Below are 56,282 nucleotides of genomic sequence, written 5' to 3'. Positions count from 1 at the left end.
GTCACTTCTGTGAGGTCACCTCTATTCGCCTTGTCTGCCCCGTCGATATCGAAGGGGCATCGCTGTTTTTAATCAATCTCCAGCCATGCACCTAGGGTGCGCGCGCCTATGGCACAGGAATAATTGGCCCGAAACAGATGTGGGAGCGGGCTTGTCCCGCGAAGCGCCGCGCGGGCGGCGCTCGATCTCATAGGCGCTGCAAACCTGTCGGCGTACACCTGGAGGCCTTGCCTCATCAAACCAAACACCCAGCATCCCACCCCAAATCCCATGGAACCTCCCCCCCACCCATTCTGGTCTAGTCTGAAGTTATGACCGGACCTGGGCCAGGGACGTGCAATTGAGTGTCCGGGCCGGATCACCATTGGAGTCCTTGGGAGGTGCCCTCATGAGCCTGCTGCTCGAGCCTTACACCCTGCGTAAGCTGACGTTGCCCAACCGCATCGCGGTCTCGCCGATGTGCCAGTATTCCGCTGTCGATGGCTTGGCCAACGACTGGCATCTTGTCCATTTGGGTAGCCGCGCCGTCGGTGGTGCGGGCCTGGTGATCACTGAAGCCGTGGCGGTTACTGCCGATGGCCGCATTACCGCCGAAGACCTCGGCCTGTGGGACGACGTCCAGATCGCGCCGCTGCAACGCATTACCCGCTTCATTACCGCCCAGGGTGCTGTGCCGGGCATCCAGCTGGCCCACGCCGGGCGCAAGGCCAGCACCCATCGCCCGTGGCTGGGCAAGCATGGCAGCGTCAAGATCGAGGACGGTGGTTGGCAGCCGGTGGGGCCCTCGAAAATTGCCTTCGACCCTGAACACACAGCACCGCGTGAGTTAAGCAAGGACGAGATCCAGGAAGTTGTAGCCGCGTTCGTCAAAGCGACCGAACGGGCATTGGAAGCAGGCTTCAAAGTGGTCGAAATCCACGCGGCGCATGGCTATTTGCTGCACCAGTTCCTCTCGCCCCTGAGCAACCAGCGCCGCGATGACTATGGCAGTTGTTTCGAAAACCGCATCCGCCTGACCCTGCAGGTAACTGAGGCAGTGCGCAAAGTCTGGCCGCAGGAGCTGCCGCTGTTCGTTCGCGTTTCAGCGACCGACTGGGTAGAGGACGGCTGGAACCCTGACGAAACCGTCGAGCTGGCACGGCGCCTGCGCTCGCTAGGCGTCGACCTAATCGATGTTTCATCCGGCGGCACGTCGGTCAACGCCGAGATCCCGACCGGCCCCGGTTACCAGACCCGCTTCGCCGAGCGTGTGCGCAAAGAGTCGGAAATCGCCACCGGCACCGTGGGCATGATCACCGAGCCGGCCCAGGCCGAGCACATCCTGCGTACCGGCCAGGCCGACGTCATCTTCCTGGCCCGCGAACTGCTGCGCGACCCTTACTGGCCGCTGCATGCCGACGATGACCTGGGCGGCAACAAGGCCACCTGGCCGGCGCAGTATCAACGGGCTACCAGCCGGGCTAACCCGATTCATGAGTCGGATTTGCGGGATTAGACTGAGTGGTTTGCGGGTGTCTGGCTTTGGGTGTGAGGGGGTGCTGACATCGAGCGCCGCNNGCGGCGCTCAATCTCGAAGGCGCTACAAATCCACTGACAAGCCACAACTCAATGCTTGATCATCACATGCCGCACACAGGTGTAGTCCTCCAGCCCATACACCGACATATCCTTCCCATACCCCGAATGCTTCTGCCCGCCATGGGGCATTTCGCTGACCAGCATGAAGTGGGTGTTCACCCAGGTGCAGCCGTACTGCAAGCGCGCCGCCAGGCGATGGGCGCGGCCGGTGTCGCGGGTCCACACCGATGACGCCAGGCCGTAGTTGGAATCGTTGGCCCACGCCAGCGCCTGCGCCTCGTCGGTGAAGCGGGTCACCGAGACCACCGGGCCAAATACTTCGTTGCGCACGATCTCGTCATCCTGCAGAGCATCGGCCAGTACGGTTGGCTCGAAGAAGAAGCCGTCGCCTTCAATCGCCTTGCCACCTGTCACCAGGCGAATGTGCGGTTGGGCGATGGCCCGCTCCACAAGGCCTGCGACCTTGTCGCGGTGCTGGGCACTGATCAGTGGCCCCAGTTCCGTGTCCTCGGCGTCCTGCAGGCCGGGCTTGAGGCTGGCTACCGCTTCGCCCAGGCGTTGCACGAATGGCTCGTAGATGCCGTCCTGCACATACAGGCGGCAAGCCGCGGTGCAGTCCTGGCCGGCGTTGTAGAAGCCGAACGTGCGGATACCCTCGATGGCGGCGTCGATGTCGGCATCGTCGAACACCAGCACCGGCGCCTTGCCGCCCAGTTCCATGTGCATACGCTTCACACTGTCGGCGGTGGCGCTGATGATGTGCGCGCCGGTGGGGATCGAACCGGTCAGCGACACCATGCGCACGTTCGGGTGGGTGACCAGCGGCGTGCCGACGGTTTGGCCACGGCCGAAGAGGATGTTGAGCACGCCAGGCGGCAGCAGGCCCTGCGCCAGTTCGCCCAGGCGCAGTGCGGTGAGCGGCGTCAGTTCGGACGGTTTGATCACTACGGTGTTGCCGGCTGCCAGGGCCGGCGCGACTTTCCAGGCCAGCATCATCAGCGGGTAGTTCCACGGCGCGATCGAGGCGACCACGCCCAGTGGGTCGCGGCGGATCATCGAGGTGTGCCCTGGCAAGTATTCGCCGGCCGCCGAGCCGCCCAGGCAGCGCGCCGCGCCGGCGAAAAAGCGGAACACGTCGGCAATCGCCGGGATTTCGTCATTCAGCGCAGCACTGAAGGGCTTGCCGCAGTTCTGCGATTCGAGCCGGGCCAGTTCCTCGCCATGCTGCTCGATGGTGTCGGCCAGCGCCAGCAATGCCAGGGAGCGGTCCTTGGGGCTGGCTTGTGACCAGCTCTCGAAGGCCTGGTCGGCGGCACGCACGGCGCTGTCGACCTGCGCTTCGCTGGCTTCGTTGATTTGCGCCAGGGCGCTGCCCGAGGCGGGGTTGAGCACGGTCCAGGCCGGCCCCTCTCCGGCGACCAGGTGACCGTTGATCAGCATCTGCGTTTGCATGGAAGACTCCTCCAGGGTCATTTGCCACTGCCCGCGACGCTTTCGCCGCCGCGGGTCAGGTAATAGGCGCCGAGGATCGGCAGCATGGTCACCAGCATCACCAGCATGGCGACCACATTGGTCACGGGCACGTCGCGCGGGCGGCTGAGCTGGTTGAGCAACCAGATCGGCAGCGTGCGTTCGTGCCCTGCGGTAAAGGTGGTCACGATGATTTCGTCGAACGACAGAGCGAAGGCCAGCATGCCACCCGCCAGCAGCGCCGAGCCGAGGTTGGGCAGGATGATGTAGCGGAAGGTCTGCCAGCCATCCGCGCCCAGGTCCATCGAGGCTTCGATCAGGCTTTGCGAGGTCCGCCGCAGGCGGGCGATGACGTTGTTGTAGACGATCACCACGCAGAAGGTCGCGTGGCCGACCACGATGGTGAACAGGCCAGGTTCGATGCCCAGGCTCTTGAACGCGGAGAGCAGGGCGATACCGGTGATGATGCCAGGCAAGGCAATCGGTAAAATCAGCATCAGCGAGATGCCCTCCTTGCCAAAAAAGCTGCGACGGTACAGCGCCGCCGAGGCCAGGGTGCCGAGCACCAGGGCAATCAGTGTGGCCAGGCAGGCAACCTGCAGCGACAGCTTGATGGCTTCGAGCACATCCGGGCGAGCGAAGGCCACGCTGAACCACTTCAGGGTAAAGCCCTGGGGCGGGAAGCTGAAGGCCGCGTCTTCGGTGTTGAAGGCGTAGAGGACGATGATCAAGATCGGGAAGTGCAGGAACAGCAACCCGCCCCAGGCCGCCAGGCGCAAGCCGGTTGATGCGTTTTCAGAGTGCATCGAATGCCCCCAGGCGCTTGACGATGGACAAGTAGACCGCGATCAGCACGATAGGCACCAAGGTAAACGCGGCGGCCATTGGCATGTTGCCGATCGCCCCTTGTTGGGCATAGACCATGCTGCCGATGAAGTACCCGGGCGGGCCGATCAGCTGCGGCACGATGAAGTCGCCCAGGGTCAGGGAGAAGGTGAAGATCGACCCTGCGGCAATGCCCGGGATCGACAGCGGCAAAATCACCTGCCAGAACGTTTGCCTGGGCCTGGCCCCCAGGTCCGCCGAAGCTTGCAGCAAGGACGGCGGCAAGCGCTCCAGCGAGGCCTGAATCGGCAGGATCATGAACGGCAGCCAGATGTACACGAACACCATGAAACGCCCCAGGTGCGAGGTCGACAGGGTACTGCCGCCAACGCCAGGCACTGTCAGCACCGCCTGCAGCAGGCCGTCCAGGTGCAGCACCTGGACGAACCACTGGGCCACGCCGCCTTTGGCCAGCAGCAAGGTCCAGGCGTAAGTCTTGACGATGTAGCTGGCCCACATCGGCATCATCACCGCGATGTAGAAAAATGCCTTGGTCTTGCCGCTGGTGAAGCGCGCCATGTAGTAAGCGATCGGGAAGGCTAGCACCGCGCTGGCCAGCGAGACTGCCACTGCCATGCCCAAGGTGCGCAGGATGATGTCGAAGTTTGACGGGTTGAACAGCGCCTCGAAATTGCCCAGGGTCAGGTCCGGGGTCACCGCCATGGTGAAGTCGTCGAAGGTATAGAACCCCTGCCACAGCAGGTTCAGCAACGAGCCCAGGTAGATCGCCCCGAACCAGGTCAGTGGCGGGATCAACAGCAGCATCAGGTAGAGATTGGGGCGCCGGTACAACAGGTTGGAGAACCTGCGCAGCGGGCTTGGGTTGGCGCGCGGGGCGTTCATCTCAGCGGCCCTCGTCGAGCACGGTTTCCTGCAGCGCCGTCATCGCTTCACGGGGCCAGCGCGCCAGTACCCGCTGGCCGGCCTGCCAGGTTGGCGGCTGTGCCTGCCAGCGGTCGTTGGCCTGGCTTACTGTCAGTAGCTGGCCGCTGTCCAGCTGCAGCTCGAAGCGGGTCGCGCTGCCTTGATACTGCACGTCGTGCAACAGGCCACTGATTTGCACTTCATGGCTGCCAGCGGCCTGTTCGCCCAGGCGGATATGCTCGGGGCGGATGGAAAACGGCGCGGGGCTGCCATTGAGCTGCTCGGCCAACGCGCCGCGCACCACGTTCGAGGTGCCGACGAACTCGGCGACGAAGGTAGTGGCCGGCTTCATGTACAGGTTGCGCGGGGTGTCGACCTGTTCGATGCGCCCGCGGTTGAACACCGCGACCCGGTCGGACATCGACAGCGCTTCGGTCTGGTCGTGGGTGACGAAGATGAAGGTGATCCCCAACTGGCGCTGGAGTTTTTTCAGTTCGCCCTGCATCTGCTCGCGCAGCTTCAAGTCCAGTGCCCCCAGCGGTTCGTCGAGCAACAGCACCCGTGGGCGGTTGACCAGGGCGCGGGCGAGGGCGACGCGCTGGCGCTGGCCGCCGGACAGCTGCGCCGGTTTGCGCGCACCGTAACCGGCCAGCGCCACCATCGCCAACGCCTCTTCAGCGCGAGCATGGCGCTCGGCCTTGGCCACGCCTTTGACCTTTAGCCCGTAGGCGATGTTGTCGCGCACATTCATGTGCGGGAACAGTGCGTAGTCCTGGAACACGGTGTTGACGTCGCGTTGGTAGGGCGGCACACCTGCAGCTTCGACGCCATGGATGCGGATCGAGCCAGTGTTGGGTTGTTCGAAGCCTGCGATCAGGCGCAGGCAGGTGGTCTTGCCCGAGCCGGAAGGGCCGAGCATGGAAAAGAACTCGCCATCTTCGATGTCGATGCTGACCTGGTCGACGGCCTTGACCTCGCCGAAGGTGCGTGAAACGTGGGTGAACTGGACGGCTAGGGGCATGGGCGGTACTCAGCTGTGCTTGTAGTGCCTGTCCCGGCCCCTTCGCGGGGCAAGCCCGCTCCCACAGGGGCCATAGCGACGTTGCCCTTGTGGGAGCGGGCTCGCCCCGCGAAGGGGCCGGGACAGGCTCATTCGACCTTAGCGTCCACCCATGATCGCAATATAATCCTGCGTCCACCGGCTGTACGGCACGAACTTGCCCCCCTGGGCCTGTGGGGTCTTCCAGAAGGCAATCTTGTCGAAGTTGTCGAAGCCATTGGTCTTGCACCCTTCAGCGCCCAGCAGTTCGCTGCCGGTGCAGGCTGCAGGCACTGCCGGCAACGAGCCGAACCAGGCAGCCACATCACCTTGCACCTTCGGTTGCAGCGACCAGTCCATCCATTTGTAGGCGCAGTTGGGGTGTTTGGCCTCGCTGTGCAGCATGGTGGTGTCGGCCCAGCCCGTGGCGCCTTCTTTCGGAATGGTCGAGGCCACCGGCTGGTTCTCGGCTTTCAGGCCGTTGACCATGTAGCCCCAGGAGCTGGACGCGGCCACACCTTCGTTCTTCACATCGCTCATCTGCACCGTGGCGTCATGCCAGTAGCGGTGAATCAGCGGCTGCTGCTGGCGCAACAGTTCGAGCACCGCCTTGTACTGGGCCTCGTTCAGTTCGTAGGGGTCCTGGATGCCCAGTTCCGGCTTCGCCGACTTCAGGTACAGCGCCGCATCGGCGATGTAGATCGGCCCGTCGTAGGCTTGCACGCGGCCTTTGTTCGGCTTGCCGTCGGGCAGGTTTTGCGGTTCGAAGACCACGCCCCAACTGGTCGGCGGCTGCTTGAATACCGTAGTGCTGTACAGCAGCACGTTCGGCCCCCATTGGTACGGGGTGCCGTAGGCTTGCTTGTCGACCACGTACCAGCCGCCGTTTTGCAGGCGCGGGTCGATGTTTTTCCAGTTGGGGATCAGCGCGGTGTTGATCGGCTGTACCCGCTTGCCGGCGATCAGCCGCAGCGACGCGTCGCCCGAGGCGGTGACCAGGTCGTAGCCGCCCTTGGTCATCAGGCTGACCATTTCGTCCGAGGTGGCGGCGGTCTTGACGCTGACCTTGCAGCCGGTTTCCTTTTCAAAGCCGGTGACCCAATCGTAGGCCTTGTCGCTTTCACCGCGCTCGATGTAGCCGGGCCAGGCGACGATATCCAGGCGCCCTTCGCCGGCTCCCAGGGCTTTGAGCGGTTCGGCGGCCTGCAGGCTGGCGCTGGCGAGCAACGCGCCAGTCATGGCGCCGAGCAATGCGGTCTTGTGCGCTGACATGGTGTTCCCTCTTCTTGGAGATCTGGGTCGGGGCAGTCATCAAGCAAGCAGTGGAGCGATTGTTATAAGCGTAGTGCGATTGCGCGAGGTATTGGCGATATCGAGTCTAGTTGGCTTTTTGCTGGCCAATGCAACATCCGGAAGCAAATCCCCCCGTGGCGATCGCGTGGGCAAGGCTTAATCTGGCCATTCTTTTGCGACGTCTGGAGGTACCTCAATGAACACCCGCGGACTGCTCGACCAACTGCTCAAGTCCGGCCAGCAACTGCTCGAAAAACAGGCCGGCAAAGGCGGTTCAGGCAAGCCTGGCACCAGCGCCGGTGGCCTTGGCGGCCTGCTCTCCGGCGTGGGTGGCGGCGCGTTGGGGGCAGGGGCGCTGGGCCTGTTGCTGGGTAGCAAGAAGGCCCGCAAATATGGCGGCAAAGCCCTGACCTACGGTGGCCTGGCTGCGCTCGGGGTGCTGGCCTACAAGGCCTACGGCAATTGGCAGGCGCGCCAGCCGGGGGCAGGGCAGGCGCCCGAGCCGCAAACCCTCGACCGCCTGCCACCGGCCCAGGCCGAGCAGCACAGCCAGGCGGTGCTGCGCGCATTGGTGGCAGCGGCCAAGTCCGATGGCCATATCGATGAGCGCGAGCGCGCCTTGATTGAAGGCGAGTTCACCCGCCTGGACACGGACCGCGAACTGCAGCACTGGCTGCACGATGAGCTGAACAAACCGCTGGACCCGGCCGAAGTGGCGCGTGCTGCGCAAACACCGGAAATGGCCGCCGAGATGTACCTGGCCAGTGTGATGATGGTCGATCAGGAAAACTTCATGGAGCGCGCCTACCTGGACGAACTCGCCCGGCAGCTGCGCCTGGACCCGGCATTGCGCCAGGAACTGGAGAGCCAGGTGCGGCTCGCCGCAGGCCAATAGCAGGCGACTTGGCTTGTCCATCAGGCAAGGATGCCTGAATACCCCGCATTTCAGCCGCAAAAGCGTAGGATGCCTGGGCTATACTTCGGCGATTTTTCCCGCTCGTTGTGAATTCCTGAGGGCTGAATGTGAAAAACTGGACCTTGCGCCAACGGATCCTGGCAAGTTTCGCCGTGATCATCGCCATCATGCTGCTGATGATCGTAGCCGCCTACTCGCGGCTGGTGGCGATCGAAAGTGCCGAGGAGGCAGTGGGGACCGACAGCATCCCCGGGGTCTACTACAGCTCGATGATCCGCAGTGCCTGGGTCGACAGCTACGTCACCAGCCAGCAACTGGTAGGGCTGTCCAACCACCGCGAAATCACCTCGGCGGATCTGGAACTGTTCAAGAGCTTCGAGGACCGCCTCAAGCAACACATGGCCAGCTACCAGACCACCATCAAGGACAGCGACGACCAGGCCCGCTTCGACAGCTTCGTGCAGCTGGAACAGGGCTACCTCAAGATCGTCGGCCAGGTGCTGGACACCTACCGCCAGCACAACTATGCCGAAGCCGAACGGCTTATCATCGAGGTACTCACCCCCACATGGGTTGATGGTCGCAAGCACCTGAACGAAGTCATCGAGAACAACCGAGCCTCGGCCGACGCGGCCACTCAAGATATCGTCAGCGCCGTGAGCACGGCCAAGGGCAGCATGATGGTTTCGCTGCTGCTGGCAATCGTTGCCGCCGGGATCTGCGGGTTGCTGCTGATGCGCGCCATCAGCGCCCCCATGCAGCGCATCGTCCACGCCCTCGACAGGCTGCGTTCGGGTGACCTGAGCATGCGCCTGAGCCTGGACCGCAAGGACGAGTTCGGCGCCATCGAAAGCGGCTTCAACGAAATGGCCGAAGCGCTGGCCAACTTGGTGTCCCAAGCCCAGCGGTCATCGGTGCAGGTGACCACCTCGGTGACCGAGATTGCCGCCACGTCCAAGCAGCAGCAGGCCACCGCTACCGAGACCGCCGCGACCACCACCGAAATCGGCGCCACCTCGCGGGAAATCGCCGCCACCTCGCGTGACTTGGTACGCACCATGACCGAGGTCACCTCTGCCGCCGATCAGGCCTCCAGCCTGGCCGGCTCCGGCCAGCAAGGCCTGGCCCGCATGGAAGAAACCATGCACCAGGTGATGGGCGCCGCCGACCTGGTCAATGCCAAGCTCGGCATCCTCAACGAAAAGGCCAGCAACATCACCCAGATGGTGGTGACCATCGTCAAGGTAGCCGACCAGACCAACCTGTTGTCGCTCAATGCCGCCATCGAAGCGGAAAAAGCCGGCGAGTATGGCCGTGGCTTCGCCGTGGTGGCGACCGAGGTACGCCGCCTGGCTGACCAGACAGCGGTGGCCACCTACGACATCGAGCAGATGGTGCGCGAAATCCAGTCGGCGGTGTCGGCCGGGGTCATGGGCATGGACAAGTTCTCTGAAGAGGTGCGCCGTGGCATGTTCGAGGTGCAGCAAGTGGGCGAGCAGCTCAGCCAGATCATCCATCAGGTGCAGGCCCTGGCGCCGCGTGTGCTGATGGTCAACGAGGGCATGCAGGCCCAGGCCACCGGCGCCGAGCAGATCAACCAAGCGTTGGCGCAGCTGAGCGATGCCAGTACCCAGACGGTCGAGTCGCTGCGCCAGGCCAGTTTTGCCATTGACGAGCTCAGCCAGGTGGCAGCAGGCCTGCGTGGCGGCGTGTCGCGATTCAAAGTCTGACGACCATGAACGACCTGCAACCCCGCGCAGCGCAGGCAAGCGACGCCAAGGGCGCGTTGTACCTGCAGTTCCGCATCGCTGACCAGCGTTTTGCCCTGGACGTGCACGAGGTGATCGAGGTGCTGCCGCGTCGGCCGCTCAAGCCGATTGCCCAAGCGCCGTCGTGGGTCGCGGGCATCCTTGCGCACCGCGGCGCACTGGTGCCGGTGGTCGACCTGTCGGCACTGAGCTTTGGCCAGGCGGCGGCGCAACGCACCAGCACGCGGCTGGTGCTGGTGCGTTACCGGGGCGACTTGCAGCTTGGGCTGATCCTTGAACAGGCCACCGAGACCTTGCGTTGCCGCCCCGAAGAATTCCAGCCGTATGGCCTGGACAACGGCGACGCACCGTACCTGGGGCCCGTGCGCCAGGATGCCCAAGGCCTGGTGCAGCGCATCGCCGTCGATGACTTGCTGACAGATGCCGTGCGCGAGCTGTTGTTTGCCGATGAACACGGGGCCCCTGCGCCAGGAATGCCGACATGATTGAACAGCGTTTCTTCCGCTATCTGCACGAGCGCATCGGCCTGGACGTGGAGTCGGTGGGCGCGCAGATGGTCGAGCGTGCCTTGCGCCAGCGCTGCAGTGCCGTGAGCGCCGTGGACCTGGACGACTACTGGCTGCGCCTGCAGCAGTCGGCGGACGAGCAACAGGCCCTGATCGAGGCGGTCATCGTCCCCGAGACCTGGTTTTTCCGTTACCCGGAATCCTTCACGGCCCTGGTGGGGCTGGCCCACAAGCGCCTGGCAGAACTGGCCGGCGCCCGCCCGGTGCGGCTGCTCAGCCTGCCGTGCTCGACCGGCGAAGAACCTTATTCACTGGCCATGGCGCTGCTCGAGGGTGGCATGAGCCCTGGCACGTTCGTGATCGATGGCATCGACATCAGCCCCCTTTCGGTGGCCAAGGGTGAGCAGGCGGTTTACGGACGCAATGCGTTTCGCGGCAGCGACCTGGGGTTTCGCGAGCGCTTTTTCGATGCGCTCGGTGACGGCCACCGCTTGCATGATCGCGTGCGTCAGCAAGTCAGCCTGCAAGTGGGCAATGTGCTGGACCCGGCCCTGGCCAGCCGCGATGGCCTGTACGACTTCGTGTTCTGTCGCAATCTGTTGATTTATTTCGACGTGGCCACCCAGCAGCGCGTGTTCGAGGTGCTCAAGCGCCTGGCTCATCCGCAGGGTGTGCTGTTTATCGGGCCTGCGGAAGGCAGCTTGCTGGCGCGGCTGGGCATGCGCCCGCTGGGTATCGCTCAATCGTTCGCCTACGTGCGTCAGGAGGGCGCCGTGGCACCGGCCCGCGCACTTCCCGCGCCGCCAGCCAAGCGCGCGCTGCCGCCTTTGCCCCTGCCCGTGTACCCGCCGCCGACGCCGTCATTGGCGCGGCCGTTGCGAGCGCTTCCGTTCACTGCCAAGGCGCCACTGCCGGCAGAACGCAAAGGCGAGAACGAAGCCGAACTGCTGGCCAGCATTGCCCAGCATGCCAACGCGGGCGCCAGTGCGCAGGCGCGTGCCGCCTGCCAGCGCTACTTGAGCCAGTTCGCGCCGACGGCGCAGGTTTACTACTGGCTGGGCTTGCTCAGTGATACCGAAGGCGACGCCGGCCAGGCGCTTACCCACTATCGCAAGGCCCTGTATCTTGAGCCGCAGCACCCCGAAGCCTTGGTGCACCTGGCGGCCTTGCTCGCGGCCCAGGGCGACCTGGCAGGCGCCCAGCGTTTGCAGGCGCGTGCCGCACGGGCGGGACGGGAGCCTGAACGATGAGGGGTGAATCCGCGATGCAACTGCTTGCGCAGGCCGACGAGCGCATCGACGACTGCTGGAACCGCATCGGCGTGCACGGTGACAAACAGTGCCCGCTGCTGGAGCGGCATATTCATTGCCGCAACTGTGACGTGTATGCCGCTGCCGCCACGCGCCTGCTCGACCGTTATGCCCTGCTGCAGGATGACCACGCCGCAGTTGCGCCAGCGGCCGAGGAATCGGTTGGCCGCTCCATGCTGCTGTTCAGGCTCGGCGAAGAATGGCTGGCCTTGGCGACCGCCTGCCTGGCTGAAATCGCCCCCTTGCAGGCGGTGCATTCGCTGCCGCACCAGCGTTCCCGAATGCTGCAGGGCGTTGCCAATGTGCGCGGTGCATTGGTGCCGTGCCTGTCGCTGGCTGATTTGCTGGGTGTGCAGCCGGCTGCTGGGCAGCAACGCAGCGGCCGCGAGATGCCGCGCATGCTGATCCTGGCTGCCGAAGGGGGGCCGGTGGTGATGGCGGTCGAGGAAATCGACGGCATTCACCGGCTTGACCCAACGTTGCTGGGCAGTGGCCAGGATGCTACCCACTTCACCGCGGCGGTGCTGCAGTGGCGCGGCCGCAGTGTGCGGGTGCTGGACGATCAACACTTACTGTCTGCGGTGCAGCGGAGCCTGTCATGACCCCAGAGCAAATGCGCGACGCATCGTTGCTCGAGCTGTTCAGCCTGGAAGCCGAGGCGCAGACCCAGGTGCTTAGCGCCGGCCTGATGGCGCTGGAGCGCAACCCCACCCAGGCCGACCAGTTGGAAGCCTGCATGCGCGCGGCCCACTCCCTGAAAGGGGCCGCACGTATTGTCGGGGTCGATGCTGGCGTGAGCGTGGCCCACGTGATGGAAGACTGCCTAGTGGCGGCGCAGGAAGGCCGCTTGCGGCTGAGCGCCGAGCATATCGATGCGCTGCTGCAGGGGACCGACCTGTTGATGCGCATCGCCACGCCGGGCGACGCGGGCGCCCAAGCGACACTGCCGGTGTTCCTCGCGCAGATGGCCAGCTTGCTGGACCCGGGCGCGGCGCCGGTGTCGGTGCCAATGGCGATGGCCATGCCGTCGCCGACAGCGCCCGTGCCAACCCTGGCTGTCGAGCCCTTGCCGATGGCCCCCGAGCCCATGGAAGGGGACGTCGAGCTTGAGCCCGCGCCACGGCGCAAGGCCGGTAAACGCGCCGGCGAAGGCGCTGAGCGGGTGCTGCGGGTCACGGCCGACCGCCTCAACAGCTTGCTCGACCTGTCCAGCAAATCGCTGGTCGAGACCCAGCGGCTCAAGCCTTACCTGGCCACCCTGCAGCGCCTTAAGCGCATGCATGGCCAAGGCATGCAGGCACTCGATGGTTTGCGCATGCAACTGGAGGACAGTGGCCAGAGCAGCGAGGTACTCGAGGCCCTGGCCCAGACCCAACGCTTGTTGGTCGAGACCCAGCAGATTCTGCAGCAGCAGGCCGCCGACCTCGACGAGTTCGGCTGGCAGGCCAGCCAGCGTGCGCAATTGCTCTATGACACGGCGCTGGCCTGCCGGATGCGGCCCTTTGCCGACGTTCTGGCCGGGCAGAGCCGCATGGTCCGTGACCTTGGGCGGTCTCTGGGCAAGCCGGTGCGCTTGGTCATCGAAGGCGAAAAGACCCAAGTCGACCGCGATGTGCTGGAAAAGCTCGAAGCGCCGCTGACCCACCTGCTGCGCAATGCGGTCGACCATGGCATCGAACTGCCAGAGCGGCGCCTGCTGGCAGGCAAGGCGCAGGAGGGCGTGATTCGCCTGCGTGCCTCGCACCAGGCCGGCATGCTCAGCCTCGAGCTGATTGACGATGGTGCCGGTATCGACCTGGAGCGCCTGCGCAGCGCCATCGTCGAGCGCGCCATGTCGCCGGCCGACACCGTGGCGCGGATGAGCGAGGCGGAGCTGATCACGTTCCTGTTCTTGCCCGGTTTCAGCCTGCGCGACAAGGTGACTGAGGTGTCAGGGCGCGGGGTTGGCTTGGACGCCGTGCAACACATGATCCGCGAGCTGCGCGGGTCGATCGAATTGACCCAGCTGGCCGGGCAGGGCTGCCGCTTCCACCTGCAGGTGCCGCTGACGCTGTCGGTGGTGCGCAGCCTGGTGGTGGAAGTGGGCGGCGAAGCGTATGCGTTCCCGCTCGCGCACATCGAACGCACGCTGGAGGTGACCGCCGAGCAGATCGTGCAGATCGAAGGGCGTCAGCATTTTTGGCATGAAGGGCGGCACATCGGCCTGGTGGCGGCCAGCCAGTTGCTCAATCGCCCGGCAGGGCAGGCCGATGAAAGCAGCCTGCGGGTGGTGGTGATTCGAGAGCGCGAGCAACTCTATGGGGTGGCCGTGGAACGCTTGATCGGGGAGCGGGTGCTGGTGGTGATGCCCCTCGATCCGCGCCTGGGCAAGGTCCAGGACATCTCCTCCGGGGCATTGCTCGACGATGGCTCGGTGGTGCTGATCGTCGACGTCGAAGACCTGCTGCGCTCGGTGGAAAAACTGCTCAGTACCGGCAGCCTCGAGCGCATCGAGCGGGGCAACAGTGGCCCCCGCGGCCTGGCGCGCAAGCGCATCCTGGTGGTCGACGACTCGCTCACCGTGCGCGAACTGCAGCGCAAGCTGTTGGGTAACCGCGGTTACGAAGTGGCCGTGGCGGTGGATGGCATGGACGGCTGGAATGCCCTGCGCGGCGAAGACTTCGACTTGCTGATCACCGACATCGACATGCCGCGCATGGATGGCATCGAACTGGTCACCCTGGTGCGCCGGGACCAGCGCCTGCAATCGCTGCCGGTGATGGTGGTGTCGTACAAGGACCGTGAGGAAGACCGGCGGCGTGGTCTGGACGCTGGCGCCGACTACTATTTGGCAAAGGCCAGTTTCCACGACGATGCGTTGCTGGATGCTGTGGTGGAGCTGATTGGAGGTGCTCAGGGATGAAGATCGCCATCGTCAACGATATGCCCATGGCGGTGGAGGCGTTGCGCCGGGCGCTGGCCTTCGAGCCCGCGCACCAGGTGATCTGGGTGGCGGGCAACGGCGCCGAGGCGGTGCAGCGGTGCGCCGAGCAGCAGCCAGACCTGATCCTCATGGACTTGATCATGCCGGTGATGGATGGGGTAGAGGCGACGCGGCGGATCATGGCCGAGACCCCCTGCGCCATCGTCATCGTCACGGTCGACCGCAAGCAGAACGTGCACCGGGTGTTCGAGGCCATGGGCCATGGCGCGCTGGATGTGGTCGATACCCCGGCCTTGGGCGCGGGCGATGCCCGTGAGGCGGCGGCGCCACTGCTGCGCAAGATCCTCAACATCGGCTGGCTGATAGGCCAGCAGCGCACGCCGGCCGCGCGCCCGGTTGCCACGCCATTGCGCGAGGCATCCCAGCGTCGTGGCTTGGTGGCAATCGGTTCGTCGGCCGGCGGCCCGGCCGCCCTTGAGGTGCTGCTCAAGGGCTTGCCGCCGGCATTCCCGGCGGCCATCGTGCTGGTCCAGCACGTCGACCAGGTATTCGCCGCAGGCATGGCCGAATGGCTCAGCAGCGCTGCCGGCCTGCCGGTGCGCCTGGCCCGCGAGGGCGAGCCGCCGCAGCCGGGGCAAGTCCTGCTGGCGGGCACCAACCACCATATCCGCCTGCTGCAAAATGGTCAGCTGGCCTACACTGCCGAACCCGTCAACGAAATCTACCGGCCTTCGATCGATGTGTTCTTCGAGAGCGTGGCACGCTACTGGAGCGGCGATGCGGTGGGTGTGCTGCTCACTGGCATGGGCCGCGACGGTGCCCAGGGCCTCAAACAGATGCGCCAGCAGGGCTTCCTGACCATCGCCCAGGACCAGGCCAGCAGTGCCGTATACGGCATGCCCAAGGCCGCCGCGGCGATTGACGCGGCGGTGGAAATCCGCCCGCTGGAGCGAATCGCCGGGCGATTGATGGAATTCTTTGCAAAATGACGATATGTATTGAATCACGCCGCCTGGTCGGCGGTGATCAGGTGAATAGGCATGAATGATCTACCGATCGAAGGTTTCGCGACCACCAACGAAAACTCGGCGATGGTGCTGTTGGTCGACGATCAGGCAATGATCGGCGAGGCGGTGCGACGTGGCCTGGCCCATGAAGACAACATCGACTTCCATTTCTGCGCCGACCCGCACCAGGCCGTGGCCCAGGCCATGCGCATCAAGCCGACGGTGATCCTGCAGGACCTGATCATGCCGGGGCTGGATGGGCTGACGCTGGTGCGTGAGTACCGCAACAACCCGGCTACCCAAGATATCCCGATCATCGTCCTGTCGACCAAGGAAGACCCGCTGGTGAAGAGCGCGGCGTTTGCTGCGGGGGCCAACGACTACCTGGTCAAGTTGCCGGACAACATCGAACTGGTGGCGCGCATTCGCTACCACTCGCGTTCCTACCTGACGTTGCTCCAGCGTGACGAGGCGTACCGCGCCCTGCGGGTCAGCCAGCAGCAGTTGCTCGATTCCAACCTGATGCTGCAGCGGTTGATGAACTCCGATGGCCTGACCGGGCTGTCCAACCGGCGGCACTTCGACGAATACCTGGAGCTGGAATGGCGCCGGGCCATGCGTGAGCAGCAGCAGTTGTCGTTGTTGATGATCGATGTCGACTACTTCAAGGCCTACAACGACAGTTTCGGGCATTTGGCGGGTGATGAGGCGTTGCGCCAAGTGGCTGAAGCGATCCGCGGCTCGTGCTCGCGGCCGACCGATCTGCCGGCGCGTTATGGGGGCGAGGAGTTTGCCTTGGTGTTGCCCAATACGTCCCCAGGCGGGGCGCGGCTGATTGCCGAGAAACTGCGTCAGACGGTGTTGGCGCTGGGCATTCCGCACACGGCGCCAGCGGCGGATTCGCGGTTGACGGTGAGCATTGGCCTGGCGACCCAGACGCCGGCGGTGGGCGGGCATTGCCGGCAGTTGATTTCGGCGGCGGACAAGGGGCTGTACCTGGCCAAGAATGGAGGGCGTAACCAAGTGGGTATCGCTTGAGGTTGCGGCTGCGGCGTAGTGCTTTGTAGTTCCGGGTGCAGGGTACCGCCCGGCGGGTCTGCCGCCATGCGTTGGACTCGGTTATACTCGCAGGCTTTTCACCGAATTCGCACGAGAGCCGTCGCCCATGGAAATCCAACCGATCCTGAACACCATCAAGGACCTCACCGAGCGTTCCCAGTCAATTCGGGGGTATCTTTGACTACGATCAAAAGCATGACCGCCTGATCGAAGTCAACCGCGAGCTGGAAGACCCGGCCGTCTGGAACAAGCCTGAGTATGCCCAGGCCCTGGGCCGCGAACGTGCCATGCTGGTACAGGTCGTCGAGACGTTGGACAAGATGGCCAACGGCCTGGCCGACTGCAAGGACCTGCTCGACATGGCCGTCGAGGAAGAGGACGAAAGCGCCGTCGGCGACGTCGTGACCGAGCTGGAAGGCCTGGAAGAAAAACTGGCCCAGCTTGAGTTCCGTCGCATGTTCAGCGGCGAGATGGACATGAACAACGCCTACCTGGACATCCAGGCCGGCTCCGGCGGTACCGAAGCGCAGGACTGGGCCAACATCCTGCTGCGCATGTACCTGCGCTGGGCCGACAAGCGCGGTTTCGACGCCACCATCATCGAGCTCTCCGAAGGTGAAGTCGCCGGCATCAAGGGCGCCACCGTGCACATCAAGGGCGAATATGCCTTCGGCTGGCTGCGCACCGAAATCGGCGTGCACCGCCTGGTCCGTAAAAGCCCGTTCGACTCCGGCGCCCGTCGCCACACCTCGTTCTCGGCGGTATTCGTGTCGCCCGAGATTGACGACAAGGTCGAAATCGACATCAACCCGTCCGACCTGCGCGTCGACACCTACCGCTCTTCGGGCGCTGGTGGTCAGCACGTAAACACCACCGACTCCGCGGTGCGTATTACCCACGTGCCGACCAACACCGTGGTGGCCTGCCAGAACGAACGCTCCCAGCACGCCAACAAAGACACCGCCATGAAAATGCTGCGGGCCAAGTTGTACGAGCTGGAGATGCAGAAGCGCAACGCCGCTTCCCAGGCGCTGGAAGACAGCAAGTCGGACATCGGTTGGGGCCACCAGATCCGCTCCTACGTACTGGATGACTCGCGCATCAAGGACTTGCGGACCGGCGTTGAGCGCAGCGACTGCCAGAAGGTGCTGGACGGCGACCTCGACCAGTACCTGGAAGCGAGCCTCAAGCAAGGGCTGTAAGCCGCACACCACTGCCGCGATGCCTGGCTACCCGCCGGCATCGCGTGCCCTGCCCGAAAAGGGCAACGAATACCTGATGGAAAGAATGACGACATGAGCGACCTCAATAGCGCACCGCAAGACCTGCAACAGGAAGAAAACGCCCTGATCGCCCTGCGCAAGGAAAAACTTGCCGCAGAGCGCGCCAAGGGCAATGCCTTCCCCAATGACTTCCGTCGCGACAGCTACTGCAACGACCTGCAGAAACAGTACGCCGACAAGACCAAGGAAGAACTGGAAGCTGCAGCGATTCCGGTCAAGGTTGCCGGGCGCATCATGCTCAACCGTGGCTCGTTCATGGTCATCCAGGACATGACTGGCCGCATCCAGGTCTACGTCAACCGCAAGACCCTGCCGGAAGAAACCCTGGCCGCCGTCAAGACCTGGGACCTGGGCGACATCATCAGCGCCGAGGGCACCCTGGCCCGCTCCGGCAAAGGTGACCTGTACGTCGAAATGACCAACGTGCGCCTGCTGACCAAGTCGCTGCGCCCGCTGCCCGACAAGCACCATGGCCTGACCGACACCGAGCAGCGCTACCGTCAGCGTTACGTCGACCTGATGGTCAACGAAGAAACCCGCCACACCTTCCGTGTTCGCTCGCAGGTGATTTCGCACATCCGCAAGTTCCTGATCGAGCGCGACTTCCTCGAAGTCGAGACGCCGATGCTGCAGACCATCCCAGGCGGCGCCGCGGCCAAACCGTTCGAAACCCACCACAATGCCCTGGACATGGCCATGTTCCTGCGCATTGCGCCAGAGCTGTACCTCAAGCGTCTGGTAGTCGGTGGTTTCGAGAAAGTCTTCGAGATCAACCGCAACTTCCGTAACGAAGGCGTTTCGACCCGGCACAACCCTGAGTTCACCATGCTCGAGTTCTACCAGGCCTACGCTGACTACACCGACAACATGGACCTCACCGAAGAGCTGTTCCGCGAGCTGGCGCAGCTGGTGCTGGGCAGCACCGACGTGCCGTACGGCGACAAGGTGTTCCACTTCGGCGAGCCGTTCGTGCGCCTGTCGGTGTTCGACTCGATCCTCAAGTACAACCCTGAGCTGACCGCTGCCGACCTGCTAGACGTCGACCGTGCCCGTGACATCGCCAAAAAGGCCGGTGCCAAGGTGCTGGGCCACGAAGGCCTGGGCAAGCTGCAAGTGATGATTTTCGAAGAGCTGGTCGAGCACAAGCTGGAGCAGCCGCACTTCATCACCGAGTACCCGTTCGAAGTGTCGCCGCTGGCCCGTCGCAACGACGACAACCCGGCCGTGACCGACCGCTTCGAGCTGTTCATCGGTGGCCGCGAAATCGCCAACGCCTACTCCGAGCTGAACGATGCCGAAGACCAGGCTGAGCGCTTCCTGGCCCAGGTGGCCGAGAAGGATGCCGGTGACGACGAAGCCATGCACTACGATGCCGACTTCGTCCGCGCCCTGGAATACGGCATGCCGCCAACCGCCGGTGAAGGCATCGGCATCGACCGCCTGGTGATGCTGCTGACCAACTCGCCGTCGATTCGCGATGTGATCCTGTTCCCACATATGCGTCCGCAGGCCTGAGTGATCTGAGAAAGCCGCCTCTAGGGGCGGCTTTTTCTTGCCTGAAGCCTTATGTTGTCTGCACCGGCCCTTTCGCGGGCAAGCCCCCTCCCACAGGTATTGCGCTGCCCTCAGGCGCGGTACGATCCCTGTGGGAGCGGGCTTGCCCGCGAAGGGGCCGGTACAGCCAACACACCGTCCGTGAGGTAACCCCGTGACCCCCGCAATCGCTGAGCAAGGCGCCGCCGGCATCGCCACCGCCGTCGCCGAAAGTGTGCAGTACCAGGGCCGCAAGACCGCCCGCCAAGGCAGCGAGCAGCGCCGCCAGCTGATCCTCGACGCCGCCATGCGCATCGTCGTGCGCGATGGTGTGCGCGGTGTGCGCCACCGTGCCGTGGCCGCCGAGGCGGGTGTGCCGTTGTCGGCCACCACCTATTACTTCAAGGACATCGAGGACCTGCTCACCGATACCTTCGCCCAGTACGTCGAGCGCAGCGCCGCCTACATGGCCAAGCTCTGGGCCAACACCGAGGTGGTGCTGCGCCAGATGCTCGCCCAGGGCGATGGCAGCCCGCAGGCGCGAGCGCGGCTGGCCGACGAAGTGGCAAGCATGACCGCTGACTATGTGTCGCGTCAGTTGCTTAACCGGCGCGACTTTCTGATGGCCGAGCAGGCCTTCCGTCAGGAGGCACTGCTGTGCCCGCGTTTGGCCGAGCTGGTGTGCGCCCACGACCAGATTCTGCTGCACGGCACCCGGCAATTGCTGCAGGTGGTCGGCTCGCGGCAACCGGAACAAGACGCCCAAATGTTGACGGCGATTATCGAGCAGATGGAATATCAGGGCCTGCTCAAGGATGCGAACGCGCAAGCCGATGGGCAGATGCTCGCTATGCTTACCCGTTACCTGCACCTGGTGTTGGCATCGGCCTGAGCTGAGACCTTATTTTCAAGGAGAACCTGATGAAAGCCTGGCGTGTGGTGCTGTTGACGCTGTCATTCCTGCTGCTGGGCGGTTGTCTGGTGACCTTCCATGAGCCCTTGCCGAGCAACCAGGCCGCGCCCAAGGCCCTGCTCGGCAAGTGGAGCAGCAAGGACGCCTGGGGCGAACCGCTGAGGCTGTCGATCAGCCGCAGTGGCGGCGATGCCTACAAGGCGGTGGCCACGGCCAAGGGCAAAGCCCCCGAAGAGTACGTCTTCACCGTCTCGCGCCACGGCAACCGCTGGTACCTCTCGGCCGGCGTGCCCAAGCGCCTGGGTGGCAATTTCCTGATTGGCGGTTTTGAAGTCGTCGATGGCAAGGAACTGGTGGTGTACAACCTGGATGTCGAGCAGGTGCAGCAGGCCGTGAAAAACAAAGAGCTGACCGGACGCAACACCGAAGTGCCGGAAGACAACGGCGAGGGCGTGCTCATCGACAGCCCCTCGGCGCGGGTGCTGGCCTACCTGGACGACCCGGCCAACTCCGACCTGTTCGTCGAGGTGGCACGCTTCCAGCGCTCCGGCAAGTAATGACCTCTGCCGTCCTTTTCAGGGTTTGAAACTGCAATGCGATCCCGGTAGGAGCAGCCTTGTGCTGCGAAAGGGCCGGTAAGACAACAGATATTTGTTGCCGATAAAGGCCTCTTCGCAGCACAAGGCTGCTCCTACAGGGACCGAGGCCGAGGCAGATAAGGAGTCCCCGGTGGACGAGTACCAGCAGACCATACGCGCGCTGTCAGACCGCATCGTTGCGGCGCAGACCCCCATCCGCGTACTCGATGCGGTGAAATGGGACGACAACATCCGCCACGGCTTCCTCAAGGCCAAGGGCAAAGAGCCACCCGCGGTAGACCGCGCCTATTACCAGTCGCGGCCGCTGTCGTTCGACTCCAGCGCGGTCAAGGCCGAATTCCAGAACATCGAACGTGACATCACTCGCCGGCTCGGGCAGTTCAACCCGGTCGGGCAGATCATGCGGCGCATGTGCAAGGAATACCGCATGGTGGTGCGTATGCTCGAGGCACGCGGCACCGAGGACTTCGGGCTGATCTCGCAGGAGCTGTACGGCGCGGCGTCCGACGCCTTCCACGCCGGTGACCCAACCCTGGCCGACCTGGGCCTGATGCTGTCGGACTACTTGAACAACATCGATGGCCGCGGCGACCTCAAGGACGAGCCAAAGAACCTCACCGCCAAAGAGGCCGTGGACATCCTCCAGCGCCGCCTGAACAAGGTGTTCGGCGAGGCCGAGGAAACCATCCGCGTATTCGAATCCGACGGTATCGTCGCCGATGCGGCGGCCGGTGCCGACTACATCAAGGTACGTGCCGATGCCATGTTCAACAGCCGCGACGTGCGTGCGCTGGAGGTGCATGAAGGCCTGGTGCATGTGGGTACCACGCTGAACGGCCTCAACCAGCCGATCTGCACCTTCCTGGCCAAGGGCCCACCCTCGTCGACGGTGACCCAGGAGGGGCTGGCGATCCTCATGGAGGTGATTGCCTTCGCCTCTTACCCCAGTCGGCTGCGCAAGCTCACCAACCGTACACGCGCCATCCACATGGTCGAGGAGGGCGCCGACTTCCTCCAGGTGTTCGAGTTCTTCCGTGCTCAGGGCTTTGAAATGGCGCAGAGCTACAGCAATGCCAGCCGAGTGTTCCGCGGCTCGGTGCCCAATGGCTTGCCATTCACCAAGGACTTGTCCTACCTCAAGGGCTTCATCATGGTTTACAACTACATTCAGTTGGCCGTGAAGAAGGGCAAGCTCGAGCAGATCCCGCTGCTGTTCTGCGGCAAGACCACGCTGGAAGACATGCGCACCTTGCGCCAACTGGTCGAGGAGGGGCTGGTTGAACCGCCCAAGTACTTGCCCGAACAGTTCCGTGACCTCAACGCACTGTCGGCCTGGATGTGCTTCTCCAACTTCCTCAACCACCTGAGCCTGGATCGCATTGAAGCCGACTACGCGAACATTCTCTGAACGCTGCCACCTGCTGGCCCTTGGCGTGCTCCTGCTGGGCCTGAGCGGTTGCAGCAGCCTGCTGTTCTACCCCGAGCACGGCCAACCGTTTACCCCGGAACGGGCCAAGCTCGACTACCGTGACGTCAGCCTGACCACTTCGGATGGCGTACGCCTGCATGGTTGGTGGCTACCGGCCAAGGCCGGGGTCGATGTCAAAGGCACCGTGCTGCACCTGCACGGCAACGGCGGCAACTTGGCCGGCCATCTGGGCGGCAGCTACTGGCTGCCGGAGCAGGGCTACCAGGTGCTGATGGTCGATTACCGGGGCTATGGGTTGTCTCAGGGCAAACCGAGTTTGCCCGAGGTCTATGAAGACCTCGCGGCGGCCATGGCCTGGCTGGACAAGGCGCCCGAGGTCAAGGGCAAGCCGGTGGTGCTGCTGGGGCAGAGCCTGGGCGGCGCCATGGCCATTCATTACCTGGCGGCCCACCCTGAGCAGCGCCAGCGCTTCAGCGCGCTGGTGTTCGATGGCGTGCCAGCCAGTTACCGTGCAGTCGGGCGGTTTGCCTTGAGCACTTCATGGATGACCTGGCCGCTGCAGGTGCCGCTGTCGTGGCTGGTGCCGGACGGCGACAGTGCGATCCGTTCGATCGAGCGCCTGGACAGCCCGCCGAAGCTGTTCTTCCACAGCATCGACGACCACCTGGTGCCGCTGGATAACGGCATCCGCCTGTACCAGCACGCGCCACCGCCGCGGGTACTGCAGTTGACCCGAGGGGGCCATGTACAAACGTTCGCCGACCCGGTATGGCGCCAGGTGATGCTGCGCTTCCTCGACGACCCGAGTCATTTCAACGGCCTGCGGCGGCTTGCCGAAGTGCCCAATTACCCTGACGAGAAGAACAAGCAATGAGTGAAGAACGCAACGCCATCCCGCTGATCCTGACCGGCGTCGGCAGCATCATCGTGACGGTGGGGGCTTTGTGGTACTACGGTTACCTGCATTTCGCCAAGCCTGAAGATGCCCTGTTGCTGCAGGATTTCACCATGCTCAAGACCCTGCCAGGCGAAGACTACAAAGCCTCCCTCGACCCTGCACCCCAGGTGGCCCAGTGCGTGGACGGTGTGCTGGTGTTGTTCGATACCCAACAGAAAGGCCTGACCGGCGTGTTGGTCGATAACCGCAAACGTGCGGTGCGCTGCATGGGGGAGGAGACGCCGCAGCAGGTGCAGTGAGGGTGTGTGGCTGGAGGGCTATGCCATGGCGTAGATCGAGCGCCGCNNGCGGCGCTCAAGATACGCCACAGCGTAGCCTTACAGCCATGCACTTCTCGCCCAATAAAAAGCCCCGCTTAGACAGCGAGGCTTTTCGTTCTAGCTGCCAGCCTTACTGCGCCTGGCTCACCGAACGTGGTGCCACCGGCTGGTTGTCATTGGAGATGGTCACCTCCACGCGACGGTTCTGCGCACGGCCCGAGTTGCTGCCGTTGTCAGCCACCGGGTACTCCTTGCCGTAACCCTGGGCGACGATTCGCGCTGGGTCTACGCCAGCACGGATCAGCGCCATGCGCACGGCGCCGGCGCGACGCTCGGAGAGGCTCTGGTTGTAGTTGGCCGAGCCGACGCTGTCGGTGTAGCCCTCTACGATGACCTTGCGTTCCGGGTTTTCCTGGAGGAACTGGGCCAGCTTGGTCACGTTGGGGTAGGCATTGCTCTTGAGTACGGCCTTGTTGAAGTCGAACAGCACGTCGCCGAAGGTGACCAGCGTACCGCGGTCGGTCTGCTTGGCATTGAGGCTGTCCTGCAGCTTGGCGATCTGCGCGTCGCGGGCATCCAGCTTGGCCTGGGCGCGCTGGGCGGAGGCGTTTTTCAGTTCGCCTTCAGCCGTACGCAGGGCAATGGTCTGCTTGGCGACTTCGACACGCTGGTTGGTCAGGTAGGCGAGCTGGTCGACCTTCTTCTGGTCCTCGCGGTCCATGTAGGCCTTGTCAGCTTTGTTCAGCCAATCCTGAGCATCTTTGGTTTCCAGCGCCGCGACTTTGCTCGACTGCGGGTCGCTCTGCAGCGCAGAGAAGTTGGTGCGGGCCGACTCAAGGTTGGCGTTCGGGTCGTGCGAGCAGGCTGCAAGACCGACGCTCAGGGCCAGCAGGGCGGGAATCATGACGTGTTTGCGCATAGTGTTCATCCTTTGATCGAGTGCGAAGGCTAAGGGTGGCGGGGCAGGGCTCACTGAGCGCTGCGCAGGCCTTCCTCACGTACGTCCTGAACGCCCTGGCGGGCATCCTGCACGGCCTTCTGGGCCTTGGCCGCCTGAGCCTTGCGTTCGGCGAGGCGGGCGTCCCATTCGGCTTGTTCGGCCAGACGCTTGGCGTCGTCGTACTTCTTGTCGTGCATGGCGATTTCGGCTTGCTTGAACTTGTCCTGCGCCGCTTTCATTTCCACCGCGGCGAACTCGGTGCCGCCGGCACTGACTGCAGAGTTCACGGCAGACTGGGTAACGGCATACTGCTCGGTGGGCGGGTTGCCCGCACAGCCGGCCAGGACCAGGCTACTGCCCAGGGCCAGCGCGGCCAGCTTGAACCCGCGCACATGAGTGGATGACGGTTTGAAAGTGCGGGTCTTCATGGTGGTCAGCTCCATTGGATCACTCCTGATAACGACGATGTCCGTAGCAGTCCATCGCTGAATCCCTGACAGTTTCCGTGAGCTTCAGCTGAACGGTGCACGAGGGCAGTGTGCAGGGTTTTAGCGTGATGGCTAATTGCTCGGACTCAGGCGTTTTTCGAATGGTTCAGAAAAAAATCCCTTAAACGGGTAAGTTTTTCTGACTGATCAGTCAGTGAGTTTTGTGCGGAACTTTCATGCTCAGGCTGGGTATTCCGGGCCTTGCAGGCCCGGAACAGTGTGCATCGAGGTTACTGCTCGCTGTCGTCAGCGGTGCTGCTCAGCTCATGCAAGTGGTGCCGGGACAACGACAGAAAACGCGGGGTGGGGCCGACATCTTCGAACAAGGGGTCGCCTTCTTCATCGGTGGCGATCACTTGGCTCCCCTTTACATAGGGGAAGCTGGCCTCGATTTCCTCGAGGGCCGCCGCCACCAGTTCGCCGAGCAGTTCTTCGGCGGTGCGCTTGGGGTACATGTCGATCAGCGCGGCCAGGCGCGCCTCGGACTCCAAGTCCAGATGCAGCACATGGCCGGTACGGCTGAGGGTGCCTGCGGCATTCTGTTCCCAGTGCTGGGCGAGTTCACGGATTTTCATGATGACCTCTGTCAACGCCTCGAAAGGCTGCATTGCATCGGAGTGCTCTGCTTGCACTTTAGTTTGCTTTGCCGATCACGGCTTGCCCTTAGGCTTGCTATCGGCGCGCGGCTGGGGGCACTCTTGGCCCAGTGCTGTTTCCTGAACGAGTGCGCCAAGGCTGCGCTACAGAGAGGGCCAATGACCGATATCGATGTGCGTTTGCGTGAAGATGTCCATGTGTTGGGGGAGTTGCTCGGCGACACCATTCGTCAGCAGCACGGCGAGGCGTTCCTGCAGAAGATCGAGGGCATCCGCCACAGCGCCAAGGCCGACCGCCGGGTGGCTGGCGAGCAACTGAGCTCGACCCTTGGGGACCTGGCTGACGACGACTTGCTACCGGTAGCAAGGGCGTTCAACCAGTTTCTCAACCTGGCCAACATGGCCGAGCAGTACCAGTTGATCCGCCGCCGCGACGCCGACCAGCCAGAGCCTTTCGAGGCACGCGTGCTGCCTGAGCTGCTGGCCCGCCTGAAGCAGGCCGGGCATGGCAACGACGCCCTGGCGCGGCAGCTGGCCAAGCTAGACATTCAGCTGGTACTGACCGCGCACCCCACCGAAGTGGCGCGGCGCACCTTGATCCAGAAGTACGACGCCATCGCCGGCCAGTTGGCCGCGCAAGACCATCGCGACCTGACCCCCGCCGAACGCCAGCAGGTGCGTGAGCGCCTGCGCCGGCTGATCGCCGAAGCCTGGCACACCGAAGAAATCCGCCGCACCCGGCCGACCCCCGTGGACGAGGCCAAGTGGGGCTTCGCGGTGATCGAGCATTCGCTGTGGCAGGCCATTCCCAACCACCTGCGCAAGGTCGACAAGGCGCTGCACGACGCCACGGGGCTGCGCCTGCCGCTGGAGGCCGCACCTATCCGCTTCGCCTCGTGGATGGGCGGCGACCGCGACGGCAACCCCAATGTCACGGCGGCAGTAACCCGTGAAGTGCTGTTACTGGCACGCTGGATGGCCGCCGATTTGTTCCTGCGTGATATCGATGCCTTGGCCGCCGAGCTGTCCATGCAACACGCCAGCAGCGCGCTGCAGGAGCACGTCGGCGACAGTGCCGAGCCCTACCGCGCAATCCTCAAGCAATTGCGCGACCGCCTCCGTGCTACCCGCGCCTGGGCGCATGCCGCCTTGAGCAGCAGCACGTCTGCCGGTGCCGAAGTACTGGTCGACAACCGCGACCTGATCGCGCCGCTGGAGCTGTGCTACCAGTCGCTGCACGAATGCGGCATGGGTGTGATTGCCGAAGGGCCACTGCTCGACTGCCTGCGCCGTGCCGTGACCTTTGGCCTGTACCTGGGGCGCCTGGACGTGCGCCAGGATGCCGCCCGCCACCGTGACGCGCTGACGGAGATCACCGATTACCTGGGCTTGGGGCGCTATGCCGACTGGGATGAAGAGCAGCGTATCGCCTTCCTCCTGGCCGAACTGAAAAACCGCCGGCCATTATTGCCTGCGCATTTCCAGCCCCAGGCGGAAACCGCCGAGGTGCTGGCCACCTGCCGGGAAATTGCCGCTGCCCCGGCCGCCTCGCTGGGCTCCTATGTCATTTCCATGGCCGGCGCCGCTTCAGATGTGCTGGCCGTGCAGTTGCTGCTCAAGGAAGCTGGGCTGACCCGCCCGATGCGTGTGGTGCCACTGTTCGAAACCCTGGCCGACCTCGACAACGCCGGCCCGGTGATGCAGCGCCTGCTGGGCTTGCCTGGCTATCGCGCTGGCCTGCGCGGGCCGCAGGAAGTGATGATCGGCTATTCCGATTCGGCCAAGGACGCCGGCACCACGGCCGCCGCCTGGGCGCAGTACCGGGCGCAGGAAAACCTGGTGCGCATCTGCCGCGAGCATCAAGTGGAACTGCTGTTGTTCCACGGCCGTGGCGGCACCGTTGGCCGTGGCGGCGGCCCGGCCCACGCGGCGATTCTGTCGCAGCCGCCGGGTTCGGTAGCCGGGCGATTCCGCACCACCGAGCAGGGCGAGATGATCCGCTTCAAGTTCGGTTTGCCCGGTATCGCCGAACAGAACCTCAACCTGTACCTGGCGGCCGTGCTCGAGGCCACGTTATTGCCGCCACCCCCACCAGAACCTGCCTGGCGTGAGGTCATGGACCAATTGGCCGCCGATGGCGTGCAGGCCTACCGCAGCGTGGTGCGCGACAACCCCGATTTCGTCGAGTACTTCCGCCAGTCGACGCCCGAGCAGGAGTTGGGCCGCCTGCCGTTGGGCAGCCGGCCGGCCAAGCGACGCGCGGGCGGCATCGAGAGCCTGCGGGCTATCCCGTGGATCTTCGGCTGGACCCAGACGCGCCTGATGTTGCCTGCCTGGCTGGGCTGGGAAACGGCTTTGAGCAATGCCTTGAAACGCGGCCAGGGCGAGCTGCTGGCGCAAATGCGTGAGCAATGGCCGTTCTTCCGTACCCGTATCGACATGCTGGAGATGGTGCTGGCCAAGGCCGATGCGCAAATCGCCGAGGCCTACGACGAACGTCTAGTGCAACCGGAGTTGCTTCCTTTAGGTGTGCACCTGCGCGACCTATTGTCGCAGTCCTGCCAGGTGGTGCTGGGCCTGACCGGGCAGCCGGTGCTACTGGCGCACAGCCCAGAGACCCTGGAATTCATCAGCTTGCGCAACACCTACCTGGACCCGCTGCACCGCCTTCAGGCCGAGCTGCTGGCGCGCTCGCGCGGCCGCGAAGCCGCTCTGGACAGCCCGTTGGAGCAGGCCTTGCTGGTCACCGTGGCGGGCATTGCAGCAGGCCTGCGCAATACCGGCTGAGGTAACGCGCGGGCCGCCAGGCAAGGGTGCACCTTTAGTCGCAATAGAGGGCGAGGAGGGCGGTTGCGCCGAGCGCAACCGCCTACCGGGCAGTGCGCAAGTGGCGCATTCCTGCAACTTTGGGACGCTTGTCTGGCTGCCGGGCGCTGTGTATCTTGAGCAGCCTTCTGACCGATTTATGGTCATACCCGATTTTCCGGACTTGGCCCTGGTTGCCGAATCCATTGAATTTCATAAAAAAATTTGAGGAGCACGAGATGCGCGTAATTCTGCTGGGAGCTCCCGGGGCCGGTAAAGGTACTCAGGCAAAATTCATCACCGAGAAGTTCGGTATCCCCCAGATCTCCACCGGTGACATGCTGCGTGCCGCCGTCAAGGCCGGCACCCCGCTGGGCCTGGAACTGAAAAAAGTCATGGATGCCGGCCAACTGGTTTCCGACGAGCTGATCATCGGCCTGGTCAAGGAGCGCATCGCCCAGCCGGATTGCGCCAACGGCTGCCTCTTCGACGGTTTCCCACGCACTATTCCACAGGCTGAAGCCATGGTCGCTGCCGGTGTCGACATCGATGCCGTGGTCGAAATCGCCGTTGACGATGAAGAAATCGTTGGTCGCATGGCGGGCCGTCGCGTGCACCTGGCTTCGGGCCGCACCTACCACATTCAGTACAACCCGCCGAAAGTGGAAGGCAAGGACGACGTGACGGGCGAAGACCTGATCCAGCGCGACGACGACAAGGAAGAAACCGTGCGTCATCGCCTGTCGGTCTATCACACCCAGACCAAGCCGCTGGTCGAGTTCTACCAGAAGCTGTCGGCCGCCAATGCCGGCAAGCCGAAGTACAGCCACATCGAAGGTGTCGGTTCGGTTGACGCCATCACTGCCAAGGTGCTGGCAGCCCTGAGCTGATCAGCGCCTGACGCCCGGTCCGCTTTTGTGGGAGCGGCCTTGCGTCGCGAAAGGGCTGCAGAGCAGCCCCATCAATGTGTGCCACGTCGCTGACACCTGGGGGCCGCTATGCGGCCCTTTCGCGACGCAAGGCCGCTCCCACAGGGGCCGCAGCTTCTTTATAATGCTGTTCTTTCCCCTGTATTTGGATACCCTCGATGACCACCCTGCTGGCCCTGGATACCGCCACCGAAGCCTGTTCCGTTGCCCTGTTGCATGACGGCAAGGTAACCAGCCATTACGAGGTGATCCCACGTCAGCACGCGCAGAAGCTGCTGCCGATGATCAAACAACTGCTGGGTGACTCCGGTGTAGCGTTGAACGCGCTGGATGCCATCGCCTTCGGCCGTGGCCCGGGCGCCTTCACCGGCGTACGGATTGCCATCGGTGTGGTTCAGGGCCTGGCGTTCGCGCTCGAACGCCCGGTGCTGCCGGTGTCCAACCTGGCCGCGTTGGCGCAAGGCGCGATGCGTGAGCAGGGTGTGCAGCAGGTGGCTGCCGCCATCGATGCACGCATGGACGAGGTGTACTGGGGCTGCTACCAGGCCAGCGAAGGCGAAATGCGCCTGATCGGCCAGGAAGCGGTGCTGCCGCCCGAGCGCGTGGCGCTGCCCGACGCCAGCACGGGCGAGTGGTTCGGTGCCGGCACCGGCTGGGGGTATGCCGAGCGCCTGGCAGTGCAGGTCGCTGCCAGCAATGCCGCAGCGTTGCCCAATGCCCTCGACATCCTCAGCCTGGCACGCTTCGCCTGGGCGCGCGGCGAGGCCATCGCTGCCGAGCAGGCGCAACCGGTGTACTTGCGCGATAATGTAGCCACACCCAAGAAACGCTGACGGCTACTCGTCGGTTATCGCCGATGACGATAAAACCTTTCGCGCGAACTGTGGTCTAGTTATCACTCGAGCATTAGCGACGGAACACTGATGCTGCTAAATTGCCATCATTGGTCCTGAGTGCTCACACCATGCGTATCGACGGTTTCTCCTCGCAGTCCTACCCGATCAAGCGCGCTCCGCGCAAAGCGTCGGTGCGCGACGAGGCAATCGACGATGCCGAAGTGATCGAGAATGACGCGCAAAGCGACGTCCCCCAAGAGGCCACCACTCGCCGTCGCAGCGGTGGTCTGCCAGCCCGCCAGCAAGACATGGTCTTCCCCCGCGCCCGTGATCGGCGCACCGCAACGGCGCTGGCCAGTTACCTGAGCACAGCCGGTTTTACCGATTGGGACATGGAAGTACTGGGGCTCGACCTGTACATTTGAGGGATGACTCCCTCTCTTCTGCCTTATTTTCTGGGTTGTCCGTCGTGGAGCGAAAGCGCCTGGCGCGATTACCTGTACCCCGCCGACGCCCGAGCCACTGAATACCTGGGCCTGTACAGCCAGGTGTTCAATGCGGTCGAGGGCAACACCACCTTCTATGCCAGCCCCGCGCCCGCGACCGTGGCCCGCTGGGCACAGGTCATGCCGGCGCACTTTCGTTTCACCGCCAAGTTCCCCCGCGAGGTCAGCCATGCCGCGGACCTTCGCGAGCAACTGGACGCGGCGATCACCTTCACCCGGTTGATGGCGCCGCTGGGTGAGCGAGTATCGCCTTATTGGTTGCAACTGCCTGCCATGTTCGGGCCTGCGCGCTTGGCAGAGTTGAGCCACTTTCTGGATGAAGTGGCGGTGCCGGTGGCCGTCGAAGTGCGTAACGACGCCTTTTTTGCGCGGGGTGAGGAGGAGCGGCAGCTAAACCGGCTGCTGCTCGAACGTGGCGTCGAGCGCATCTGCCTCGACCCACGGGCCTTGTTCAGCTGCACATCGCGCGACCCCGCCGTATTGCATGCCCAAGCCAAGAAACCCAAAGTGCCACCGCGCCCCGCTGCCTTCAGCCAGCACCCGCAGGTGCGTTTCATTGGCCACCCGCAACTGGACGCCAACGAAACCTTCCTGACGCCTTGGGTGGACAAGATAGCCAGCTGGATCGAGGAAGGCCGCAGCCCCTACATCTTCTTGCACACCTCGGATAACCGCCTGGCTGCGGCATTGGCCCAGCGCTTTCACCAGCGCCTGATGCAGCGCCTGCCCGGCCTCGCATCATTGCCGGAATTGCCACGCGCCCCTGAGGTCGAACAACTGGGACTACTCTGACCACTCCTTAATGCCTGAGGTTGAGACCATGGATGTGCAAACCCTGCGAGCCGAAGCCTTCAAGGCCCTGCATGAGCGCGACAGCGCGTTCGTCATCCCCAACCCGTGGGATGCCGGCTCTGCCAAGCTGCTGGCCAGCCTTGGCTTCGAGGCACTGGCCACGACCAGCGCGGGCTTGGCCTTCAGCCTGGGCCGGCCAGACGCCGAAGGCGCGTTGAGCCTGGACGAAACCCTGGATAATGCCGGTGTGATCGTCGATGCCACGGCGTTGCCGGTTGCCGCCGACCTTGAAAACGGCTTTGGCGACCTGCCTGAGGATTGTGCACAGACCATTCTGCGTGCCGCCGAGGCGGGCCTTGTGGGGGGCTCTATCGAGGACGCCAGCGGGCGCAAGGACGCCCCCATCTATGACCACGGCCTAGCGGTGGAGCGCGTGCGCGCGGCGGTTCAGGCGGCGCGCAGCCTGCCGTTCCCCTTCACCCTCTGCGCACGCGCAGAAAACCTGCTGCACGGGCGAATGGATTTGGATGACACCATCCTGCGCCTGCAAGCCTTTGCCGAAGCGGGTGCTGATGTGCTCTATGCGCCTGGGCTGCGCACTGTCGAAGAAATTCGCGCAGTGGTACAGGCGGTGGCGCCCAAGCCGGTCAACGTGCTGATGGGGTTGGCAGGCGTGACGCTGAGCGTCAATCAACTTCAGGACCTGGGCGTGCGCCGAATCAGCGTGGGGTCGTCGCTGGCCCGCGCAGCGTTAGGGGCTTTCCACCGGGCGGCCCTGGAAATTCGCGATGAAGGCACGTTCGGCTACGGCGAACAGGCGTTGCCGTTCGCGCAGCTCAACGATCTGTTCCGTCGCTGATTGGCCATGCGTGCGCTGCTGGCGCTGCTGGTGGGCTTGTCCTTGATGGCAGGCCTGGCCTGGCACCTCGGCTGGCGCCTGCCCGATGCATGGAACCCCTGGGCGGCGCTGGACGTGCGCCAGCCACCCAACCTGCTCACTGCCTACAAACTGTCGCGCCTGCGCAATGACCCGGCGCTGTGCCGCGAAGCGCTGGCAACCAGTGGCTTGCGTTACCGAGCCCAGGCCGACAGCCCAGCCTCGGCCAACTGCCCGCTGAACAACGTGTGGCGCATCGAAGGCGGTCAGGCACGGCTCAGCAGCAGTTTTCTCGCCAGTTGCCCGCTGGCAGTGGCCTACGCGCTGTTCGAGCAGCATGGCCTGCAGCCCGCGGCGCAGCGGGTATTGGGGCAGCCGGTGACCCAGGTCGACCACCTGGGCAGTTTCGCCTGCCGCAATGTCTACCACCGCAAACAAGGCCGACTCAGCCAGCATGCCACCGCCAACGCTTTGGACATCAGTGGTTTTCGCTTGCAGGACGGCCAGCGCATCGTGCTGGCGCAGGATTGGCAGGCGGGTGGGCAGAAGGCGGAGTTCTTACGCGAGGTCCAGCGAGTGGCCTGCGAGCGCTTCAGCACCGTGCTGGGGCCCGACTACAATGCCGCGCACCACAACCACTTCCACGTTGACATGGGCCTCTGGCAGATCTGTCGCTGAGCCGCTGTAGACTCAGGCGTAGGCGCGAACGTTGTTGAGTACCACCGGGCGCGCCCAATGGATGTCGAATTCCAGGTCGTTCTGCTGTTTGGCCAGGGTGGTTTCGTCGTAGGGCTCGGGCGCCGGGTCCAGCAGGTGGGTCTCGAACTCGGCGATAGGCAGGAACAGTGGGCGTGGGGAGGGGGCTGGGCCCGGCTCGGCAAGCGGCTGGCCCTGGCTCATGACCACCGGGCGCAACCAGTTGTTGCTCAGGTCCAGCTCGCGCTGTTGTTCGATCAGCTCGATGGCACTGAACGGTTCAGGCGCAGGTTCCAGCAGGTTTGCTTCAAGCTCTGCCTTGGGCAGGAACAGTGGCTCGGGTGGCGCGACTTCGGTGTCGTGCACAGCGCAGGCGCGCTGAGCATCGATCAGCGCCAGCGCCCTGGCCCCGCCAATCGGCTCGCCGCTGTGCTGATCGTACTGCACGAACGACTCGCTGATACTGTCCGCGGGTACTTCCTGTTGCTCGGCCATGGCACGGGCAAAGAAATCCTGCCACAGGTGGCTGACGCCCCCGAGTGTCTGGGTATTCTGCTGACCGTAGTGGCCGACAGGCGACAGGTAGGTCAAACCGATGGGAAGAGTATCTGTCATGGCAGTCGCGCGCGTTGTGCTCTGGCAGAATAGCGGGATATTGCCTGTATCGGCCGTGGTTGCCGATTCATTAAGGGCTGGGTTTGATTTTTTAGGTGTGGACGATGGAAGAGCAAGGCACGGGGATCAGGGTCGAAGCGATGTCGGCTGAGTATGCGCAACAGGCTGCGGCGTGGGCCGAGCGCCTGGGCCTGCCGCTGCAGGACGATGCCGCCGGCTTCGCTGTGCAGGTGGGCGCTGAAGGCTTGCAGATCCAGCAGTTGGGCCCGCAGGCGCCTGGGCCGGTGCGGGTGGACTTCGTCGAAGGCCAGGCTGCGCACCGGCGCCAGTTTGGCGGTGGCAACGGGCAGATGATCGCCAAGGCGGTCGGCATTGCTCAAGGTGTTCGGCCGCAAGTGCTCGACGCGACTGCAGGGCTGGGCAAGGATGCCTTCGTGCTGGCCAGCCTGGGTTGCCAGATGACCCTGATCGAGCGCCAGCCGCTGATTGCCGCGTTGTTGGAAGACGGCCTGGCACGGGCCCGTGCCGATGAAGAGGTGGGCCCGATCGTCGGGCGTATGCGCCTGCTGACCGGCAATGCCATCGAGCGCATGCGCGCGTGGGAGGGCGAGCCGCCGCAGGTGATCTACCTCGACCCGATGTTCCCGCACCGGGACAAAAGCGCCCTGGTGAAGAAGGAAATGCGCGTGTTCCGGCCGTTGGTGGGGGATGACATGGATGCCCCGGCCTTGCTCGAAGCCGCCCTGGCGTTGGCCAGCCATCGGGTGGTGGTGAAGCGCCCGCGCAAGGCACCGATCATCGACGGGCCGAAGCCGAGCCATTGCCTGGAGGGCAAGTCGAGCCGGTATGACATCTACCCGAAGAAAGCGCTGAAGGCCTGATTACGAAGACGCTTGTAGGAGCAGCCTTGTGCTGCGAAGAGGCCGGTGAATTCACCTTGAATCTTCACGGCTTTCACCGGCCTCTTCGCAGCACAAGGCTGCTCCTACCGTACCGGGTGGGTGCCGGTAGGTTGAATGGATCCCGCTATGGCCGGAACGCCCGCATGAACACCCCCACCACCTCACGCACATGCGCCTCGGCCTCGTCGCCTTCCAGTGGCCCGGCGCACCCCAGCAGCAAGCGGTAGTCCGGTGCGCCCTTGACCATGCAGAAGAAGTGCTCTGCCGCGCGCAACGGGTTATCGATGCGCAGCAACCCGCGCTCATGCGCTCCGCGCAGCAGTGCTTCCATACCCGCCAGCACGCGTTTGGGCCCGGCTTCGTAGAAGTACTCGCCAAAACCCGGGTCCGAGCTGCCCTGGGCCATGATCAGGCGGCTGAGCTTGACCGCTTCGTCGCTGCTGATCAGCGCCTGGAAGTTACGGGCAATGGTCAGCAGCACCTCTTCTACCGGTGCCCCCTCGGGGTACTCGAACAGCAGGTCCGGCAGTTGGATCTGGCAGGTTGCCATGACCGCCGAGCAGAACAGCGTCTGCTTGTCGGTGAAGTGGCTGTACACGGTGAGTTTTGAAACACCTGCCGCCGCAGCGACCGCATCCATGCTGGTGTTGGCATAGCCAAGGCTGAGGAACAGTGTCTTGGCCGCTTCGAGGATCGCCTCGCGCTTGGCCAGGTCCTTGGGGCGACCGGGCCCGATGGGTGCGTCGTTGGGCATTGGAGTCTGCATCTGGTTGAAGAGTCGCCCATCTTAACGGGTCGCACGCCATCCGGCCTCAAGGAATGGCCAAACGTTGATGTTGATTTTCTTTCCGGCGCTGGCTTCCCGGCTTCGGTTTGCTGATTTAATATACCCGTCAGTATAAATATTCGATGTGCTCTTCGCGAAAGGATTCATCATGTTGCGCCATGCCTTGTCCATCGCTTTGCCCGCTGCCGTCGCCCTGTTGCTGACGGCGTGTGGCCAGGAAACCGCACCGCCCGCTGCGCCGCGCCCGGCACTGGTGATCCAGCCGCAGCCTGCCGAAGCGGCAGCCGACAGCTACCCCGGCGAAGTGCGTGCGCGCTTCGAGCCGGAACTGGCCTTCCGCATCGCTGGCAAGGTCAGCAAGCGCCTGGTCGAGGAAGGGCAGCGGGTCAAGGCCGAGCAGCCGCTGGCCGAGCTGGACCCCCAGGATGTGCGCCTGCAACTGGAGGCCAATCGCGCCCAACTGGCGGCCGCCGAAGCCAACCTGGCGCTGGTGCGCGCCGAGCGTGATCGCTACCAGAAGCTGCTGGACCGGCAGATGGTCAGCCATTCGCAATACGACAATGCCGAAAACCTCTACCGCGCCGGCATGGCCCGCCTTAAACAAGCCAAGGCCGAGTTCGACGTTGCCGGCAACCAGGCCGATTACGCGGTGCTGCGTGCGCCGCAGGCTGGGGTGATCGCTAAGCGCCAGGTCGAGGTCGGCCAGGTGGTCGCTGCCGGGCAGACCGTGTTCACCCTGGCTGCGGATGGCGAGCGTGAGGTAGCCATCGGCCTGCCGGAGCAGCAATTCGCCCGCTTCGCGGTGGGGCAGGCGGTCAGTGTGGAACTGTGGTCGCACCCTGGTGAGCGTTTCGAAGGGCGCATCCGTGAACTTTCGCCGGCAGCCGACCCACGCTCGCGCACCTTTGCCGCGCGCATCGCCTTCACTTCAGCCAAGGCACCGGCCGAGCTGGGCCAGAGCGCGCGCGTGTTCATTGCCCATGAGGGCCTCATCCCACTGGCGGTGCCGTTGTCTGCGGTGACCGCAGAAAACGGCCAGGCCTATGTCTGGCGGGTCAACCCGGACCACCGCCTGGCGCGCACGGTGGTGCGCCTCGGGCCATACGGCACCGACAGCGTCCCGGTACTCGAAGGCTTGAAGCCGGGCGACTGGGTGGTCGCCGCGGGTGGCCATGTGCTGCGCGAGGGGCAGGAGGTGCGCCCCGTGGACCGCACCAACCGTGTAGTGAACCTGACGGCCAAGGAGTAAGTCCCGATGGGTTTCAACCTTTCCGCCTGGGCGCTGCGCAATCGCCAGATCGTACTGTTCCTGATGATCCTGCTGGCTGCCATTGGCGCCATGTCCTACACCAAGCTGGGCCAGAGCGAGGACCCGCCCTTCACCTTCAAGGCCATGGTCGTGCGCACCCTGTGGCCCGGCGCCACCGCCGAAGAAGTGTCGCGCCAGGTCACCGAGCGCATCGAAAAGAAACTGATGGAGACCGGCGAGTACGAGAAGATCGTCTCGTTCTCCCGCCCGGGCGAGTCGCAGGTGACCTTCATGGCCCGCGATTCGTTGCACTCCAAGGACATCCCCGAGCTGTGGTACCAGATCCGCAAGAAGGTCGCGGACATCCGGCACACCCTGCCACCGGAGGTGCAGGGCCCGTTTTTCAATGACGAGTTCGGCACCACGTTCGGCAACATCTATGCGCTGACCGGCGCGGGCTTTGACTACGCGGTGCTCAAGGATTACGCCGACCGTATCCAGGTCCAGCTGCAGCGGGTCAAGGACGTCGGCAAGGTCGAGTTGGTCGGGCTACAGGACGAGAAAATCTGGATCGAGCTGTCCAACCTCAAGCTGGCAACGCTCGGAGTGCCGCTGGAAGCCGTCCAACAGGCCCTGCAGGCGCAGAACGCGGTGAGCACCGCCGGCTTCTTCGAAACCCCCAGCGAGCGCCTGCAATTGCGGGTGAGCGGCCGCTTCGACAGCGTCGAGCAGATCCGCCAGTTCCCGATTCGCGTGGGCGATCGCACCTTCCGCATCGGCGACGTTGCCGAGGTGCACCGCGGCTTTAACGACCCGCCGGCACCGCGCATGCGCTTCATGGGTGAGGACGCCATCGGCCTGGCCGTCTCGATGAAGGACGGCGGCGACATCCTGGTACTGGGCAAGGCCCTGGAGGGCGAGTTCGAACGCCTGGCGCGCAACCTGCCGGCGGGCATGGAGCTGCGCAAGGTCTCGGACCAGCCGGCGGCGGTCAAGGCGGGCGTTGGTGAGTTCGTCCAGGTGCTGGCCGAGGCGTTGATCATCGTGCTTTTGGTGAGCTTCTTCTCCCTCGGCCTGCGCACCGGGCTGGTGGTGGCGTTGGCCATCCCGTTGGTACTGGCCATGACCTTTGCCGCCATGCATTACTTTGGCATCGGCTTGCACAAGATCTCGCTCGGCGCCCTAGTGCTGGCGCTGGGCCTGCTGGTGGATGATGCGATCATTGCCGTGGAAATGATGGCGATCAAGATGGAGCAGGGCTACGACCGGCTCAAGGCGGCGAGCTATGCCTGGAGCAGCACGGCCTTCCCGATGCTCACCGGCACCCTGATCACCGCGGCGGGCTTCCTGCCTATCGCCACGGCGGCCTCGAGTACCGGCGAATACACCCGCTCGATCTTCCAGGTGGTAACCATTGCGCTGCTGACCTCCTGGGTCGCTGCGGTGGTGTTCGTGCCGTACCTGGGCGAGCGGCTGCTGCCAGACCTGGCCAAACTGCATGCGGCGCGGCACGGCAGTGATGGCCACGCGCCCGACCCGTATGCCACGCCGTTCTACCAACGCGTACGGCGGGTGGTGGAGTGGTGCGTGCGGCGGCGCAAGACGGTCATCCTGCTGACCCTCGCGGCGTTTGTCGGCAGCATCCTGTTGTTCCGTTTCGTGCCGCAACAGTTCTTCCCGGCCTCCGGGCGCCCGGAGCTGATGGTCGACCTGAAACTGGCCGAAGGTGCGTCGCTGGCCAACACCGCCGAGCGGGTCAAGCAACTGGAAGCACTGCTCAAGCAGCAGGACGGCATCGACAATTACGTGGCCTATGTGGGCACCGGTTCGCCGCGCTTCTACCTGCCGCTGGACCAGCAACTGCCGGCCGCCAGCTTTGCCCAGTTCGTGGTGCTGGCCAAGTCGATGGATGACCGTGAGCGCCTGCGCAGCTGGCTGATCACCACCATGGACCAGCAATTCCCCGAGCTGCGCGGCCGCGTCACCCGCCTGGAGAACGGCCCACCCGTGGGCTACCCGGTGCAGTTCCGGGTGACCGGCGAGCACATCGAGAAGGCCCGGGCCCTGGCCCGCGAGGTGGCCGACAAGGTGCGTGAGAACCCGCATGTGGTGAACGTGCACCTGGACTGGGAAGAGCCGAGCAAAGCGGTGTTCCTGGAGATCGACCAGGACCGCGCGCGCGCCCTCGGCGTCAGCACCGCGCAGTTGTCCAGCTTCTTGCAGAGCTCGCTGACCGGGACCACGGTTAGCCAGTATCGCGAAGACAACGAATTGATCGAAATCCTGCTGCGCGGCACGCACAAGGAACGCAGCGAACTGGCCAACCTCGGCAGCCTGGCGTTGCCCACCGACAACGGCCAGAGCGTGGCGCTGTCGCAGGTGGCGACCCTGGAGTATGGCTTCGAGGAGGGCATCATCTGGCACCGTAACCGTTTGCCGACGGTGACCGTACGCGCCGACATCTATGACAAGGAACAACCCGCGACGCTGGTGCGGCAGATTGAGCCGACACTGCAGGCGATCAAGGCCAAGCTGCCGGATGGCTACCTGCTCGAGGTAGGCGGCACGGTGGAGGATTCGGAGCGCGGGCAGAAATCGGTGAATGCCGGCATGCCGCTGTTCATCGTGGTGGTGTTGAGTTTGCTGATGATCCAGCTGCGCAGCTTCTCGCGCACGGTGATGGTGTTCCTGACCGCGCCCTTGGGGCTGATTGGGGTGACCTTGTTCCTGCTGGTGTTCCGCCAGCCGTTCGGCTTCGTCGCCATGCTCGGCACCATTGCCCTGGCCGGGATGATCATGCGCAACTCGGTGATTCTGGTAGACCAGATCGAACAGGACATCGCGGCGGGCATGGCGCGTTGGCAGGCGATCATCGAGGCCACGGTACGGCGCTTCCGCCCGATCGTGCTGACCGCGCTGGCGGCGGTATTGGCGATGATCCCGTTGTCGCGCAGTGTGTTCTATGGGCCGATGGCGGTGGCGATCATGGGCGGGTTGATTGTTGCGACCGCGTTGACCCTGCTGTTCTTGCCGGCGCTGTATGCGGCGTGGTTCAGGGTCCGGAAAGACTGAAGGCCGCAGGGGAGGGCGGTGCCCTCCATTCGCGGGCTTGTCCCGCGAATGGGCTGCAAAGCAGCCCCTTGGCTATCACAGAACGCCGAAGACCTTCTTGGCCAGGCTGGTTGCAGCCTCGGCCGGGTTCTGGCGAATGCTTTGTTCTTGCTTGCCGATCATCTCGAACAGGCCATCCAGCGCCTTTTCGGTCACGTAGTTCTCGATGCTGGCGCTCTTGGCGTCGACCACGCCCAATGCCACTGCTTGCCCGGCAAAGTTGTTGTACTGCTGGGCCAGGCCCACCTTGTCGGTGGCTTGCTTGACGATCGGCAGGAACTTGGCGCGGATCTGTTCGCGGCTGCTCTTGTTCAGGTACTGGGTGGCCGAATCGTCGCCACCGCTGAGGATGCCCTTGGCATCGGTCACGCTCATGTTCTTGACAGCATCGACCAGGATCGCCTGGGCTTGTGGCACGGCAGCCTCGGCGGCCTTGTTCATGCTGGTTTCCAAGGCATCGACCTGGTCACCCTTGCCGAACATCTTCATGGCTTTGGCGGCCTTGCCGAGGTTGCCCGGCAGTTCGATGCGCACGTCCGGGTTGTTGTTGAAACCGCCTGGGGTGCTCAGTTGCTTGACGGCAATCTGCGCGCCTTGGGTCAGCGCGTCTTTCAGGCCACCGGTGGCGTCCTTCTGGGACAGGTCGCCCAGCGACAAGGCCAGGGCACTGGCAGACAGCAGCAAGCCGGCGCACAGGGTAGTGAAGCGCAGGGAGGAGCGAATCATGAAGCTTTCCTTCTGAACAGAAATAGACGGGTGTCAGCGAACCTGATCGACCTTGATGCGCACGGGCTGGGTGTCGCTGCCGTCGAGTTTCACGCCGTGGTGTTCGGTGTTGATGAACAGCAGCTTGCCGTCGAGCTCGATGCGCGCGCTGATCGCATAGCGGTGGCCGGGCTTGACCTGGGCCGGGTCGTAGGTGAGGTGGAACGGCAGCGGCACGTTGCCTTTAACCGGGCCGGCCTGGCTGGCCAGGGTCACTGCGGGTGCGTCCATCAGCGACACGTCCTGCAAGCTCACGCTGAGGGTGGCGGTTGGGGGCAGGGCGATGCGCTGCAAGTAGAAGACTTCGCCATCCAGGCTGGCCTGGGTCGATGGGGTGTGGCTGGAGCAGGCTGCAAGCAGGGATGCGCAACACAGCATAAAGAGCTTTTTCATGGAATCTCCGTAGTCCTTGGCGCTGGCTTTTGGCCAACCCCAGGGACTTTAGCGGATTTTGCGCGATGAATCAGTGGCGAGGCTTGCGCAGGACGATATCGCTCAGGTCGGGAGGGTTGGAAATATCCAGGTTCTTGATGACGTTACCTGCAAAGAGTTGCTTGCGTTCCAGGTCATACAGCCCGAAATGCAACTTAACCTGTTGGCCCGTGGGGAGGGTTGCGGTGTCGATGTACAGCGTAAAAGGCGCGACATCACCTTCGATATACAGAGAATGATCAGCGATGTTGCTCGAATATCTGTTGCTGCGACCGTCTTCCTGGATCACCAGTAGTGTTGCGTCAAGATAGGCCGGTGTTTGCATGAGTTCGGCGGGGATATTGACCTGACCTGTCAATGTAACGACGGTAGGTGGAAGTGGCTGCTCACTCGGCGATTCTTCGGCTGAGTCGACAGCCTCCAGAATGAGGTCCAAGGATCCGATCGTTTCGATTTCATCGACATCAAGCGTTCGAGTATGACGTGCGATCACCGCGTCCTCTCCGGCACCTACGCTGCAGCGGGCCTCCAGGGAGAGTTGCTGAGTGCTTGCAAGTGCCTGTTGGTCGAGAAGCAGGCGCATGGGCATGGGCCCCCCCAAGCACTGGCTGCTGTTGCCAGCAAGCAAGCGCTTCGTGCCAGCCACCTCCCCGTAAATGTAAATGCCCAGGCGAGGTGAGCCTGACGGCAGCATTGGGAGCTGTGGGGAAGTAAGGGTTGCGATGATCTCGACGGGATTGGAGGTGTTCATGCCTGTTGTCCTCAATGACCAGGGGATTTTATGGAAACAGCGAACTGATTCTGAATCCCCTTGGTACCTATCGGCAGCCTGAACCCTTACCCTTCGCGGGCGTCTGGCACCTCATCCCGATGCAAGGCCACCTGGCGGATCGACAAGCGTAACTCCGCCGACAACACGCGCTTGGCGACCGCTTCGGCCACCTCGGCGAGTTTGTCGTGGTAGCCCAGCTTGCCTTGCGCGTCTGCTTGCAGCACGCCTCGCTCGATCAACGTCTGGATGAAGTGGCGGAACAGGGTCTTGTCGAAGAATTCAGGGGCGTTGAGGCCATGCAGAATCGACAGGCGCTGGGCCATCATCACGCAGAGGTCTTCCAGCGCTTCGGCACTCAAGGTGTGCTGGCCGCTGTTGAGCAACAGCGAAGTGGCCATGTAGAAGCGCTGCAAGGTCTGGGTTATGTTGCGGGCCAGCAACGTCAGCAATACGAACGGCCGAGAGCTCGGTGCCGGGCGCAGGTAAACATCGTTTTCCTGGCGCAACAGCCCTTGTTCGACCAGTGCTGCCAGCCACTGGTCGATCACCTCGTCCAGTTGCTCCGGCGCCCAGCGCAGGAACAGTTCGGTTTGCAGGTACGGGTACAGCGCCCGGACATACTGGCCAAGCAGTTCGCGGCTCATGCGTGAGCTGCTGAGGAAGAAGCTGGCCAGCAGGGCCGGCAGGGCGAAGATGTGCAGGACGTTGTTGCGGTAATAGGTCATCAACACCGCATCGGCTTCATCCAGATACAAGATGCGGCCCAAGGCGTCCTTCTGCTCAGACAGCAGCTTCATGCCCTTCACATGCTCGATCAAGGCCAGGCCATCCCCCTCCGGCAAGGTGGTGTGGGGCGAATACGGCACTTTGCGCAACAGCGACAGATACAGATCCAGTACGCGGCTCAGGGCACGTTCGTCGAGGGCGTGGCGGCTGGTGGACAGCAGCGCCAGGGCCACCAGGTTGACCGGGTTGATCGCTGCGGCTTCGTTGAGGTGGCGCGCCACAGTGTCGCCCAGGCGTGAAGTGGCCTGGTTGAGCCAGGCTGGGCGGAACTGCGGGCCGTGGTCCTGTTCACGCCAGCCGGGTTGCTGCTCGTCGAGGAAGCCCGCCAGGCGGATCGGCTCGCCGAAGTTGACGTAGACCTGGCCAAAGCGCTGCTTCAGGGCACTGAAGACCTTGAAAATGTCGAAGATCGACTCCTTCTTCTTGCTCGCGCCGCGCAGTTCGCCCAGGTAAGTACGGCCTTCGAGCACGCGCTCATAGCCGATGTACACCGGCACGAAGACGATGGGTGTGCGCGACGAGCGCAGGAAGCTGCGCAGGGTGATCGCCAGCATGCCGGTACGCGGTTGCAGCATCCGCCCGGTGCGCGAACGGCCGCCTTCGACGAAGTACTCCACTGGGAACCCTTTGCTGAACAACGTGTGCAGGTACTCGTTGAACACGGCGGTATAAAGCGGGTTGCCCTTGAAGGTGCGGCGCATGAAGAACGCCCCGCCACGGCGCAGCAGGCTACCGACGACCGGCATGTTGAGGTTGATGCCGGCCGCCACGTGCGGCGGGGTGAGGCCGTTGCGGAACAGCAGGTACGACAGCAGCAGGTAGTCGATGTGGCTGCGGTGGCAGGGTACGTAGATCACTTCATGGCCCGGGGCGATGCCTTGCACCTGCTCGATGTGGTTGACCTTGATGCCGTCGTAGATCTTGTTCCAGAACCAGCTGAGCACCACTTCAAGGAAGCGGATCGCGGTGTAGGTGTAGTCCGAGGCGATCTCGTTGCCATAGCGCAGCGCCTGGGCTTCGGCCTTGGCCAGGGGGATGCCCTCGCGCTCGGCTTCGTCGCTGATGGCCTGGCGTACCTGTGGCGCATGCACCAGGCCCTTGACCAGGTTGCGTCGATGCGAGATGTCCGGGCCGATCACGGCTGTCTTGAGGTTACGGAAGTGCACGCGCATCAGGCGCTGGGCCATGCGCACGGTGCGCTCGTGGCCCTTGTTGTGCTGCACCAGTTCACGCAGGTGGATCGGTGCAGAGAACTGCACACGGGTCTTGCGCCCCAGGATCAGCACGGTCAGCAGCCGGCGCAGGCGCCCGGTGACCGCCCAGCTGTCGGCGAACAGCAACTTCCAGGGGCTGGACTCACTGGCGGGGCTTTGGCCCCAGAACACACTCACCGGAATGATCTGCGCGTCTTCCTCGGCGTGCTGGGTCACGGCCGCGACCAGGCGTTCGAGGGTGGGCGGGGCGCCGCTTTTGTCCTGGCGGCCCAGCCAGTCGGGGTCGGGCGTCAGGTAAAAGAACGCGGCTGGCTCGTGCAGGGTGCCCACGGCCACCGGCAGCACCGGGCGTGGCAGCCCTGCCTTGGTGCACTCGCGGTCGAGTACTGCCAGGTCGGTCAGCGAGGGCGACGGCAGGGCATAGAACACCGGGCGGCTGCGGTCGAGCTTGAGCGTCAGCGACGACTGATTGATGGTCTCGGAGCGCACCCACAGGTACAACAGGCGACGCAGGGCGCCGAAGATCAGGCGGCGCAGGGGGGAACGGGTCATGAGGAGTAGGCCCTGGGAGTGATTTTCAGGTGAGTATCCAGCCAATTAGTCTGCCGTATGTGCGTAAGTTCAGCAAAAACCGGCAAAAATCCGGACCGTCATCAAATTTTTTTAATCTGTGTCATATACTCGGCCTGCCACTTGCAGGATATTTCGGCAAGCGGCGTCGGCACGCGGTGATGACTGCGGGCCTACAAGGCGATCTTCACAATAAAAATCCGGAGTAGTTCAGATGTCGTCTCGTGAGACTGGGAATGTAAAGTGGTTCAACGATGCCAAGGGCTATGGCTTCATTCAGCGCGAAGGTGGTGCGGATGTGTTCGTCCATTATCGGGCGATCCGCGGTGAGGGGCATCGTACCCTGGTCGAAGGGCAACAGGTCGAGTACGCCTGCGTGCAGGGCCAGAAAGGCCTGCAAGCCGAGGACGTAGTAGGGCTCTGAGCCTCATGTGGTAAGCCTCAAGCTGCAAGTCCGTGTCACTTGCAGCCTGATGCGATCAGTTTCCAGCGTGTTCAGCTGGTGCGCCAGGTGATTTCCTCTTCACCGTCGGCGCTGATGCGGATCCAGCGATCGGCATCTTCTTCACCGTCTTCCTCGACCCAGCCACCCGGTGCGCAGCGTACTTCGACGCCGAGCGCGGCATGCGCGGCGCGTGCACAGGCGACGTCATCAGCCCACGGCGTCTGGTCGCTTTCTAGGTAAAGGCTGTTCCATTTCCCTACAGCCTTGGGTAACCAAGTGACTGGAATGTTACCGGCCTTGCATTTGAAGGTCTGGCCTTTTTGCTGCCATTCGCTGCACGGGCCGACGGCCTCGGCGAGCCAGGCGGCAATCTGCTTGTGGTCGACGTCGGCGTCCTTCAGGTAAATCTCGATATCAGGTTGGCGCATAAGGGCTCCGGGTGTGCTCAGTCTTGGCGCACGAAATAGTCATAACGCATGGAAACCGTGACCTCGAACGGCTCGGCCTGGTCGATCACCAGTGCCCGTTTTTCGGCGCTGGCGCGCCACCCGTGCGGGGTCATGGCCAGCAGGTCGGCACGTGCCTTGGGCGCAGCCAGGCTCAGGCGGAACTCAAGGGTTTCGCTGTGCGCATGGGCCATGCCGTCCGGTACCAAGGCCAGGTGCTTGTCGTCGGCGTACGGGCGCACTTCATCGTAGAGCACTTCACGCAGCTCCATCAGGTGGCCGCTGGTCGGGCCGACCCGCATCAGGCCACCGCCTGGGCTGAGCAGGCGCTTGGCTTCGGCCCAGTCCAGCGGGCTGAACACGCTGGCGATGAACTGGCAGCTGGCGTCGGCCAGGGGCACGCGGGCCATGCTGGCGACCATCCAGGTGACCGACGGATCACGCCGGCAGGCGCGCTTGACCGCTTCGCGAGAAATGTCCAGGGCGTAGCCGTCGGCATCGGGCAGGGCTTGGGCCAGCTGCGCGGTGTAATAGCCTTCACCGCAGCCGATGTCCAGCCACGCACCAGGCTGGCGCTCGGCAGCGAGCTCGGCCAGGCGACCGGCCACCGGGGCGTAGTGCCCGGCGTCGAGGAAGTCGCGACGGGCTTCGACCATGGCTTGGTTGTCACCCGGGTCGCGGCTGTTCTTGTGTTGCACCGGCAGCAGGTTCAGGTAACCCTGGCGGGCGCGGTCGAAGCGGTGGCCGGCAGGGCACACCACGCCATTGTCGAGCCGCGACAGGGCTGCCTGGCAGAGGGGGCAGGCCAGCATCAGGCGAGCAACCGGACCAGGGTCTGGTAGTAGATCTCGGTCAGCAGGTCGAGGTCGCTGGCCAGGATGCGCTCATCGACCTGGTGAATGGTGGCGTTGACCGGGCCGAGTTCTACCACCTGGGTGCCCATGGTGGCGATGAACCGGCCATCGGAGGTACCGCCGCTGGTGGACGGGCGGGTATCCCGGTCGGTGACGGCCTTGATGCTGGCCGACACCGCATCCAGCAATTCGCCCGGCTCGGTAAGGAAAGGCAGGCCGGACAGTGCCCAATCGACGCTCCAGTCAAGCTGATGCTTGTCGAGGATTGCCGCCACCCGCTGCTGCAGGCCTTCGACGGTCGACTCGGTAGAGAAGCGGAAGTTGAACAGCGCAGTCAGCTCACCGGGTACCACGTTGGTGGCGCCAGTGCCGGAATTGAGGTTGGAGATCTGGAAGCTGGTTGGCGGGAAGAACGCGTTGCCTTCGTCCCAATGCTCGGCCGCCAGTTCTGCCAGGGCGGGGGCGGCGAGGTGGATCGGGTTGCGCGCCAGGTGCGGGTAGGCCACATGGCCTTGTTTGCCACGCACAGTCAGTTGGGCGCCCAGCGAGCCGCGGCGGCCGTTCTTGACCACGTCGCCGAGCAGGGTGGTGCTCGAAGGCTCACCGACGATGCACCAGTCCAGGCGCTCGTTGCGTGCTTTCAGGCGCTCGACCACGGCCTTGGTACCGTGGTGGGCCGGGCCTTCTTCGTCGCTGGTGATCAGGAAAGCGACCTTGCCACGGTGGTCGGGGTAGTCGCGCACGAAGCGCTCGCTGGCCACCACCATCGACGCCAGGCTGCCTTTCATGTCGGCGGCGCCACGGCCGCAGAGCATGCCATCGGCATCGATCAGCGCTTCGAACGGCTCGTGCTGCCACTGCTGCACCGGGCCGGTCGGCACCACGTCGGTATGGCCGGCGAAGCACAGCACCGGGCCGTCCTGGTTGCCATGGCTGGCCCAGAAGTTGTCGACGTCTTCGATGCGCATGGGTTCGAGCTGGAAGCCCACGGCGCCCAGGCGATTCATCATCTGCGCCTGGCAGTCGGCATCGACGGGGGTGACCGAGGGGCGACGGATCAGGTCGCAGGCCAGTTGAAGGGTAGGCGAGAGCTCGGCAGGGGCCGTCATGGGGAACTCCGGGGCAAGGCAAGGCGGAAAAACGAGGGGCGTTATCTTATATCAAACGAGGGTTGTCGGCACGGGGCAATGGGGCCGCTAGGCGGCCCCGGCCTGTTTCAGGTGGCTTGTGCTTCGACGTTCTTCTCGGCAGGTTTTGGCAACGACGACAGCAACGCCATCACCAATGCCGCCAGGTATGGCAACGACTGCACCAGCAGCATCGCCACCCAGAAGCGCATGTCCGAGCTTGGCAGCCCTTGCACCAGATAGATGCCCAACGCCGCGCCCCACAACAGCAGCATGATGAACAGTTCTTCGCGCGCTTCGGAGAGGGCCACCAGCACACCATGGCTGTCGGCATTCTTGGGCGTGCGGAAGAACGGCATGCTGCTGGTGAAGAACCCGTACAGCACCGCCTTGGCGATGGTGTGCGACAACGCCAGCCCCGCCAGCGCGGCGGCGAAGGCATCCTTGAGGTTGACCCCGACCGCCCGGCGGTACAGGAAGATGATCTTGCCCACCTTGAAGAAGAACAGCGCCAGCGGGGGGATGGCGAAGATCATCAGCGGCGGGTCGACCCGGTGAGGCACGATGATCATCGCCGCCGACCACAGCAGTGCGCCGACGGTGAAGAAGATGTTCATGCCGTCGGCGATCCACGGCAGCCAGCCGGCCAGGAAGTGATAGCGCTGGCCGCGGGTCAGCTCGCTGCCCTTGCCGCGCAGCAGGGCGCCGGCATGGTGCTTGATGATCTGGATAGCGCCGTAGGCCCAGCGGAAGCGCTGCTTCTTGAAGTCGATGAAGGTGTCGGGCATCAGGCCCTTGCCGTAGCTGTTGTGGGCGTAGGCGGCCGACAGGCCTTTTTCGAATACCCGCAGGCCCAGCTCGGCGTCCTCGCAGATGCACCATTCGGCCCAGCCCAGCTCTTCAAGGACTGAACGGCGGGTCATGGTCATGGTGCCGTGCTGGATGATCGCGTCACGGTCGTTGCGGGTGACCATGCCGATGTGGAAGAAGCCCTTGTACTCGCTGTAGCACAGCTTCTTGAAGGCGCTTTCGTGCTGGTCGCGGTAGTCCTGGGGCGACTGCACCACGGCGATTTTCGGGTCGGCGAAATGCGGCACCATGTGCTTGAGCCAGTTGCGGTCGACGCAGTAGTCGGAGTCGATTACTGCGATCACTTCGGCATCTTTAGCGGTGTGCGGGAGCAGGTAATTGAGCGCGCCGCCCTTGAAACCGGCCAGGGGCGCGACATGGAAGAACTTGAAGCGCTCGCCAAGCTTCTCGCAGTGGGCCTTCAGGGGCTCCCACACGGCCGGGTCCTTGGTGTTGTTGTCGATCACCAATACTTCGTAGTCGGGGTAGTCCAGCGCGGCCAGGGCATCGAGGGTCTGTTTGACCATCTCGGGAGGCTCGTTGTAGCAGGGGACGTGCACCGACACCTTGGGCCGGTAGGCGCTGTCGGCCTGCACCGGCAGGAATTCGCGACGGCGCTTGTGTATCCATACCGCCTCGGCCAGTTCGTGGGCTTCTGTGAGCAACACGATGAACACGCCCAGCGCACCCAGCGCCAACAGCACGCCCACGGTGAGGCTGAACCAGGTGCTGTATTGCTGGCTGTAGTCGTAGGCAATCCATACCAGCACCGACCCACACAGGAAGGTGATGAAGGTCAGGAAGGTGCGGCCGCGCTGGCGCAGGGCAGAGCCATCGATGAACAGCACCATCAGGGCAATCATCGCCAGCACCACCGAGGCGACCGCCAGGGCACGCCACTGCGGGATGGCGACTACCGGGCCATCGAAGTTGAACTTCTGCTGGCGCTCGGCATTGAACACGCCCCAGTAAGCCCCCACCGAACCTTCGTCACTGGCTTTCCAGGGCTGGTCGTAGGCCTCGATCACAAAGTAGTTGTAACCGCGGCGGTTGAGCGTGTTCACCAGGGTGCGCAGGTAGATGGCCTGGTCAGCTTGGGTCGCATCGGCACCGCCGCGCATGCGGCCATTGCTCGGCCAGCCGACTTCCGACAGCAGCAGCGGCTTGCGCGGGAACTGCTGCTTGAGGTCGCGGGCGCGGTCGAGCACGAACTCCACCGAGTCCTGCATCGGCACGAACTCCCAGTAAGGCAGGATGTGCGCGGCGATCAGGTCGACGTGCTTAGCCAGCTCCGGGTGTTCTTTCCAGATGTGCCACTGCTCACTGGTGGTGACCGGCACCTTGACGGCGGCGCGTACCCGGTCCAGGTACTGGATCAGTGCCTCGGGCGTGACTTCTTCGCGGAACAGCGCCTCGTTGCCGACCACCACCCGCACCACGCTGCGCGAGGTGTTGGCCAGTTCGATGGCGGTGGCGATTTCGCGCTCGTTGCGCTCAAGGTCCGGGCTGATCCAGATACCCAAGGTCACCCGCAGGCCGAATTCCTCGGCCAGGCGCGGGATATCTGCCTGGGTGCCCTCTACGGTATAGATGCGGATGCTGTCGGTCAGCTTGCTCATCTGCTCCAAGTCTTGGCGCATCTCGTCGTCGCTGGGGTACTGGCCCTTTTGTGGGCTCTCGCCGAGGCGGAAGGGCGAGTACGAGAAACCAGAGATCTGCTCCGGCCAGGCAGGCGCGGAGACGGGGCGGTTGATCAGCGCCCAGAACCCGGTGAACAGCGCCGCGATGGCCAGGACCACGACCAGGTTGAGGCCGAATTTGCGTGATGACATTGTCGTCCAAGTCTGTCGAATTGAGTGAATATTAAAGCAGGATTGGCCGGCACTTTCCTAACCATGGAGGCCAACGGCGCCATTGGCATATAATGCGCGCCGTTTTTAGCGGTATGCGCTTCGGGGTAGCAAGATGAGCACAGAAGATCCACGCTTTGCCGGCGTCGCCCGGTTGTATGGCGATGATGGCCTGCAACGGTTGAAACAGGCCCATGTGGCGATCGTCGGTATCGGCGGCGTTGGCTCGTGGGCGGCCGAGGCGTTGGCGCGCAGTGGCGTGGGCGAGATTACCCTGTTCGACCTCGACGATGTCTGTGTCAGCAATACCAACCGTCAGGCCCATGCCCTCGAAGGGCAAGTGGGGCGGCCCAAGGTCGAGGTCATGGCCGAGCGCCTGCGGGCGATCAACCCGGCGTGCACGGTGCACGCGGTAGCTGACTTCGTCACCCGCGAGACCATGGCCGAGTACATCACCGAAGGCCTCGACTTCGTCATCGACTGCATCGACAGCGTCATGGCCAAGGCCGCGCTGATTGCCTGGTGCAAGCGGCGCAAGATCGGCGTCGTGACCACCGGTGGCGCGGGGGGGCAGATCGACCCAACGCAAATTCAGGTCGGTGACCTCAACAAGACCTTCAACGACCCGCTGGCTTCGCGGGTGCGGTCCACCTTGCGTCGCGACTACAACTTCTCGCGCAATGTCAGCCGTAACTACGCCGTGCCGTGTGTGTTTTCCAGCGAGCAGCTGCGCTACCCCAAGGGGGATGGCAGCGTTTGCCTGCAGAAGAGTTTCGTCGGTGAAGGCGTGCGCCTGGACTGCTCGGGTGGTTTTGGCGCGGTGATGATGGTGACCGCGACCTTTGGCATGGTCGCGGCCAGCAAGGCCGTGGAAAAACTGGTGGCGGGTGCCAGGCGGCCGTCAGAGCGGGTCAAAGCCGAGTAAGGCGCTGATTCAACTGACAGCACCCAGCTCTGCCATCCGCAGCAACACTGCATGCAGGCCATTGCTGCGCGAGGGGGACAGTTGCCGCTCCAGGCCTAACTGGCTGAACCAGCCCGGCAAATCCAACTCAGCCAGCTCGCTGCTGGCCAGGCCCTGCACCCGCACCAGCAGCAAGGCCAGCAACCCGCGCAACAACCGTGCATCGCTGCTGGCCTTGAATCGCCACTGGCCATCCTGTTGTTCAGCCACCAGCCACACCAGGCTTTCACAGCCATGCACGCGGTTGTGCTCGCATTTGTCGGCCTCACTCAGCGGCTCAAGACGATCACCCCACTGCATCAGCAGCCGCGCACGTTGCTCCCAGCCGCGGGCCTGCTCGAACTGTTCCTGCGCCTCTCGGGCAGCTGTCGGCAAACTCATCGCAACATCTCCAGCCCTTGATCCAGCGCGTCGAAAAAGCGCTGCAGGTCATCGCTGTCGTTATACAGCCCCAGCGACACCCGAATCGCCCCCTCAAGCCCCAGCCCTTTGAGCAGCGGCATGGCGCAATGATGGCCGGCACGCACGGCGATGCCTTGCTCGGTCAGCAGATGGGCGATATCGGCGTTGTGCACCCCTTCGATCACGAAGCTGGCCAAAGCCGTCTGTGGCGCGCCGAGCACGCGGATGCCATCGCGGTCGGCCAGGCCGCGCAGCAAGTGCTGGTGCAAGCTGGCCTCATGCCGTTCGACCGCCTGAGCATCGAGGCTGGCCAGGTAATCGAGCGTGGCGCCCAGGCCGATGACACCCGCGATCGGTGGGGTGCCGGCTTCGAAGCCCAGCGGGGCGGGGCGGAAGCTGGCGCTCTGGTACTCGGCCAGTTGCACCATCTCACCGCCAAATTGCCAGTGGCGCAGCAGCGCCAGCGCCTGGCTGCGACCGTACAGCACGCCAACCCCTTCCGGCCCATACAGCTTGTGGCTGGAAAAGACATAGAAGTCGCACGCCAACTGCTGCACATCATGGCGGCCATGCACCACGCCCTGGGCCCCGTCGACCACAGTCAATGCGCCTTGGGCCCGGGCATGGGCCAGCAAGGCCGACAGCGGTTGCCAGGTGCCCAGCACGTTGGACAGCTGGCTGACTGCCAGTACCCGCGTGCGTGGCCCGATCAGTTGCAGGGCCTGATCGAGGTCGATGCAGCCGTGAATGTCGAGCGGCAAGATGACCAGGCGAAGGTTGCGCCGCCGGGCGAGCTGCTGCCAGGGAAGCAGGTTGGCATGGTGTTCCAGGGCACTGACGGCGATTTCGTCACCGGCTTCGAAGCGGTGCTCCAGGCCATAGGCCAGCAGGTTAAGGGCCGAGGTGGCACCATGGGTGAAAACGATCTGCCGCGAATCGGCGGCATTGAGCCAGGCGGCAACCTTGTCGCGGCTGGTTTCGAACGCCTGGGTCGCCAGCGCGCCGGGCAGGTGTTGGGCACGGTGCACGTTCGCCGCGCCATGGCCGTAGTAATGGCTCAGGGCATCGATCAGGGCTTGCGGTTTCTGGCTGGTGGCGGCGCTGTCCAGGTAAGTCTGGTGCTGCCGTTGCAGGGCGGCGATGGCGGGGAAATCGGCACGCCAGGGGGAGGGCTGGAACATGGTCGCGGGGCCTGGAATGAAAAACGGGTCTGGCATTACGCCAGACCCGATCTTATCACTTCAAACCGAGGAAGGTTCTCAGTTGTGGGCGTGCAGCGCTTCGTTCAGCTCGATGGCCGACTTGTGGGTCTTGCATTCCACCGCGCCGTTCAGCGAGTTGCGACGGAACAGCAGGTCGGTCTGGCCGGCCAGGTCGCGGGCCTTGACCACTTTGACCAGCTCGTTGTTCTCGTCGAGCAGGTTCACCTTGGTGCCAGCGGTAATGTACAGGCCAGCTTCAACGGTGTTGCGGTCGCCCAGCGGGATGCCGATACCGGCGTTGGCGCCGATCAGGCAGCCTTCGCCGACCTTGATGACGATGTTGCCGCCACCGGACAGGGTGCCCATGGTCGAGCAGCCGCCGCCCAGGTCCGAACCCTTGCCGACGAAGACGCCCGCCGAAACGCGGCCTTCGATCATGCCTGGGCCTTCGGTGCCCGCGTTAAAGTTGACGAAGCCTTCGTGCATGATGGTGGTGCCTTCGCCGATGTAGGCGCCCAGGCGCACACGGGCGGTGTCGGCGATACGCACGCCGGCCGGGACCACGTAATCGGTCATTTTCGGGAACTTGTCCACCGAGAACACTTCCAGCAGCTCGCCCTTCAGGCGTGCTTCCAGTTGCAGTTCGGCCAGCTCGCCCAGGTCGACGGCGCCTTGGTTGGTCCAGGCGACGTTTGGCAGCAGCGGGAAGATGCCGGCCAGGCTCACGCCGTGCGGCTTGACCAGGCGGTGCGACAGCAGGTGCAGCTTGAGGTAGGCCTCTGGGGTCGAGGTCAGCGCAGCGTCTTCGGCCAGCAGGGTGGCGACCAGCGGCTTGTGGCTTTCGGCCAGGCGGGTCAGCAGGGCAGCTTGGGCGGCATCGACGCCTTTCACGGCTTCAGCCAGCTGCGCCGCTTGCGCGTTGCTGAACGCAATGGCCTGGTTGCCGCCTTCGTAGCCGAGGATCGGGGTAACGGCAGCGATCAGCTCGGCGCTTGGGTTGACCAGTGGTTGTGCGTAGAAGACTTCAAGCCAGGTGCCCTGGCGGTTCTGGGAGCCGACACCGAAGGCCAGGCTGAACAGGGTATTGGACATGGGATTACCTCGTGCGAAATAGGGTGGAAGCGCAGGCGGGCTCAGGCCAGCGCTGCGGCATACGAATCAGGTTTGAAACCAACCAGGGTGCGCTCGCCCAGATCGAGCACCGGGCGCTTGATCATCGAAGGTTGGGCAAGCATCAGCTCGACGGCCTTGGCCTGGTCGATATCGGCCTTGCTGGCGTCGTCGAGCTTGCGGAAGGTGGTGCCGGCACGGTTGAGGATGACTTCCCAGCCGTGCTCGTCGCACCAGCGGTTCAGGCTGTCACGATCGATGCCTTGGGTTTTGTAGTCATGGAATTCGTAGGCGATGGCTTTGTCTTCGAGCCAGGTGCGCGCCTTTTTCATGGTGTCACAGGCTTTGATGCCGTAGAGCGTGTAAGTCATTGTGTACATTGGGGCAAAGGTTCCCCAATTTCTCCATTTTTCGAAAGTCAGTCGCGGGATTATGCTGGATCGATCCGCGCGGCGCCACGCCTGTGGCGCCCGACTTTATTGATCGAGATATGTCTCAAGCGACCAAGCGCTGCACGGATCCGATGATCTCATCACCATGTTGCTGTTCGGCTGTGCGCAAATCGAAGGCGATTTGCAGGTTGAGCCAGAACTCCGGTGTGGTGTCCAGGCAGATGGCCAGGCGCAGTGCCATGTCGGCGGAAATGCCGCCACGCTCGCGCAGGATGTTGTTGACCGTTGGCGTCGCAACACCCAATGCCCGCGCCAGAGCAGCGGCACTGAACCCCATTTCTTTCTGGAAGTCCTCGCGCAGAACTTCACCAGGATGTATTGGACGCATGCCATTCTTGAGCATGATTCACCTCAGTGGTAATCGACAATTTCAACGTTTGCCGGACCGTTTTCCGTCCAGATAAAGCACACGGGCCACTGATCATTGACTCGTATGCTGTGTTGGCCGGCGCGATTACCGCTCAACTGTTCCAGGCGATTGCCCGGAGGAGAGCGAAGGTCGCGCAGTTCTGTGGCAGCATCAAGCATGGCCAATTTGCGCTCTGCGACAGATTTGATATCTGACCAACGCCGTGTCTTTCCAGTCGTGAAGAGTGCTTCCGTGTCAGCACAGCTGAAGGCTTGAATCATGGGCCTGAACGCTTAACGTTATTCGTTAAGATTGATTATACGTCGACATAGCGTCATTTCAAGCCTGGAGAGTGAACGCGCAGCGTTAATGGCACGTGGTGGGTAGCATCGTGTTACATATTCCCGCCGCACCTGCGACTATCGTGCAGCGGCCCCGCATTGCCATACGCCGCTAACATATTGTTTCAATGGCGAAGTTTCGCCCCGCTGCGGTTATTGATTCATAAAGGAAGCTTTCACGGATGCAGTCAGCCTATACCGTCCTCATTCTGCTCACGCTGGTCAGCGTGTCGAAGCTGGTCGGCCGGATGATTCCGCTGCCCCTGCCATTGGTGCAGATTGCCGCTGGCGCGCTGCTGGCCTGGCCCACCCTGGGGCTGCACGTGGCCCTGGACCCCGAGCTGTTCCTCTTCCTGTTCCTGCCGCCGCTGCTGTTCGCCGATGGCTGGCGCATTCCCAAGCGCGAGTTGTGGCGCATTCGCGGGCCGGTGGTGGCGCTGGCCGTGGGGTTGGTGCTGTTTACCGTGGTCGGCGCCGGTTACTTCATTCACTGGCTGTTGCCGAGCATCCCGCTGCCGGTCGCCTTTGCCCTGGCCGCGGTGCTGTCGCCTACCGATGCCGTGGCCGTTTCGGCCATTGCACAGGACCGTCTGCCAACCCCGCTGATGCATATGCTGCAGGGTGAGGCGCTGATGAACGATGCCTCGGGCCTGGTGACATTCAAGTTCGCCTTGGCCGCAGCGATCACGGGGGTGTTCTCGTTGGCCGATGCAAGCTTCAGCTTCGTCCTGGTCGCCCTTGGCGGCCTGGCGGTCGGCGTTGCCCTGAGCTGGCTGATCGGCCGTCTGCGCGCCTGGATGATCGCCCGCGGCTGGGACGACCCCGCCACGCACGTAGTGTTCATGCTGTTGCTGCCCTTTGCGGCCTATGTATTGGCCGAGCGCCTGGGGGTATCCGGCATTCTGTCGGCGGTGGCGGCCGGCATGATGCAGAGCTGGCTCGACCTGCTGCCCCGCCAGACCAGTACCCGCTTGCTCAACCGCAGTGTGTGGTCGTTGCTGGAGTTTGCCTTCAATGGCCTGATCTTCCTGCTGCTTGGCCTGCAGTTGCCGGACATCATCAAGGCCGTCGTGAGCCACGAGGCCACCGTGTGGCCGACCTTGGCCTGGCGCTGCCTGGATGTGCTGGCGATCTTCGCAGCGTTGATCCTGCTGCGGTTTATCTGGGTGCAGAGCATCTGGCGGGCCATTGGTGTGGTACGCCGCTGGCGGGGCAAGCCGGCGCTGGTGCTGATGCCCACGGCGCGTTCCTGCTGGCTGCTGACCCTAGGGGGCGTACGTGGCGCCGTGACCCTGGCGGGTGTGATGTCGGTGCCGCTGTTGATCAGTGCAGGCCAGGCGTTCTCCGAGCGTGATTTGCTCATCTTCATCGCCGCAGGGGTCATTCTGCTGTCGTTGATCAGTGCCTGCATTGCCTTGCCGATTCTGCTGCGTGGCGTCACCCAAAGCCCGGACGAGCGGCTGCATCAAGAAGTGCTGGAGGCTTGGCGACGCACGGCCGAGGCCGCGATTCATGCCCTGGAGGCGGAAGAGGTGATCGATGCCAACGCGCCGCAGGATGCCGCGCAGGCGACACTGGCGACCGAGCTCAAGGCGAGGTTGATGGCCGAGTACCGGGACGAGCTGGACA

Annotated in this window: 53 protein-coding genes (1 of these 53 cut by a window edge); 29 read left to right on the top strand and 24 right to left on the bottom strand. The window is 63.8% G+C overall.

All coding sequences use genetic code 11. The features are described 5' to 3' along the window. Positions 1-388 precede the first annotated feature (388 nt). On the top strand, positions 389-1,495 hold the full coding sequence (locus MFF34_RS22055) for an NADH:flavin oxidoreductase/NADH oxidase (protein WP_238216446.1): 1,107 nt from the start codon (positions 389-391) through the stop codon (positions 1,493-1,495). 110 nt (positions 1,496-1,605) lie between these two features. Here MFF34_RS22055 and MFF34_RS22050 read toward each other — a convergent pair whose 3' ends face one another. The 5 genes from MFF34_RS22050 to ydcS all read right to left on the bottom strand — a co-directional run bounded on the left by MFF34_RS22050 (position 1,606) and on the right by ydcS (position 7,108). After that, complete coding sequence (locus MFF34_RS22050) at positions 1,606-3,030, bottom strand: gamma-aminobutyraldehyde dehydrogenase (protein ID WP_238216444.1); 1,425 nt, start codon at positions 3,028-3,030, stop codon at positions 1,606-1,608. Positions 3,031-3,047: 17 nt separating this feature from the next. Then, positions 3,048-3,854, bottom strand: coding sequence for an ABC transporter permease (locus tag MFF34_RS22045; protein WP_027595737.1), 807 nt, complete (start codon positions 3,852-3,854; stop codon positions 3,048-3,050). Beyond that, a complete protein-coding gene (locus MFF34_RS22040; protein ID WP_238216442.1) occupies positions 3,844-4,776 on the bottom strand; it encodes an ABC transporter permease in 933 nt (310 codons plus the stop codon). Before MFF34_RS22040 ends, MFF34_RS22045 begins: the two co-directional genes overlap by 11 nt. Position 4,777: 1 nt before the next feature. Beyond that, positions 4,778-5,818: an ABC transporter ATP-binding protein gene (locus tag MFF34_RS22035; protein WP_238216440.1), complete on the bottom strand. Its 1,041-nt coding sequence runs from the start codon at positions 5,816-5,818 to the stop codon at positions 4,778-4,780. Positions 5,819-5,956: 138 nt separating this feature from the next. Next, on the bottom strand, positions 5,957-7,108 hold the full coding sequence (gene ydcS, locus MFF34_RS22030; RefSeq protein ID WP_238216438.1) for a putative ABC transporter substrate-binding protein YdcS: 1,152 nt from the start codon (positions 7,106-7,108) through the stop codon (positions 5,957-5,959). A gap of 217 nt (positions 7,109-7,325) precedes the next feature. Between ydcS and MFF34_RS22025 the strand changes: the two genes are divergently transcribed. The 15 genes from MFF34_RS22025 to MFF34_RS21955 all read left to right on the top strand — a co-directional run bounded on the left by MFF34_RS22025 (position 7,326) and on the right by MFF34_RS21955 (position 23,573). Next, on the top strand, positions 7,326-8,024 hold the full coding sequence (locus tag MFF34_RS22025; RefSeq protein ID WP_085272725.1) for a tellurite resistance TerB family protein: 699 nt from the start codon (positions 7,326-7,328) through the stop codon (positions 8,022-8,024). Positions 8,025-8,152: 128 nt separating this feature from the next. Then, positions 8,153-9,775, top strand: a complete 1,623-nt coding sequence (locus MFF34_RS22020; protein WP_238216436.1) for a methyl-accepting chemotaxis protein — start codon at positions 8,153-8,155, stop codon at positions 9,773-9,775. Between the two features lie 5 nt (positions 9,776-9,780). Next, positions 9,781-10,299, top strand: coding sequence for a chemotaxis protein CheW (locus MFF34_RS22015; protein WP_238216434.1), 519 nt, complete (start codon positions 9,781-9,783; stop codon positions 10,297-10,299). After that, the gene (locus MFF34_RS22010) at positions 10,296-11,570 is read left to right on the top strand and encodes a protein-glutamate O-methyltransferase CheR (RefSeq protein WP_238216432.1); all 1,275 of its coding nucleotides are present in this window, start codon (positions 10,296-10,298) and stop codon (positions 11,568-11,570) included. The genes MFF34_RS22015 and MFF34_RS22010 overlap by 4 nt, the downstream gene beginning before the upstream one ends. Then, positions 11,567-12,232 carry a chemotaxis protein CheW gene (locus MFF34_RS22005; protein WP_238216430.1) on the top strand — a complete coding sequence of 222 codons (666 nt, stop codon included), beginning with the start codon at positions 11,567-11,569 and terminating at the stop codon, positions 12,230-12,232. The genes MFF34_RS22010 and MFF34_RS22005 overlap by 4 nt, the downstream gene beginning before the upstream one ends. Beyond that, a complete protein-coding gene (locus MFF34_RS22000; RefSeq protein WP_238216429.1) occupies positions 12,229-14,532 on the top strand; it encodes a hybrid sensor histidine kinase/response regulator in 2,304 nt (767 codons plus the stop codon). Before MFF34_RS22005 ends, MFF34_RS22000 begins: the two co-directional genes overlap by 4 nt. Next, positions 14,529-15,542, top strand: coding sequence for a Wsp signal transduction system protein-glutamate methylesterase WspF (gene wspF, locus MFF34_RS21995; protein ID WP_027595747.1), 1,014 nt, complete (start codon positions 14,529-14,531; stop codon positions 15,540-15,542). The genes MFF34_RS22000 and wspF overlap by 4 nt, the downstream gene beginning before the upstream one ends. 51 nt (positions 15,543-15,593) lie before the next feature. Beyond that, on the top strand, positions 15,594-16,598 hold the full coding sequence (gene wspR, locus MFF34_RS21990) for a Wsp signal transduction system regulator diguanylate cyclase WspR (RefSeq protein WP_027595748.1): 1,005 nt from the start codon (positions 15,594-15,596) through the stop codon (positions 16,596-16,598). A gap of 127 nt (positions 16,599-16,725) precedes the next feature. Then, a protein-coding gene (gene prfB, locus MFF34_RS21985) for a peptide chain release factor 2 (protein WP_097151322.1) occupies positions 16,726-17,821 on the top strand; the annotation gives its coding sequence in 2 pieces (ribosomal slippage) (positions 16,726-16,797 and positions 16,799-17,821; 1,095 coding nt in all). A 93-nt stretch (positions 17,822-17,914) separates the two neighbouring features. Continuing rightward, positions 17,915-19,417, top strand: a complete 1,503-nt coding sequence (gene lysS, locus MFF34_RS21980) for a lysine--tRNA ligase (protein WP_238216427.1) — start codon at positions 17,915-17,917, stop codon at positions 19,415-19,417. A gap of 205 nt (positions 19,418-19,622) precedes the next feature. Further along, positions 19,623-20,327: a TetR/AcrR family transcriptional regulator gene (locus MFF34_RS21975; protein WP_027595751.1), complete on the top strand. Its 705-nt coding sequence runs from the start codon at positions 19,623-19,625 to the stop codon at positions 20,325-20,327. A gap of 29 nt (positions 20,328-20,356) precedes the next feature. Then, entirely contained in the window at positions 20,357-20,905 is a 549-nt protein-coding gene (locus MFF34_RS21970; RefSeq protein ID WP_238216425.1) for a hypothetical protein, read from the top strand. Positions 20,906-21,077: 172 nt separating this feature from the next. After that, positions 21,078-22,355: a flavohemoglobin expression-modulating QEGLA motif protein gene (locus MFF34_RS21965; protein ID WP_027595753.1), complete on the top strand. Its 1,278-nt coding sequence runs from the start codon at positions 21,078-21,080 to the stop codon at positions 22,353-22,355. Then, positions 22,327-23,250, top strand: coding sequence for an alpha/beta hydrolase (locus MFF34_RS21960; protein ID WP_238216423.1), 924 nt, complete (start codon positions 22,327-22,329; stop codon positions 23,248-23,250). The genes MFF34_RS21965 and MFF34_RS21960 overlap by 29 nt, the downstream gene beginning before the upstream one ends. Further along, on the top strand, positions 23,247-23,573 hold the full coding sequence (locus tag MFF34_RS21955) for a hypothetical protein (RefSeq protein ID WP_027595755.1): 327 nt from the start codon (positions 23,247-23,249) through the stop codon (positions 23,571-23,573). Before MFF34_RS21960 ends, MFF34_RS21955 begins: the two co-directional genes overlap by 4 nt. A gap of 151 nt (positions 23,574-23,724) precedes the next feature. Here MFF34_RS21955 and MFF34_RS21950 read toward each other — a convergent pair whose 3' ends face one another. From MFF34_RS21950 to MFF34_RS21940, 3 genes are all read right to left on the bottom strand, one after another. After that, on the bottom strand, positions 23,725-24,513 hold the full coding sequence (locus MFF34_RS21950; protein WP_099453108.1) for an OmpA family protein: 789 nt from the start codon (positions 24,511-24,513) through the stop codon (positions 23,725-23,727). A gap of 50 nt (positions 24,514-24,563) precedes the next feature. After that, positions 24,564-24,977, bottom strand: a complete 414-nt coding sequence (locus MFF34_RS21945) for a DUF4398 domain-containing protein (protein WP_027595759.1) — start codon at positions 24,975-24,977, stop codon at positions 24,564-24,566. Between the two features lie 275 nt (positions 24,978-25,252). Next, positions 25,253-25,597, bottom strand: coding sequence for a pilin assembly protein (locus tag MFF34_RS21940; protein ID WP_238216421.1), 345 nt, complete (start codon positions 25,595-25,597; stop codon positions 25,253-25,255). 180 nt (positions 25,598-25,777) lie between these two features. On the opposite strand from MFF34_RS21940, the gene ppc reads away from it, so the two are divergent. The 7 genes from ppc to MFF34_RS21905 all read left to right on the top strand — a co-directional run bounded on the left by ppc (position 25,778) and on the right by MFF34_RS21905 (position 33,041). Further along, positions 25,778-28,405 carry a phosphoenolpyruvate carboxylase gene (gene ppc, locus MFF34_RS21935; RefSeq protein ID WP_238216418.1) on the top strand — a complete coding sequence of 876 codons (2,628 nt, stop codon included), beginning with the start codon at positions 25,778-25,780 and terminating at the stop codon, positions 28,403-28,405. Between the two features lie 257 nt (positions 28,406-28,662). Continuing rightward, complete coding sequence (gene adk / locus MFF34_RS21930) at positions 28,663-29,313, top strand: adenylate kinase (RefSeq protein WP_027595762.1); 651 nt, start codon at positions 28,663-28,665, stop codon at positions 29,311-29,313. 197 nt (positions 29,314-29,510) lie between these two features. Next, a complete protein-coding gene (gene tsaB, locus MFF34_RS21925) occupies positions 29,511-30,185 on the top strand; it encodes a tRNA (adenosine(37)-N6)-threonylcarbamoyltransferase complex dimerization subunit type 1 TsaB (protein ID WP_186675903.1) in 675 nt (224 codons plus the stop codon). Positions 30,186-30,316: 131 nt separating this feature from the next. Beyond that, positions 30,317-30,613: a hypothetical protein gene (locus tag MFF34_RS21920; RefSeq protein ID WP_099453111.1), complete on the top strand. Its 297-nt coding sequence runs from the start codon at positions 30,317-30,319 to the stop codon at positions 30,611-30,613. A gap of 3 nt (positions 30,614-30,616) precedes the next feature. Continuing rightward, positions 30,617-31,486: a DUF72 domain-containing protein gene (locus tag MFF34_RS21915; protein WP_238216416.1), complete on the top strand. Its 870-nt coding sequence runs from the start codon at positions 30,617-30,619 to the stop codon at positions 31,484-31,486. Between the two features lie 28 nt (positions 31,487-31,514). Beyond that, on the top strand, positions 31,515-32,345 hold the full coding sequence (locus MFF34_RS21910) for an oxaloacetate decarboxylase (RefSeq protein WP_027595766.1): 831 nt from the start codon (positions 31,515-31,517) through the stop codon (positions 32,343-32,345). A 6-nt stretch (positions 32,346-32,351) separates the two neighbouring features. Beyond that, on the top strand, positions 32,352-33,041 hold the full coding sequence (locus MFF34_RS21905) for an extensin family protein (RefSeq protein WP_238216414.1): 690 nt from the start codon (positions 32,352-32,354) through the stop codon (positions 33,039-33,041). A 12-nt stretch (positions 33,042-33,053) separates the two neighbouring features. On the opposite strand, the gene MFF34_RS21900 is transcribed toward MFF34_RS21905, so the two are convergent. Continuing rightward, the gene (locus MFF34_RS21900; protein WP_238216412.1) at positions 33,054-33,674 is read right to left on the bottom strand and encodes an energy transducer TonB; all 621 of its coding nucleotides are present in this window, start codon (positions 33,672-33,674) and stop codon (positions 33,054-33,056) included. A 104-nt stretch (positions 33,675-33,778) separates the two neighbouring features. Between MFF34_RS21900 and MFF34_RS21895 the strand changes: the two genes are divergently transcribed. Beyond that, positions 33,779-34,555 carry a class I SAM-dependent methyltransferase gene (locus MFF34_RS21895; RefSeq protein ID WP_085272738.1) on the top strand — a complete coding sequence of 259 codons (777 nt, stop codon included), beginning with the start codon at positions 33,779-33,781 and terminating at the stop codon, positions 34,553-34,555. A 145-nt stretch (positions 34,556-34,700) separates the two neighbouring features. Here the strand turns inward: MFF34_RS21895 and MFF34_RS21890 are convergent, their stop codons facing one another. Then, positions 34,701-35,342 (bottom strand): TetR/AcrR family transcriptional regulator, encoded by a 642-nt coding sequence (locus MFF34_RS21890; protein WP_186675919.1) that lies wholly within the window; start codon positions 35,340-35,342, stop codon positions 34,701-34,703. Between the two features lie 169 nt (positions 35,343-35,511). Between MFF34_RS21890 and MFF34_RS21885 the strand changes: the two genes are divergently transcribed. Together MFF34_RS21885 and MFF34_RS21880 are read left to right on the top strand one after the other, a co-directional pair. Beyond that, positions 35,512-36,612, top strand: coding sequence for an efflux RND transporter periplasmic adaptor subunit (locus MFF34_RS21885; RefSeq protein ID WP_186675922.1), 1,101 nt, complete (start codon positions 35,512-35,514; stop codon positions 36,610-36,612). A gap of 6 nt (positions 36,613-36,618) precedes the next feature. Then, on the top strand, positions 36,619-39,684 hold the full coding sequence (locus MFF34_RS21880; RefSeq protein WP_238216410.1) for an efflux RND transporter permease subunit: 3,066 nt from the start codon (positions 36,619-36,621) through the stop codon (positions 39,682-39,684). A gap of 75 nt (positions 39,685-39,759) precedes the next feature. Here MFF34_RS21880 and MFF34_RS21875 read toward each other — a convergent pair whose 3' ends face one another. From MFF34_RS21875 to plsB, 4 genes are all read right to left on the bottom strand, one after another. Further along, the gene (locus MFF34_RS21875; RefSeq protein WP_027595773.1) at positions 39,760-40,449 is read right to left on the bottom strand and encodes a DUF4197 domain-containing protein; all 690 of its coding nucleotides are present in this window, start codon (positions 40,447-40,449) and stop codon (positions 39,760-39,762) included. Positions 40,450-40,482: 33 nt separating this feature from the next. Beyond that, positions 40,483-40,881: a YbaY family lipoprotein gene (locus MFF34_RS21870; RefSeq protein WP_027595774.1), complete on the bottom strand. Its 399-nt coding sequence runs from the start codon at positions 40,879-40,881 to the stop codon at positions 40,483-40,485. A 70-nt stretch (positions 40,882-40,951) separates the two neighbouring features. Continuing rightward, a complete protein-coding gene (locus MFF34_RS21865) occupies positions 40,952-41,671 on the bottom strand; it encodes a hypothetical protein (RefSeq protein WP_238216408.1) in 720 nt (239 codons plus the stop codon). Positions 41,672-41,757: 86 nt separating this feature from the next. Continuing rightward, on the bottom strand, positions 41,758-44,244 hold the full coding sequence (plsB, locus tag MFF34_RS21860) for a glycerol-3-phosphate 1-O-acyltransferase PlsB (protein WP_238216407.1): 2,487 nt from the start codon (positions 44,242-44,244) through the stop codon (positions 41,758-41,760). 232 nt (positions 44,245-44,476) lie between these two features. On the opposite strand from plsB, the gene MFF34_RS21855 reads away from it, so the two are divergent. Then, the gene (locus MFF34_RS21855) at positions 44,477-44,686 is read left to right on the top strand and encodes a cold-shock protein (RefSeq protein WP_027595776.1); all 210 of its coding nucleotides are present in this window, start codon (positions 44,477-44,479) and stop codon (positions 44,684-44,686) included. A gap of 71 nt (positions 44,687-44,757) precedes the next feature. On the opposite strand, the gene MFF34_RS21850 is transcribed toward MFF34_RS21855, so the two are convergent. The 4 genes from MFF34_RS21850 to MFF34_RS21835 all read right to left on the bottom strand — a co-directional run bounded on the left by MFF34_RS21850 (position 44,758) and on the right by MFF34_RS21835 (position 49,815). Beyond that, entirely contained in the window at positions 44,758-45,135 is a 378-nt protein-coding gene (locus MFF34_RS21850; RefSeq protein WP_027595777.1) for a hypothetical protein, read from the bottom strand. A 17-nt stretch (positions 45,136-45,152) separates the two neighbouring features. Continuing rightward, the gene (locus MFF34_RS21845) at positions 45,153-45,965 is read right to left on the bottom strand and encodes a putative RNA methyltransferase (RefSeq protein WP_085272741.1); all 813 of its coding nucleotides are present in this window, start codon (positions 45,963-45,965) and stop codon (positions 45,153-45,155) included. Continuing rightward, positions 45,965-47,116 (bottom strand): succinyl-diaminopimelate desuccinylase, encoded by a 1,152-nt coding sequence (dapE, locus tag MFF34_RS21840; protein ID WP_238216405.1) that lies wholly within the window; start codon positions 47,114-47,116, stop codon positions 45,965-45,967. The genes MFF34_RS21845 and dapE overlap by 1 nt, the downstream gene beginning before the upstream one ends. Positions 47,117-47,223: 107 nt before the next feature. Further along, the gene (locus MFF34_RS21835; protein ID WP_027595780.1) at positions 47,224-49,815 is read right to left on the bottom strand and encodes a glycosyltransferase; all 2,592 of its coding nucleotides are present in this window, start codon (positions 49,813-49,815) and stop codon (positions 47,224-47,226) included. Between the two features lie 133 nt (positions 49,816-49,948). Here MFF34_RS21835 and tcdA point away from each other — a divergent pair, with 133 nt between their 5' ends. Next, entirely contained in the window at positions 49,949-50,758 is an 810-nt protein-coding gene (gene tcdA / locus MFF34_RS21830) for a tRNA cyclic N6-threonylcarbamoyladenosine(37) synthase TcdA (protein WP_027595781.1), read from the top strand. Between the two features lie 9 nt (positions 50,759-50,767). On the opposite strand, the gene MFF34_RS21825 is transcribed toward tcdA, so the two are convergent. The 6 genes from MFF34_RS21825 to MFF34_RS21800 form a co-directional block, all read right to left on the bottom strand. After that, positions 50,768-51,178 (bottom strand): SufE family protein, encoded by a 411-nt coding sequence (locus tag MFF34_RS21825; protein ID WP_238216403.1) that lies wholly within the window; start codon positions 51,176-51,178, stop codon positions 50,768-50,770. Beyond that, positions 51,175-52,380 carry a cysteine desulfurase gene (locus tag MFF34_RS21820; protein WP_238216401.1) on the bottom strand — a complete coding sequence of 402 codons (1,206 nt, stop codon included), beginning with the start codon at positions 52,378-52,380 and terminating at the stop codon, positions 51,175-51,177. Before MFF34_RS21820 ends, MFF34_RS21825 begins: the two co-directional genes overlap by 4 nt. 78 nt (positions 52,381-52,458) lie before the next feature. Then, complete coding sequence (gene dapD / locus MFF34_RS21815; RefSeq protein ID WP_027595784.1) at positions 52,459-53,493, bottom strand: 2,3,4,5-tetrahydropyridine-2,6-dicarboxylate N-succinyltransferase; 1,035 nt, start codon at positions 53,491-53,493, stop codon at positions 52,459-52,461. Positions 53,494-53,534: 41 nt separating this feature from the next. Next, positions 53,535-53,882, bottom strand: coding sequence for an ArsC family reductase (locus tag MFF34_RS21810; RefSeq protein ID WP_027595785.1), 348 nt, complete (start codon positions 53,880-53,882; stop codon positions 53,535-53,537). Between the two features lie 124 nt (positions 53,883-54,006). Continuing rightward, positions 54,007-54,306: a type II toxin-antitoxin system antitoxin GraA gene (gene graA / locus MFF34_RS21805; RefSeq protein WP_238216399.1), complete on the bottom strand. Its 300-nt coding sequence runs from the start codon at positions 54,304-54,306 to the stop codon at positions 54,007-54,009. 8 nt (positions 54,307-54,314) lie between these two features. Then, a complete protein-coding gene (locus tag MFF34_RS21800; RefSeq protein WP_238216397.1) occupies positions 54,315-54,593 on the bottom strand; it encodes a type II toxin-antitoxin system RelE/ParE family toxin in 279 nt (92 codons plus the stop codon). Between the two features lie 242 nt (positions 54,594-54,835). Here MFF34_RS21800 and MFF34_RS21795 point away from each other — a divergent pair, with 242 nt between their 5' ends. Beyond that, positions 54,836-56,282, top strand: the 5' portion of a protein-coding gene (locus MFF34_RS21795; protein ID WP_238216395.1) for a Na+/H+ antiporter. 200 nt of this gene lie beyond the right edge of the window; the window shows 1,447 of its 1,647 coding nt (coding positions 1-1,447); its start codon is at positions 54,836-54,838; its stop codon lies off the right edge, out of view.

The sequence above is a fragment of the Pseudomonas sp. PAGU 2196 genome, from assembly GCF_022179005.1.
In the GTDB taxonomy this organism is placed as follows: domain Bacteria; phylum Pseudomonadota; class Gammaproteobacteria; order Pseudomonadales; family Pseudomonadaceae; genus Aquipseudomonas; species Aquipseudomonas kermanshahensis.
Note: the sequence above shows the minus strand (reverse complement) of the source record. Positions and strands in the feature narration are given on the sequence as shown.

Coding starts and splice junctions, on each gene's coding strand:
- MFF34_RS22005 (WP_238216430.1), top strand. CDS start 11,567: ATGAGGGGTGAATCCGCGATGCAACTGCTTGCGCAGGCCGACGAGCGC.
- MFF34_RS21910 (WP_027595766.1), top strand. CDS start 31,515: ATGGATGTGCAAACCCTGCGAGCCGAAGCCTTCAAGGCCCTGCATGAG.
- MFF34_RS21800 (WP_238216397.1), bottom strand. CDS start 54,593: ATGATTCAAGCCTTCAGCTGTGCTGACACGGAAGCACTCTTCACGACT.
- MFF34_RS22015 (WP_238216434.1), top strand. CDS start 9,781: ATGAACGACCTGCAACCCCGCGCAGCGCAGGCAAGCGACGCCAAGGGC.
- adk (WP_027595762.1), top strand. CDS start 28,663: ATGCGCGTAATTCTGCTGGGAGCTCCCGGGGCCGGTAAAGGTACTCAG.
- MFF34_RS22055 (WP_238216446.1), top strand. CDS start 389: ATGAGCCTGCTGCTCGAGCCTTACACCCTGCGTAAGCTGACGTTGCCC.
- MFF34_RS21895 (WP_085272738.1), top strand. CDS start 33,779: ATGGAAGAGCAAGGCACGGGGATCAGGGTCGAAGCGATGTCGGCTGAG.
- MFF34_RS22010 (WP_238216432.1), top strand. CDS start 10,296: ATGATTGAACAGCGTTTCTTCCGCTATCTGCACGAGCGCATCGGCCTG.
- MFF34_RS21915 (WP_238216416.1), top strand. CDS start 30,617: ATGACTCCCTCTCTTCTGCCTTATTTTCTGGGTTGTCCGTCGTGGAGC.
- dapD (WP_027595784.1), bottom strand. CDS start 53,493: ATGTCCAATACCCTGTTCAGCCTGGCCTTCGGTGTCGGCTCCCAGAAC.
- MFF34_RS21920 (WP_099453111.1), top strand. CDS start 30,317: ATGCGTATCGACGGTTTCTCCTCGCAGTCCTACCCGATCAAGCGCGCT.
- MFF34_RS21955 (WP_027595755.1), top strand. CDS start 23,247: ATGAGTGAAGAACGCAACGCCATCCCGCTGATCCTGACCGGCGTCGGC.
- MFF34_RS21820 (WP_238216401.1), bottom strand. CDS start 52,380: ATGTTCCAGCCCTCCCCCTGGCGTGCCGATTTCCCCGCCATCGCCGCC.
- MFF34_RS21855 (WP_027595776.1), top strand. CDS start 44,477: ATGTCGTCTCGTGAGACTGGGAATGTAAAGTGGTTCAACGATGCCAAG.
- MFF34_RS21950 (WP_099453108.1), bottom strand. CDS start 24,513: ATGCGCAAACACGTCATGATTCCCGCCCTGCTGGCCCTGAGCGTCGGT.
- MFF34_RS21970 (WP_238216425.1), top strand. CDS start 20,357: ATGAAAGCCTGGCGTGTGGTGCTGTTGACGCTGTCATTCCTGCTGCTG.
- MFF34_RS21945 (WP_027595759.1), bottom strand. CDS start 24,977: ATGGAGCTGACCACCATGAAGACCCGCACTTTCAAACCGTCATCCACT.
- MFF34_RS21900 (WP_238216412.1), bottom strand. CDS start 33,674: ATGACAGATACTCTTCCCATCGGTTTGACCTACCTGTCGCCTGTCGGC.
- ydcS (WP_238216438.1), bottom strand. CDS start 7,108: ATGTCAGCGCACAAGACCGCATTGCTCGGCGCCATGACTGGCGCGTTG.
- MFF34_RS21885 (WP_186675922.1), top strand. CDS start 35,512: ATGTTGCGCCATGCCTTGTCCATCGCTTTGCCCGCTGCCGTCGCCCTG.
- MFF34_RS21870 (WP_027595774.1), bottom strand. CDS start 40,881: ATGAAAAAGCTCTTTATGCTGTGTTGCGCATCCCTGCTTGCAGCCTGC.
- MFF34_RS22050 (WP_238216444.1), bottom strand. CDS start 3,030: ATGCAAACGCAGATGCTGATCAACGGTCACCTGGTCGCCGGAGAGGGG.
- MFF34_RS21940 (WP_238216421.1), bottom strand. CDS start 25,597: ATGAAAATCCGTGAACTCGCCCAGCACTGGGAACAGAATGCCGCAGGC.
- MFF34_RS22045 (WP_027595737.1), bottom strand. CDS start 3,854: ATGCACTCTGAAAACGCATCAACCGGCTTGCGCCTGGCGGCCTGGGGC.
- graA (WP_238216399.1), bottom strand. CDS start 54,306: ATGCTCAAGAATGGCATGCGTCCAATACATCCTGGTGAAGTTCTGCGC.
- MFF34_RS21850 (WP_027595777.1), bottom strand. CDS start 45,135: ATGCGCCAACCTGATATCGAGATTTACCTGAAGGACGCCGACGTCGAC.
- MFF34_RS22035 (WP_238216440.1), bottom strand. CDS start 5,818: ATGCCCCTAGCCGTCCAGTTCACCCACGTTTCACGCACCTTCGGCGAG.
- MFF34_RS21905 (WP_238216414.1), top strand. CDS start 32,352: ATGCGTGCGCTGCTGGCGCTGCTGGTGGGCTTGTCCTTGATGGCAGGC.
- tsaB (WP_186675903.1), top strand. CDS start 29,511: ATGACCACCCTGCTGGCCCTGGATACCGCCACCGAAGCCTGTTCCGTT.
- MFF34_RS21825 (WP_238216403.1), bottom strand. CDS start 51,178: ATGAGTTTGCCGACAGCTGCCCGAGAGGCGCAGGAACAGTTCGAGCAG.
- wspF (WP_027595747.1), top strand. CDS start 14,529: ATGAAGATCGCCATCGTCAACGATATGCCCATGGCGGTGGAGGCGTTG.
- dapE (WP_238216405.1), bottom strand. CDS start 47,116: ATGACGGCCCCTGCCGAGCTCTCGCCTACCCTTCAACTGGCCTGCGAC.
- MFF34_RS22040 (WP_238216442.1), bottom strand. CDS start 4,776: ATGAACGCCCCGCGCGCCAACCCAAGCCCGCTGCGCAGGTTCTCCAAC.
- MFF34_RS21835 (WP_027595780.1), bottom strand. CDS start 49,815: ATGTCATCACGCAAATTCGGCCTCAACCTGGTCGTGGTCCTGGCCATC.
- MFF34_RS21880 (WP_238216410.1), top strand. CDS start 36,619: ATGGGTTTCAACCTTTCCGCCTGGGCGCTGCGCAATCGCCAGATCGTA.
- wspR (WP_027595748.1), top strand. CDS start 15,594: ATGAATGATCTACCGATCGAAGGTTTCGCGACCACCAACGAAAACTCG.
- MFF34_RS21865 (WP_238216408.1), bottom strand. CDS start 41,671: ATGAACACCTCCAATCCCGTCGAGATCATCGCAACCCTTACTTCCCCA.
- MFF34_RS21875 (WP_027595773.1), bottom strand. CDS start 40,449: ATGATTCGCTCCTCCCTGCGCTTCACTACCCTGTGCGCCGGCTTGCTG.
- plsB (WP_238216407.1), bottom strand. CDS start 44,244: ATGACCCGTTCCCCCCTGCGCCGCCTGATCTTCGGCGCCCTGCGTCGC.
- ppc (WP_238216418.1), top strand. CDS start 25,778: ATGACCGATATCGATGTGCGTTTGCGTGAAGATGTCCATGTGTTGGGG.
- MFF34_RS21890 (WP_186675919.1), bottom strand. CDS start 35,342: ATGCAGACTCCAATGCCCAACGACGCACCCATCGGGCCCGGTCGCCCC.
- MFF34_RS21810 (WP_027595785.1), bottom strand. CDS start 53,882: ATGACTTACACGCTCTACGGCATCAAAGCCTGTGACACCATGAAAAAG.
- MFF34_RS22025 (WP_085272725.1), top strand. CDS start 7,326: ATGAACACCCGCGGACTGCTCGACCAACTGCTCAAGTCCGGCCAGCAA.
- tcdA (WP_027595781.1), top strand. CDS start 49,949: ATGAGCACAGAAGATCCACGCTTTGCCGGCGTCGCCCGGTTGTATGGC.
- MFF34_RS22000 (WP_238216429.1), top strand. CDS start 12,229: ATGACCCCAGAGCAAATGCGCGACGCATCGTTGCTCGAGCTGTTCAGC.
- lysS (WP_238216427.1), top strand. CDS start 17,915: ATGAGCGACCTCAATAGCGCACCGCAAGACCTGCAACAGGAAGAAAAC.
- MFF34_RS21845 (WP_085272741.1), bottom strand. CDS start 45,965: ATGCTGGCCTGCCCCCTCTGCCAGGCAGCCCTGTCGCGGCTCGACAAT.